Source organism: Gracilibacillus sp. HCP3S3_G5_2 (genome assembly GCF_052063305.1).
GTDB lineage: Bacteria > Bacillota > Bacilli > Bacillales > Amphibacillaceae > Gracilibacillus.
The window spans coordinates 1-57,671 of sequence record NZ_JBQHXU010000003.1 but is presented as its reverse complement, the minus strand read 5'-3'; the positions used below and the strand labels follow the sequence as shown (position 1 = coordinate 57,671).

General features: G+C 34.6%; 69 protein-coding genes (1 of these 69 running past the window's edge). 52 read left to right on the top strand and 17 right to left on the bottom strand.

Annotated features, from left to right (window positions below; genetic code table 11):
* The 8 genes from sodA to phoU form a co-directional block, all read left to right on the top strand.
* On the top strand, nt 1–39 hold the 3' end of the coding sequence (sodA, locus tag ACTNEP_RS05270; RefSeq protein WP_441160677.1) for a superoxide dismutase SodA. Its footprint begins 573 nt before the window's first position; the window shows 39 of its 612 coding nt (coding positions 574–612); its start codon lies beyond the left edge, outside the window; the stop codon is at nt 37–39.
* A 176-nt stretch (nt 40–215) separates the two neighbouring features.
* Nucleotides 216–1,445 carry an MFS transporter gene (locus ACTNEP_RS05265; protein ID WP_441160676.1) on the top strand — a complete coding sequence of 410 codons (1,230 nt, stop codon included), beginning with the start codon at nt 216–218 and terminating at the stop codon, nt 1,443–1,445.
* 62 nt (nt 1,446–1,507) lie between these two features.
* Nucleotides 1,508–3,652: a peptidoglycan D,D-transpeptidase FtsI family protein gene (locus ACTNEP_RS05260; RefSeq protein ID WP_441160675.1), complete on the top strand. Its 2,145-nt coding sequence runs from the start codon at nt 1,508–1,510 to the stop codon at nt 3,650–3,652.
* A 260-nt stretch (nt 3,653–3,912) separates the two neighbouring features.
* Nucleotides 3,913–4,926 (top strand): phosphate ABC transporter substrate-binding protein PstS family protein, encoded by a 1,014-nt coding sequence (locus ACTNEP_RS05255; protein WP_441160674.1) that lies wholly within the window; start codon nt 3,913–3,915, stop codon nt 4,924–4,926.
* A gap of 103 nt (nt 4,927–5,029) precedes the next feature.
* Nucleotides 5,030–5,986 carry a phosphate ABC transporter permease subunit PstC gene (pstC, locus tag ACTNEP_RS05250; protein ID WP_441160673.1) on the top strand — a complete coding sequence of 319 codons (957 nt, stop codon included), beginning with the start codon at nt 5,030–5,032 and terminating at the stop codon, nt 5,984–5,986.
* Nucleotides 5,986–6,870 carry a phosphate ABC transporter permease PstA gene (pstA, locus tag ACTNEP_RS05245; protein ID WP_441160671.1) on the top strand — a complete coding sequence of 295 codons (885 nt, stop codon included), beginning with the start codon at nt 5,986–5,988 and terminating at the stop codon, nt 6,868–6,870. The genes pstC and pstA overlap by 1 nt, the downstream gene beginning before the upstream one ends.
* 50 nt (nt 6,871–6,920) lie before the next feature.
* Nucleotides 6,921–7,754 carry a phosphate ABC transporter ATP-binding protein PstB gene (gene pstB / locus ACTNEP_RS05240; protein ID WP_441160670.1) on the top strand — a complete coding sequence of 278 codons (834 nt, stop codon included), beginning with the start codon at nt 6,921–6,923 and terminating at the stop codon, nt 7,752–7,754.
* Between the two features lie 32 nt (nt 7,755–7,786).
* Nucleotides 7,787–8,446: a phosphate signaling complex protein PhoU gene (gene phoU, locus ACTNEP_RS05235; protein ID WP_441160669.1), complete on the top strand. Its 660-nt coding sequence runs from the start codon at nt 7,787–7,789 to the stop codon at nt 8,444–8,446.
* Between the two features lie 28 nt (nt 8,447–8,474).
* Here the strand turns inward: phoU and ACTNEP_RS05230 are convergent, their stop codons facing one another.
* Nucleotides 8,475–8,963, bottom strand: coding sequence for a hypothetical protein (locus tag ACTNEP_RS05230; protein ID WP_441160668.1), 489 nt, complete (start codon nt 8,961–8,963; stop codon nt 8,475–8,477).
* 32 nt (nt 8,964–8,995) lie between these two features.
* Nucleotides 8,996–9,340, bottom strand: coding sequence for a hypothetical protein (locus ACTNEP_RS05225; RefSeq protein ID WP_441160666.1), 345 nt, complete (start codon nt 9,338–9,340; stop codon nt 8,996–8,998).
* Nucleotides 9,341–9,504: 164 nt separating this feature from the next.
* On the opposite strand from ACTNEP_RS05225, the gene rpmG reads away from it, so the two are divergent.
* The 4 genes from rpmG (at nt 9,505) to ACTNEP_RS05205 (ending at nt 12,260) form a co-directional block, all read left to right on the top strand.
* Nucleotides 9,505–9,654 carry a 50S ribosomal protein L33 gene (gene rpmG / locus ACTNEP_RS05220; protein ID WP_018933855.1) on the top strand — a complete coding sequence of 50 codons (150 nt, stop codon included), beginning with the start codon at nt 9,505–9,507 and terminating at the stop codon, nt 9,652–9,654.
* Between the two features lie 179 nt (nt 9,655–9,833).
* The gene (locus ACTNEP_RS05215) at nt 9,834–10,400 is read left to right on the top strand and encodes a 5-formyltetrahydrofolate cyclo-ligase (protein WP_441160665.1); all 567 of its coding nucleotides are present in this window, start codon (nt 9,834–9,836) and stop codon (nt 10,398–10,400) included.
* A 53-nt stretch (nt 10,401–10,453) separates the two neighbouring features.
* The gene (locus ACTNEP_RS05210; RefSeq protein WP_441160663.1) at nt 10,454–10,630 is read left to right on the top strand and encodes a hypothetical protein; all 177 of its coding nucleotides are present in this window, start codon (nt 10,454–10,456) and stop codon (nt 10,628–10,630) included.
* Nucleotides 10,631–10,706: 76 nt separating this feature from the next.
* Nucleotides 10,707–12,260: a rhomboid family intramembrane serine protease gene (locus ACTNEP_RS05205; RefSeq protein WP_441160662.1), complete on the top strand. Its 1,554-nt coding sequence runs from the start codon at nt 10,707–10,709 to the stop codon at nt 12,258–12,260.
* Nucleotides 12,261–12,270: 10 nt separating this feature from the next.
* On the opposite strand, the gene ACTNEP_RS05200 is transcribed toward ACTNEP_RS05205, so the two are convergent.
* Entirely contained in the window at nt 12,271–13,146 is an 876-nt protein-coding gene (locus ACTNEP_RS05200) for a hypothetical protein (protein ID WP_441160661.1), read from the bottom strand.
* Nucleotides 13,147–13,265: 119 nt separating this feature from the next.
* On the opposite strand from ACTNEP_RS05200, the gene ACTNEP_RS05195 reads away from it, so the two are divergent.
* The 4 genes from ACTNEP_RS05195 (at nt 13,266) to ACTNEP_RS05180 (ending at nt 17,980) form a co-directional block, all read left to right on the top strand.
* Nucleotides 13,266–14,723: a spore germination protein gene (locus ACTNEP_RS05195; protein ID WP_441160660.1), complete on the top strand. Its 1,458-nt coding sequence runs from the start codon at nt 13,266–13,268 to the stop codon at nt 14,721–14,723.
* A gap of 57 nt (nt 14,724–14,780) precedes the next feature.
* A complete protein-coding gene (locus ACTNEP_RS05190; RefSeq protein ID WP_441160658.1) occupies nt 14,781–14,972 on the top strand; it encodes a YqgQ family protein in 192 nt (63 codons plus the stop codon).
* A gap of 12 nt (nt 14,973–14,984) precedes the next feature.
* Entirely contained in the window at nt 14,985–15,944 is a 960-nt protein-coding gene (locus tag ACTNEP_RS05185) for an ROK family glucokinase (protein ID WP_441160657.1), read from the top strand.
* Between the two features lie 143 nt (nt 15,945–16,087).
* Nucleotides 16,088–17,980, top strand: coding sequence for an LTA synthase family protein (locus ACTNEP_RS05180; protein WP_441160656.1), 1,893 nt, complete (start codon nt 16,088–16,090; stop codon nt 17,978–17,980).
* A 72-nt stretch (nt 17,981–18,052) separates the two neighbouring features.
* Here the strand turns inward: ACTNEP_RS05180 and ACTNEP_RS05175 are convergent, their stop codons facing one another.
* A complete protein-coding gene (locus ACTNEP_RS05175) occupies nt 18,053–18,232 on the bottom strand; it encodes a DUF2759 domain-containing protein (RefSeq protein ID WP_441160655.1) in 180 nt (59 codons plus the stop codon).
* Nucleotides 18,233–18,376: 144 nt separating this feature from the next.
* Between ACTNEP_RS05175 and ACTNEP_RS05170 the strand changes: the two genes are divergently transcribed.
* Nucleotides 18,377–19,000, top strand: a complete 624-nt coding sequence (locus ACTNEP_RS05170) for an MBL fold metallo-hydrolase (protein WP_441160654.1) — start codon at nt 18,377–18,379, stop codon at nt 18,998–19,000.
* Between the two features lie 99 nt (nt 19,001–19,099).
* Here the strand turns inward: ACTNEP_RS05170 and ACTNEP_RS05165 are convergent, their stop codons facing one another.
* From ACTNEP_RS05165 to comGA, 8 genes are all read right to left on the bottom strand, one after another.
* Nucleotides 19,100–19,342: a DUF2626 domain-containing protein gene (locus tag ACTNEP_RS05165; RefSeq protein WP_441160653.1), complete on the bottom strand. Its 243-nt coding sequence runs from the start codon at nt 19,340–19,342 to the stop codon at nt 19,100–19,102.
* Between the two features lie 140 nt (nt 19,343–19,482).
* The gene (locus ACTNEP_RS05160; RefSeq protein ID WP_441160652.1) at nt 19,483–19,836 is read right to left on the bottom strand and encodes a hypothetical protein; all 354 of its coding nucleotides are present in this window, start codon (nt 19,834–19,836) and stop codon (nt 19,483–19,485) included.
* Entirely contained in the window at nt 19,802–20,254 is a 453-nt protein-coding gene (locus tag ACTNEP_RS05155) for a competence type IV pilus minor pilin ComGF (protein WP_441160651.1), read from the bottom strand. Before ACTNEP_RS05155 ends, ACTNEP_RS05160 begins: the two co-directional genes overlap by 35 nt.
* Nucleotides 20,205–20,546, bottom strand: a complete 342-nt coding sequence (locus ACTNEP_RS05150; protein ID WP_441160650.1) for a hypothetical protein — start codon at nt 20,544–20,546, stop codon at nt 20,205–20,207. The genes ACTNEP_RS05155 and ACTNEP_RS05150 overlap by 50 nt, the downstream gene beginning before the upstream one ends.
* The gene (gene comGD / locus ACTNEP_RS05145) at nt 20,536–20,973 is read right to left on the bottom strand and encodes a competence type IV pilus minor pilin ComGD (RefSeq protein ID WP_441160648.1); all 438 of its coding nucleotides are present in this window, start codon (nt 20,971–20,973) and stop codon (nt 20,536–20,538) included. The genes ACTNEP_RS05150 and comGD overlap by 11 nt, the downstream gene beginning before the upstream one ends.
* A 1-nt stretch (nt 20,974) precedes the next feature.
* Nucleotides 20,975–21,286 carry a competence type IV pilus major pilin ComGC gene (comGC, locus tag ACTNEP_RS05140; RefSeq protein ID WP_441160647.1) on the bottom strand — a complete coding sequence of 104 codons (312 nt, stop codon included), beginning with the start codon at nt 21,284–21,286 and terminating at the stop codon, nt 20,975–20,977.
* Between the two features lie 14 nt (nt 21,287–21,300).
* Nucleotides 21,301–22,350, bottom strand: coding sequence for a competence type IV pilus assembly protein ComGB (gene comGB / locus ACTNEP_RS05135; protein WP_441160646.1), 1,050 nt, complete (start codon nt 22,348–22,350; stop codon nt 21,301–21,303).
* Nucleotides 22,322–23,308: a competence type IV pilus ATPase ComGA gene (comGA, locus tag ACTNEP_RS05130; RefSeq protein WP_441160645.1), complete on the bottom strand. Its 987-nt coding sequence runs from the start codon at nt 23,306–23,308 to the stop codon at nt 22,322–22,324. The genes comGB and comGA overlap by 29 nt, the downstream gene beginning before the upstream one ends.
* Nucleotides 23,309–23,417: 109 nt before the next feature.
* On the opposite strand from comGA, the gene ACTNEP_RS05125 reads away from it, so the two are divergent.
* Together ACTNEP_RS05125 and ACTNEP_RS05120 are read left to right on the top strand one after the other, a co-directional pair.
* Nucleotides 23,418–23,915 carry a shikimate kinase gene (locus tag ACTNEP_RS05125; protein WP_441160643.1) on the top strand — a complete coding sequence of 166 codons (498 nt, stop codon included), beginning with the start codon at nt 23,418–23,420 and terminating at the stop codon, nt 23,913–23,915.
* A gap of 51 nt (nt 23,916–23,966) precedes the next feature.
* Nucleotides 23,967–24,149, top strand: a complete 183-nt coding sequence (locus tag ACTNEP_RS05120; RefSeq protein WP_441160641.1) for a YqzE family protein — start codon at nt 23,967–23,969, stop codon at nt 24,147–24,149.
* A 43-nt stretch (nt 24,150–24,192) separates the two neighbouring features.
* On the opposite strand, the gene ACTNEP_RS05115 is transcribed toward ACTNEP_RS05120, so the two are convergent.
* The 3 genes from ACTNEP_RS05115 to ACTNEP_RS05105 form a co-directional block, all read right to left on the bottom strand.
* Nucleotides 24,193–24,990, bottom strand: coding sequence for a YqhG family protein (locus ACTNEP_RS05115; RefSeq protein ID WP_441160640.1), 798 nt, complete (start codon nt 24,988–24,990; stop codon nt 24,193–24,195).
* The gene (locus ACTNEP_RS05110; RefSeq protein ID WP_441160639.1) at nt 24,987–26,639 is read right to left on the bottom strand and encodes a DEAD/DEAH box helicase; all 1,653 of its coding nucleotides are present in this window, start codon (nt 26,637–26,639) and stop codon (nt 24,987–24,989) included. The genes ACTNEP_RS05115 and ACTNEP_RS05110 overlap by 4 nt, the downstream gene beginning before the upstream one ends.
* Nucleotides 26,640–26,881: 242 nt before the next feature.
* Nucleotides 26,882–27,277 carry a rhodanese-like domain-containing protein gene (locus tag ACTNEP_RS05105; RefSeq protein ID WP_441160638.1) on the bottom strand — a complete coding sequence of 132 codons (396 nt, stop codon included), beginning with the start codon at nt 27,275–27,277 and terminating at the stop codon, nt 26,882–26,884.
* A gap of 173 nt (nt 27,278–27,450) precedes the next feature.
* Here ACTNEP_RS05105 and mntR point away from each other — a divergent pair, with 173 nt between their 5' ends.
* Both mntR and ACTNEP_RS05095 read left to right on the top strand, forming a co-directional pair.
* A complete protein-coding gene (gene mntR, locus ACTNEP_RS05100) occupies nt 27,451–27,864 on the top strand; it encodes a transcriptional regulator MntR (RefSeq protein WP_441160637.1) in 414 nt (137 codons plus the stop codon).
* Between the two features lie 69 nt (nt 27,865–27,933).
* Entirely contained in the window at nt 27,934–28,824 is an 891-nt protein-coding gene (locus ACTNEP_RS05095; protein ID WP_441160636.1) for a patatin-like phospholipase family protein, read from the top strand.
* A 17-nt stretch (nt 28,825–28,841) separates the two neighbouring features.
* Here the strand turns inward: ACTNEP_RS05095 and ACTNEP_RS05090 are convergent, their stop codons facing one another.
* Nucleotides 28,842–29,234: an SA1362 family protein gene (locus ACTNEP_RS05090; RefSeq protein ID WP_441160635.1), complete on the bottom strand. Its 393-nt coding sequence runs from the start codon at nt 29,232–29,234 to the stop codon at nt 28,842–28,844.
* Nucleotides 29,235–29,469: 235 nt separating this feature from the next.
* On the opposite strand from ACTNEP_RS05090, the gene ACTNEP_RS05085 reads away from it, so the two are divergent.
* The 28 genes from ACTNEP_RS05085 to ACTNEP_RS04950 all read left to right on the top strand — a co-directional run bounded on the left by ACTNEP_RS05085 (nt 29,470) and on the right by ACTNEP_RS04950 (nt 54,365).
* Nucleotides 29,470–29,949, top strand: coding sequence for a YqhR family membrane protein (locus tag ACTNEP_RS05085; RefSeq protein ID WP_441161101.1), 480 nt, complete (start codon nt 29,470–29,472; stop codon nt 29,947–29,949).
* A 53-nt stretch (nt 29,950–30,002) separates the two neighbouring features.
* Entirely contained in the window at nt 30,003–30,437 is a 435-nt protein-coding gene (aroQ, locus tag ACTNEP_RS05080) for a type II 3-dehydroquinate dehydratase (protein ID WP_441160634.1), read from the top strand.
* 14 nt (nt 30,438–30,451) lie between these two features.
* Nucleotides 30,452–31,522 (top strand): M24 family metallopeptidase, encoded by a 1,071-nt coding sequence (locus tag ACTNEP_RS05075; protein ID WP_441160633.1) that lies wholly within the window; start codon nt 30,452–30,454, stop codon nt 31,520–31,522.
* Between the two features lie 22 nt (nt 31,523–31,544).
* Entirely contained in the window at nt 31,545–32,102 is a 558-nt protein-coding gene (gene efp / locus ACTNEP_RS05070; RefSeq protein ID WP_441160632.1) for an elongation factor P, read from the top strand.
* A 424-nt stretch (nt 32,103–32,526) separates the two neighbouring features.
* The gene (gene spoIIIAA / locus ACTNEP_RS05065; RefSeq protein WP_441160631.1) at nt 32,527–33,444 is read left to right on the top strand and encodes a stage III sporulation protein AA; all 918 of its coding nucleotides are present in this window, start codon (nt 32,527–32,529) and stop codon (nt 33,442–33,444) included.
* Nucleotides 33,441–33,956 (top strand): stage III sporulation protein SpoIIIAB, encoded by a 516-nt coding sequence (gene spoIIIAB, locus ACTNEP_RS05060; RefSeq protein ID WP_441160630.1) that lies wholly within the window; start codon nt 33,441–33,443, stop codon nt 33,954–33,956. Before spoIIIAA ends, spoIIIAB begins: the two co-directional genes overlap by 4 nt.
* Before the next feature lie 14 nt (nt 33,957–33,970).
* Nucleotides 33,971–34,177: a stage III sporulation protein AC gene (gene spoIIIAC, locus ACTNEP_RS05055; RefSeq protein WP_018934528.1), complete on the top strand. Its 207-nt coding sequence runs from the start codon at nt 33,971–33,973 to the stop codon at nt 34,175–34,177.
* Between the two features lie 6 nt (nt 34,178–34,183).
* Nucleotides 34,184–34,576, top strand: a complete 393-nt coding sequence (gene spoIIIAD / locus ACTNEP_RS05050) for a stage III sporulation protein AD (RefSeq protein ID WP_441160629.1) — start codon at nt 34,184–34,186, stop codon at nt 34,574–34,576.
* A gap of 15 nt (nt 34,577–34,591) precedes the next feature.
* Nucleotides 34,592–35,755 carry a stage III sporulation protein AE gene (gene spoIIIAE, locus ACTNEP_RS05045; protein ID WP_441160628.1) on the top strand — a complete coding sequence of 388 codons (1,164 nt, stop codon included), beginning with the start codon at nt 34,592–34,594 and terminating at the stop codon, nt 35,753–35,755.
* Nucleotides 35,756–35,767: 12 nt separating this feature from the next.
* Nucleotides 35,768–36,379 (top strand): stage III sporulation protein AF, encoded by a 612-nt coding sequence (gene spoIIIAF / locus ACTNEP_RS05040; RefSeq protein WP_441161100.1) that lies wholly within the window; start codon nt 35,768–35,770, stop codon nt 36,377–36,379.
* 1 nt (nt 36,380) lies between these two features.
* Nucleotides 36,381–37,022 carry a stage III sporulation protein AG gene (gene spoIIIAG, locus ACTNEP_RS05035; RefSeq protein WP_441160627.1) on the top strand — a complete coding sequence of 214 codons (642 nt, stop codon included), beginning with the start codon at nt 36,381–36,383 and terminating at the stop codon, nt 37,020–37,022.
* A gap of 23 nt (nt 37,023–37,045) precedes the next feature.
* Nucleotides 37,046–37,657, top strand: a complete 612-nt coding sequence (locus ACTNEP_RS05030) for a SpoIIIAH-like family protein (protein ID WP_441160626.1) — start codon at nt 37,046–37,048, stop codon at nt 37,655–37,657.
* A 299-nt stretch (nt 37,658–37,956) separates the two neighbouring features.
* Nucleotides 37,957–38,463 carry an acetyl-CoA carboxylase biotin carboxyl carrier protein gene (accB, locus tag ACTNEP_RS05025; protein WP_441160625.1) on the top strand — a complete coding sequence of 169 codons (507 nt, stop codon included), beginning with the start codon at nt 37,957–37,959 and terminating at the stop codon, nt 38,461–38,463.
* A 12-nt stretch (nt 38,464–38,475) separates the two neighbouring features.
* Nucleotides 38,476–39,837 carry an acetyl-CoA carboxylase biotin carboxylase subunit gene (gene accC, locus ACTNEP_RS05020; protein WP_441160624.1) on the top strand — a complete coding sequence of 454 codons (1,362 nt, stop codon included), beginning with the start codon at nt 38,476–38,478 and terminating at the stop codon, nt 39,835–39,837.
* Nucleotides 39,838–39,861: 24 nt separating this feature from the next.
* Nucleotides 39,862–40,254, top strand: coding sequence for an Asp23/Gls24 family envelope stress response protein (locus ACTNEP_RS05015; protein ID WP_441160622.1), 393 nt, complete (start codon nt 39,862–39,864; stop codon nt 40,252–40,254).
* Between the two features lie 217 nt (nt 40,255–40,471).
* Nucleotides 40,472–40,852, top strand: a complete 381-nt coding sequence (nusB, locus tag ACTNEP_RS05010) for a transcription antitermination factor NusB (protein ID WP_441160621.1) — start codon at nt 40,472–40,474, stop codon at nt 40,850–40,852.
* Between the two features lie 12 nt (nt 40,853–40,864).
* Nucleotides 40,865–41,722, top strand: coding sequence for a bifunctional methylenetetrahydrofolate dehydrogenase/methenyltetrahydrofolate cyclohydrolase FolD (gene folD, locus ACTNEP_RS05005; RefSeq protein ID WP_441160620.1), 858 nt, complete (start codon nt 40,865–40,867; stop codon nt 41,720–41,722).
* A 125-nt stretch (nt 41,723–41,847) separates the two neighbouring features.
* On the top strand, nt 41,848–43,200 hold the full coding sequence (gene xseA, locus ACTNEP_RS05000) for an exodeoxyribonuclease VII large subunit (RefSeq protein ID WP_441160619.1): 1,353 nt from the start codon (nt 41,848–41,850) through the stop codon (nt 43,198–43,200).
* Complete coding sequence (xseB, locus tag ACTNEP_RS04995) at nt 43,193–43,429, top strand: exodeoxyribonuclease VII small subunit (RefSeq protein WP_441160617.1); 237 nt, start codon at nt 43,193–43,195, stop codon at nt 43,427–43,429. Before xseA ends, xseB begins: the two co-directional genes overlap by 8 nt.
* Nucleotides 43,430–44,314: a polyprenyl synthetase family protein gene (locus tag ACTNEP_RS04990; protein ID WP_441160616.1), complete on the top strand. Its 885-nt coding sequence runs from the start codon at nt 43,430–43,432 to the stop codon at nt 44,312–44,314.
* Between the two features lie 702 nt (nt 44,315–45,016).
* On the top strand, nt 45,017–45,592 hold the full coding sequence (locus ACTNEP_RS04985; protein ID WP_441160615.1) for a hypothetical protein: 576 nt from the start codon (nt 45,017–45,019) through the stop codon (nt 45,590–45,592).
* 41 nt (nt 45,593–45,633) lie between these two features.
* Nucleotides 45,634–47,532 carry a 1-deoxy-D-xylulose-5-phosphate synthase gene (dxs, locus tag ACTNEP_RS04980; RefSeq protein WP_441160614.1) on the top strand — a complete coding sequence of 633 codons (1,899 nt, stop codon included), beginning with the start codon at nt 45,634–45,636 and terminating at the stop codon, nt 47,530–47,532.
* A 6-nt stretch (nt 47,533–47,538) separates the two neighbouring features.
* Entirely contained in the window at nt 47,539–48,360 is an 822-nt protein-coding gene (locus ACTNEP_RS04975) for a TlyA family RNA methyltransferase (RefSeq protein ID WP_441160613.1), read from the top strand.
* A 69-nt stretch (nt 48,361–48,429) separates the two neighbouring features.
* The gene (gene ahrC / locus ACTNEP_RS04970; RefSeq protein WP_441160611.1) at nt 48,430–48,879 is read left to right on the top strand and encodes a transcriptional regulator AhrC/ArgR; all 450 of its coding nucleotides are present in this window, start codon (nt 48,430–48,432) and stop codon (nt 48,877–48,879) included.
* Nucleotides 48,880–48,892: 13 nt separating this feature from the next.
* Nucleotides 48,893–50,608, top strand: a complete 1,716-nt coding sequence (recN, locus tag ACTNEP_RS04965) for a DNA repair protein RecN (protein ID WP_441160610.1) — start codon at nt 48,893–48,895, stop codon at nt 50,606–50,608.
* Between the two features lie 136 nt (nt 50,609–50,744).
* A complete protein-coding gene (gene spoIVB, locus ACTNEP_RS04960) occupies nt 50,745–52,031 on the top strand; it encodes a SpoIVB peptidase (RefSeq protein ID WP_441160608.1) in 1,287 nt (428 codons plus the stop codon).
* 425 nt (nt 52,032–52,456) lie between these two features.
* The gene (gene spo0A, locus ACTNEP_RS04955; RefSeq protein WP_441160607.1) at nt 52,457–53,239 is read left to right on the top strand and encodes a sporulation transcription factor Spo0A; all 783 of its coding nucleotides are present in this window, start codon (nt 52,457–52,459) and stop codon (nt 53,237–53,239) included.
* 154 nt (nt 53,240–53,393) lie between these two features.
* Complete coding sequence (locus ACTNEP_RS04950; RefSeq protein WP_441160606.1) at nt 53,394–54,365, top strand: tyrosine-type recombinase/integrase; 972 nt, start codon at nt 53,394–53,396, stop codon at nt 54,363–54,365.
* A 210-nt stretch (nt 54,366–54,575) separates the two neighbouring features.
* Here the strand turns inward: ACTNEP_RS04950 and ACTNEP_RS04945 are convergent, their stop codons facing one another.
* Nucleotides 54,576–54,821, bottom strand: a complete 246-nt coding sequence (locus tag ACTNEP_RS04945) for a helix-turn-helix domain-containing protein (RefSeq protein WP_441160605.1) — start codon at nt 54,819–54,821, stop codon at nt 54,576–54,578.
* 249 nt (nt 54,822–55,070) lie between these two features.
* Here ACTNEP_RS04945 and ACTNEP_RS04940 point away from each other — a divergent pair, with 249 nt between their 5' ends.
* From ACTNEP_RS04940 to ACTNEP_RS04930, 3 genes are all read left to right on the top strand, one after another.
* The gene (locus tag ACTNEP_RS04940) at nt 55,071–55,526 is read left to right on the top strand and encodes a hypothetical protein (RefSeq protein WP_441160604.1); all 456 of its coding nucleotides are present in this window, start codon (nt 55,071–55,073) and stop codon (nt 55,524–55,526) included.
* A 272-nt stretch (nt 55,527–55,798) separates the two neighbouring features.
* Complete coding sequence (locus tag ACTNEP_RS04935; protein WP_441160603.1) at nt 55,799–55,963, top strand: DUF5659 domain-containing protein; 165 nt, start codon at nt 55,799–55,801, stop codon at nt 55,961–55,963.
* 17 nt (nt 55,964–55,980) lie between these two features.
* Complete coding sequence (locus tag ACTNEP_RS04930) at nt 55,981–57,570, top strand: hypothetical protein (RefSeq protein WP_441160602.1); 1,590 nt, start codon at nt 55,981–55,983, stop codon at nt 57,568–57,570.
* The last annotated feature ends 101 nt before the right edge of the window (nt 57,571–57,671 follow it).

The window sequence follows — 57,671 nt, the reverse complement described above, 5'->3', positions numbered from 1 at the left end:
TGGGATAAAGTAGCAAGTTTATATAATGATGCTAAATAATAACTATGAAAGTAAGGGCTATAGTTTCTTCTATAGTCCTTTTTTATTTTCCAATAAGCCCCTTTCTCGTCCTAAATTATTTCAATCAATTGATGATAACTTTTCTTTGCTGTTTACATGTATATCTCCTACTTTCTAGATCAAAATAAAGGTTAGATTGTAGTGAGGTGTAAAAAATGAGCGATAAGGTGAAAAATTCCAAAAATATCATGCCAAATAGTAAAGACCTTAAGCTATTATTAACAATTGGTGGTTTATATGCGTTAGCAACTTTTTTATCGAATACATTTGTCAATGTTTTCCTCTGGAAACAATCAGGTAACTACATTGACATTGCGATTTATAATTTATTTGTTTATATTTTGCAGCCAATCTCGTTTGTTGTTGCAGGTAGATGTGCAAAAAGAGTAGACCGAACGATCATTATCCGAATAGGGGTTATTTTTTTATCGGTTTTTTATGTGACGGTACTGTTGGCAGGAGATAATGCCACACGTTTTCCTTATTTATTAGGTGCCATCTTAGGAATAGGGTACGGATTTTACTGGTTAGCCTTTAATGTATTAACCTTCGAGGTCACAGAGCCTGAAACAAGAGATTTTTTTAATGGTATTTTAGGTACATTACAATCCTTAGGCGGGATGATTGGTCCGATTTCAGCCGGTTACATCATTACAAGGCTTGATAATTTCCAAGGGTATAGTTTGATTTTCTTTATCTCCTTTTTTTTATTTTTGATTGCAGTGATATGCTCCTTTTTTTTAAAGAAAAGGAAAGCAACAGGGAAATTCTTATTGAAGGAGGTTGTATCGGAAAGAAAATCCAATCAAAACTGGCGTAATATTTTATATGCGCATATTTTTCAAGGGTTGCGAGAAGGGCTGTTTATTTTTATTGTAGCCATTTGGGTATATATTGCCACTAATAGTGAATTTGCATTGGGTGGGTTTAATTTAACCGTCTCTTTGTGTTCCTTTATTGGTTATTTTATGGTAACGAAATTACTAAAAATTGAATACAGAAAACATGCTATATTACTTGGCGGGATTTTATTGTATGTTGCTGTAAGTCTGTTTGTTTTTCAGACAAGCTATTGGATGTTACTTGCATATGGAATTATTGTAGGGTTCGCATATCCGATTTATAATGTTCCATTCATATCTTTAACTTATGATATTATTGGAAAAGCAAAAGGTGCAGGAGATTTAAGGATAGAATACATTATTATAAGGGAGTTATTTGTTAATTCTGGCAGAGTTGCTGCGATCTTGATTTTTATTGTCAGTGTTTTACTTGTGGACGCGAAAATTATTATTCCGATTCTTTTGCTTACTATTGGTGGAGGTAACCTCTTTGCATATTATTTTGTTCGAAAAACAGATTCCTCTATTTATACTATTAAATAGATAGTAAAGCGATCTGTGACATGTTATAATAAATGGGATGTTTTCATTAGGGGGAATGAAGGGTGAATCAACATCCAAATTTTAAAAATAAGAAAAAAATAAAAAAGAAAAAGGCGCAATTGCCTTTTCGCTTAAATATATTATTTATTACTGTTTTTCTTATCTTCTCATTACTAATTGTACAATTAGGTGTTGTTCAAATACTTAATGGAGAGGAAGCGCAAAGACAGATTAATCAAACAGAAAATACTCCCTCTGAAAAACCAGTACCAAGAGGAAAAATGTATGATAGTAATCATGATTTGATTCTGGATAATAAAGCAGTTAAGTCAATTACTTATACACCACCAAAAAATGGTGATTCTGCTGAAGAACGTCTCGAATTAGCGGAGAAGTTAGCGGAATTTATTACTATTATAAAAGATGAAAAAGAACTCGAAAAAGCAATTCGAGAACGAGATAAGAAAGAATATTGGTACTTAGTAAATAGAGATGAAGTTCCTGACCTGTTAACAGAAGAGGAAAGAGAAAAGCTTGATACCGGAGAAGAGTATCAAGCAGAGCTTGATGCCATAACAGAAGCACATTTGGATCAAATTGAATGGACCCAAGAATTAATGAATGTACTCGCGATAAAGAAAGAGTTGGATGCTGCTTATGAATTATCCCCTCATGTTGTAGTAAATGAAGGTTTAACAGATGAGGAATACGCACTGGTAGCGGAAAATTTAAATGATTTGCCAGGAATAGATGCTGTAATTGATTGGGACAGAGAAAGGCTGTATGATGACACGCTAAGTTCTTTCTTTGGTAATTTAACCTCGTCTGATGAAGGTATCCCGCGCGAGAATAGTGATTTTTATTTATCAAATGGCTATACGTGGAATGATCGTGTCGGAACGAGTGGATTAGAACAACAGTATGAGCATATTCTTAGAGGAAGAAAGGAAAAAATTCAATATACAACAGATTCGAATGGAAACGTCGTTAACGCTGATGTTGTAGTGGAAGGTCAAAGAGGAAAAGACCTTATTCTGACTGTCGACATGGAGTTTCAGTCAGAAGTGGATAAAATAGTGGAAGAAGAGCTTCGGAAAGCGATCAATAACTCTGCTAACAATACTGGTTACCTTCAGGATGCGTTGGCTGTAGTCATGGATCCGCGAACTGGAGATATATTAGCCTTATCTGGTATCCGTTACGATAAGGACGAAGACGAATATCTTAATCAGGCATATAGAACCATTTATGACTCTCATGAGCCTGGATCTGCAATTAAAGGTGCTACAGTTTTAGCGGGATATCAGGAAGGTGTTATTGATATTGGAACACATATGAGTGATCAACCAATCAAGATAAAATCGACACCTCAATTTAGTTCTCACAGATTTTTAGGAAGTAGCATTTCCGATTTAAAAGCTATTCAGGACTCTTCCAACGTTTATATGGCGAAAATTGCGATTGCAATAGCTGGTGCAACTTATCGTTATGAAGAGCCTCTTTATAATTTTGACTACGAAGGATTCGACATTATGAGAAATTATTACAGTCAATTCGGTTTGGGCGTTAAAACAGGGATAGATCTACCATTCGAGGCAACTGGGGTAACTGGTTCTGACCCTGCTCAGGGGAACTTACTTCACTTATCTATTGGGCAATATGATACGTATACGACTTTACAATTGGCCCAATATGTTTCAACTATTGCTAATAATGGTTATAGAATGAAACCACGTCTCGTTAAAGAAATAAGAGAACCAGGCACTGGAGACGGGGCACCTGGTAAAATTATTGAATCTTTTAATCCAGAGGCAATAAATCGGATTGACATGGACGATAAATATATTGAACGAGTACAAGATGGTTTTAGAAGTGTATTTACGAATGGAACCGCCGCTGGTCAATGGGGTAATTTCCCTTATGAAGTGGCTGGAAAAACTGGGACTGCTCAGAGACCTAAGTATGAAGTGATTAATGATGAAATAGTTCAAGTTGCGGAAACGGAAAATTTATCATTGGTAGGTTACAGTCCTGCTGAAAATCCAGAAGTAGCGTTTGCTGTTATTGTTCCTGAAAATGGAACAAGTAATGGTAGACATCAAGTACATCATGCTATTAGTAAAAGAATTATCGAAACCTACTATGAATTGAAAGATAAGAGTGATGACGAAGAACAGTCAAATAGTGATGAGCAAGACGAAGAGTGAAGCGGAACTAGTAATCTAGTTCCGTTTTTTTTATGAGCAAAAAGGAGAAGTAGAGCTGTATCGCTCTCAAGAAAAACTGATATAAAAAGACTTTTACGACGATGAAGCCTAATTAGCTCCTGTCCCATTTGCTATAAACCTGTCGAATTTACAATGTCTTTACAATTCCTTAATAGTAGATTAATAGTTGTGAGTTAAGATGTAAGAGAAGCTTAAATGACAAGCTTCTAAATCTTAGGGTTTATATAGGGGGAAACAAAATGAGCAAGTTCAAAATCATGTTGTTAGCTTTAATAGCTGTACTTACGTTTGGGCTATTAGCGGCATGTGGAAGTGATTCAGAAGAAACGAACGATGAAGCAAACGCAAATGAAACAGAAGAAACAGAAGATACTTCCGGTGATGAAGAAAATACAGAAGCTTCAGATGAATTGGAAGGAACAGTTGCCATCGATGGTTCTGGTACGGTTTATCCGTTAATGGCTAAATTAGCAGAAGAGTATATGGTAAACGAACAACCAAACGTATCTGTTGAAGTAAGTCGTGCAGGTACTAGTGCAGGATTTGAAAAGTTTTTAGCGGAAAATGGTACAGATTTCAATGATGCTTCTCGTCCGATTAAAGATGAGGAACAAGAAAAAGCGGATGAACTTGGAATTGACGTAATGGAAATGAAAGTAGCTCTAGACGGATTAACAATTGTAGTTAACCCTGAAAATGACTGGGCTACAGAACTTACTGCAGAACAAGTTAACGATATTTTCTTAGGAAATGTAACTAAATGGTCTGAAATTGACTCTAGCTGGCCAGACGAAGAAATTCAGACTTATGGACCTAACGAAAATCATGGTACTTATGAATTCTTCTATGAAGTAATTCTAGAAGAACAAGACTTAGTGGATGGTATTGATTTACAACAAGAATATTCTACGCTAGTAACACTTATTTCTGAAGATGTAAATGGAATTGGATTCTTTGGATTTGGTTACTATGACAGCAATCAAGATCAAGTACAAGCAGTTGGAATTGACTTTGGAGATGGTGCTGTTGTTCCTTCTCTTGATACAATTGGAGAAGAAGGTCCATATGCAGATTATACTCGCCCAGTATTCACTTACTTAAATGTTAATAATGCACAAGAAAAACCAGAAGTTTATGACTATGCAGTTTATGTTGCTGAAAGCATTAATGATTACGCTGGGGAAACTGGATTTGCACCAATTCCTGACGAAGAACTTCAGGCACAATTAGAGGAAATTCAAGCTATTCAGTAAGAATGAATTATTTTCAACATTATCATTAATACTATGGCTTCAATAAGATGGGGGCAGTTATGCTCTCATCTTATTGTGAGTTTAAGAAGGGGTGCTCCAAGAAATGGCAATAAACAGCGAATCAAACCTAAATAAAGCTGTTAATGTCAGTGAATTGATCGCACAAAACAAGAAAAAGAAAAGCATAAACAATTTGATGGAAAAGTTAGTTCCTGCCATTCTTTTCTTGCTAGCATCAATTACCGTTCTGACTACTATTGGAATTTTATATACGCTTATAAGCCAAGCAGTACATTTCTTTATGGAAGTTCCTATATTTGACTTCTTTACTGGTACTGAATTAAAGCCGCTTAGCCAGAATCCACAGTTTGGGATTTTACCTTTGTTAAATGGAACCATTATTTCATCTTTTATTGCAATACTTGTAGCGGGTCCGATTGGCTTAATGTCAGCTATTTATTTAAGTGAATATGCTTCAGATAAAGTAAGAAGAGTAATTAAACCTTTATTAGAAATATTAGCAGGTATTCCAACAATTGTTTATGGTTTTTTTGCTTTTACATTTGTAACACCTTTAATTCGGAGTATATGGCCACAGGTAGAAGCAACAAATATTTTAAGTCCCGGACTGGTAATGGGTGTGATGATTATTCCTATGATTGCATCCCTTTCAGAAGATGCAATGAATTCTGTTCCTAATGGTATACGTGAGGGTTCGTTAGCGATGGGGACAACGAAATTAGAAACAACGGTAAAAGTAGTAATTCCTGCAGCATTTTCAGGAATAATGGCATCATTTGTTCTAGCAATCTCGAGAGCAATTGGAGAAACAATGATTGTGACGATAGCAAGTGGTAGTTCCAAAAACTTTACCTTAGACATTACACAATCCATGCAAACAATGACAGCATATATTGTGGAAGTTTCTGGGGGAGAGGCACCAGCAGGATCCACATTACATTACAGTTTATATGCAGTTGCTTTAACATTATTTGTATTCACATTGATCATGAATTTACTTGCGAAATATGTCTCTCGTAAATTTAGGGAGGAATATTAATGGAAAAGCTAGAAGCGCTACATGAGAACAATAAAATGAATGCACGGGTACGTAAAAATAGTATTTGGAGATCAATATTTTTCCTCTCTACGCTATTTGGGTTAATTGTTCTTGCTGTATTAATAATCCGGGTACTATTACAAGGATTATCATGGCTCGATATCGATTTTATTACAAGTAGATTATCAACAAATGCAGAGGATGCCGGAATTATGGGGGCAATTCTCGGAACATTATGGGTAATGATTGTTGTTATTCCTGTAACATTAATTGTTGGGGTTGGTTCGGCTATTTATCTAGAGTTATATTCAAAAAAAGGTAAAATTCAAGCATTTATAGAAACAAATATCTCTAATCTAGCAGGCGTTCCTTCGATTGTTTATGGTTTATTAGGTTTAACGGTATTTGTTAGGTTAATGGATTTTGGAAACGTAGTGCTAGCAGGTGGTTTGACCTTAGCATTACTTGTGTTACCTATATTGATTGTTGCCTCTCAGGAAGCACTAAGGGCTGTTCCTAGTCACTTAGCTGAAGCTTCTTATGGAATGGGAGCAACGAAATGGCAGACAATACGAAGAATTATATTGCCAGCAGCCTTACCAAGTATTCTGACAGGCTCGATTTTATCGTTGTCGCGAGCAATTGGTGAGACCGCACCTTTAACAGTATTGGGTATTCCGGCACTATTAATCCCTTTTCCACAAGGGTTATTTGATACATTTACTGCACTCCCAATGCAAATTTATTACTGGACGATCGATGCTTCATTAGTTGCTGAATATGCAAACCTTGCTGCAGCAACCATCATTGTATTGTTACTGATTTTATTTGTTTTAAATTCTGTTGCGATTATCATCCGAAATAAATTCCAGCAGAGATATTAATCACTTGTTGGTTATTTTCCTAACAAGATCCTTATGAAGGAGTGAAAAAAATGAGTATAGCTACTGAGAAAAAAGTTCAAATCGACGTAAGAAAAAATAATACAACAACTGAAATTAATACAACACAACAACGTGTTGTTTACGATACAAAGAATTTAAACTTATGGTACTCCCAAAACCATGCTTTAAAGGATATAAATTTGGAGTTGTTAGAAAATGAGGTAACTGCCATCATTGGACCTTCAGGTTGCGGTAAATCAACTTATATAAAAACATTAAATCGCATGGTTGAACTGGTTCCGGGTGTAAGTACAACTGGAACGATCGCATATAAAGGTAAGAATATTTTAGATAATTCGATGAAAGTCGAAGATCTAAGAACCCAGGTAGGAATGGTTTTTCAGAAACCAAACCCTTTCCCAAAATCAATATATGAGAATGTAGCATACGGCCCTAAAATTCATGGGATAAAGAAGAAAGCTGTATTGGATGAAATCGTGGAAAAAAGTTTACGAGGTGCTGCGATTTGGGATGAAGTGAAGGATCGTTTAAACGAGAATGCCTATGGACTTTCTGGTGGACAGCAACAAAGGGTTTGTATTGCACGCTGTTTAGCAATTGAGCCAGATGTCATTCTGATGGATGAGCCTACGTCTGCTTTAGATCCTATTTCCACATTAAAAGTGGAAGAACTAATAAAGGAATTAAAGAAGAAGTATACGATTATCATTGTAACCCATAATATGCAACAGGCAGCACGGATTTCCGATAAAACAGTTTTCATGTTGAATGGGGAAGTAGTAGAATTCTCTGAAACAGATCAACTTTTCTCTAATCCTAGTGATAAACGTACTGAAGATTACATTACTGGCCGTTTTGGTTAAAACAAAAAATAAATAGGGAAAGGGTGTACGAGATGGTGGGTAGAGAAGCATTTCAGGGGGAATTACAACATCTTGAGCAATTAATAATTGAGCTAGCGAAGAAAACAAAAGAACAATTGCAATTCGCTGTTGATACTTTATATCAGGCAGATGTATCTCAAGCAGAGCAAATCATTGAAAATGATAAAGAGCTAGATCAGTTAGATATGCAAATTAATGAAGAAGCGATCGTTTTGATTGCAAGACAACAGCCAGTTGCAAGAGATTTACGAAGATTAGTTGTAGCTCTACGTATTTCAAATGATTTAGAAAGGATGGCTGATAATGCGAAAAATGTGGCGAAATCTGCTATTCACTTAGGTGAAAACCACGGTTTGCAAGTACATCCTTCTATTAAGGAAATGAAAAAAATTGCTGTAGAAATGATAGATTTAGCAATCTTATCATATGAAAATGAAGATGTTACGTTAGCTAGGAAATTGTCTCAGTTGGATGATGTAGTGGATAATATGTATTCCACCATGTTACGTGAATTATTGGAGGAGACTGCAACAAATCCACAAAAAATACAACATATTATGCAAATGGCTTTCAGCGGAAGGTATGTGGAACGCATCGGGGATCATGCGACAAATATCGGGGAAGATGTAATGTATTTAGTAAAAGGCGAATCATTAGACTTAAATAATTAAAGTAAAGAGAGAGGAGTAGAAGTAATGTCTACTCCTCTACTGCTTGTCTAGTTAAAATAGTGACTAATTCTTCCACAGCCATGTCACTCTGTAAGGTAAACTCACCAGTTTGAATATATCCGCTCATCTCATTTTCCTCTAAATATGTAATAAATTCATCTTGATCTGAAATTAGGCCATTTTCATTCAATAAATCAATAATTTCTGGCATTGTCATACCTGATTCAATGCTGATTGTTATCTCTTCAGTTGCTTCCTCCTCAGCTTGAGCAGCTGCTTCTAATTGGTCATTAACCATTTGTAAGCTCGCCAATTCTTGCTCTACTGCTTCTATTTTTGCTTCCAAATCCTCATCGAATACATAATATCCATTATTTTCTACCTCTTGTATCGATTCATCAAGAGATGGTAAAGCTGTCGTTTGAACTGGCTCTGGCTTGTCTATAAAATACGTTACACCAATAATAACCGCGGCCGTTAGTAAACCTAAAGAAAATGATCTAATGATTTGCTTCAATGCTATCCCTCATCCTTTTATTTATGCTAGTTTTAAAAATGTTTAATCATAGAAATGACATCATGTTCATTCATATTAACTTGTTTAGCAATATATTGTGTATCATGTCCTTGATTAAATAATTCTTCTACTTTTCTCATAACGGGAGTTTGTTGATGTTTTGTAGGGTTAATCGTTTGTTCGACAGATAGATCGTCAATTAGTAACTCTTCTTCTAGAATATGTATTTTCTTTTTTAATTGATATGTTTCCTGTAAGGAAGATATCGAGAATTGCTCAAATTGATCTTCTAATTGTTTAAATTTGTCTTGCATAAAAAAAGATATGAACCATAATATTACCGCAATAATAATTATAGTGCTTATGGCATATAGCATGACTTTCCTCCTCATAGTATCCAATATTTACATATATAGTTATACCATATATATGAATACAATAAAACATATACTTGAAATTATCCGAGCTTTTTGCTATTATATTCTAGGTAATGAGTCGATTATGACAAGAATGATGTATGATTTAGTTTGGAGGGAAAACCATGCGCGTTAATATTACTTTAGCTTGTACTGAAACAGGTGACCGTAATTATATTACGACTAAAAATAAACGTAAACATCCTGAGCGTTTGGAGCTTAAAAAATATAGCCCACGCTTGAAACGACACACGTTACATCGTGAAACAAAATAAGGAAATGAACGGAAAAAACTCTTGTCAGCTTACTTTGACAAGAGTTTTTCTTATATGGTGGGAAACTGTCCTATTAATCGATATTAAGCAATTAATGCGCACAAACGTGCTTAGCGAGATTGGTAGAGATGGCATTCTCAAAAAAGCAGATCCAATTGGCAAGGGGAGGGGACTGATAAATGGATAATAAAGAAAATCAGCGAAAAAAAGTATTAAAATTATGGCAACAACTCGTTAATAGAGATGGAATCGAACATGAGTTGCAATCAAGGTTAATCCAAACAGATGTGTGGAATCATGCGCAAATGGTAGGAATTACTATTTCAAAAGGATTAGAATGGGATACAAGATATTTAATTAAACAAGCATGGATGCAAGGAAAACAGATAGCAATTCCGAAAAGTAACCGGGATAATCATTCGATGGCATTTTATCTATATCAAGAAGGAGATCAGTTGGAAAATGTTTGGTCTGATTTATGGGAACCTTCCATACCTACATCATTACAAATAGCAAAGCAAGAAATAGACCTGATGATTGTCCCAGGTATTGTATTTGATAAGAAAGGTTTTCGAATTGGTTATGGTGGTGGTTTTTACGACCGCTATTTACAGGGGTATAAAGGTGTTACCGTATCTCTTGCAGCTGATTTTCAGATTGTAGGAACAGTAGCCAGGGAAAAGCATGATAAACCAATAGACATCTTAATATCCAACTTTGGGAAAATTTATTGCCATCATACATAAATTTATAAGTAAAAGAAAATACTTTTGATAACAAACGATAGGAGTGAAGGAAAATGAAAATATCAAAAGTTATTTTCTTTTTGACTGCGATTGGAACAACCGTATATATATTTCGTAATAATATTACTCGCTTGATTACAACTGTCCCACTGCTTAGGAAATCGGCAATACGAATAGCAATGAATATCCCGTTTATTCGTAATAAAATGATAGGGTCTATCTTTAAGTAATCCATAAAATCCTTATTATTATTCTATTTGGAAATAAACATGATATGATTAGAATAGTGATAAGGCAGGTGTAGAAATGTTTATCAGTAATCAATTTGTGCAAAATAAATTGGTCCTTCATTTAATGGAGAAAGAACAGTTTGAACTTTTAAACACTTCTTCTAATCAAGAAGAATATTTGCTATGGAAAAGAAATAACAGAACTACGGATATAGTAAGAGTTTCATTAAAACAACATGATTGGTCACGAGAATTAGATGCAAACATCCAGCAAGTTGAAAGAAAAGTGGTTCAACATGTCCAATTACCACTATTCCAGCATAACATTTCATTTCATCATATTTTTGTCGTCGAATATGAGCCAGTGGATAACTGGGATAATTTAATGAAAAGAGATTCACCCACTAGAAAAATTGATACATCCTATGTCTATCTGTGTAGCACAAATCAAGAAGAAGAGTTTTCCGGTTTTTTTAGTGAGGCTAAACTAAAACATCCGTTAGCCTTTTCTATACCGGACAATTTATTAACATTAGAGTACCAAACAGAATTATTAAAGAAACGAATTCCTCAAATTCAAAGAAATGCTGAAAAAGAAATTTTGGCGTTTTTTAACAGAGGGAAACCATTTCTTTCTTATATTCTAATTGTCGTAAATATCATTATTTTCTTCCTATTAGAGTATATCGGGAATGGTTCGACAAATCCTGAAACGCTTATTCATTTTGGCGCCAAGTACAATGTTGGAATGTTAGATGGGGAATGGTGGCGTCTTGTTACCTCTATGTTTTTACATATTGGTATATTCCATTTAGCAGTAAATATGCTTGCTTTGTATTTTATCGGTACACTTGTTGAAAGAATTTATGGAAATATTCGCTTTATTATCATCTATTTCTTTGCAGGTATTGCTGGTGGAATGGCAAGTTTTGCATTCAATCCTAGTATCGCTGCAGGGGCATCTGGCGCGTTATTTGGTTTGTTCGGTGCACTGCTTTTCTTTGGGCAGAAAAATCCGAGAATTTTCTTCAAAACAATGGGAACGAATGTTATTTTTATTATTATTTTAAATATCATTTTTGGTTTAGCTGTACCTCAAGTGGACAATGGGGCACATATAGGGGGATTAATTGGCGGATTTATAGCTTCAGGTATTGTAATGCTGCCAAAGTCGAAAGTATTTATGCAACAGTTGATTGCGGTTGTTATGTATATTTTTTATATATTTGGGCTATTAGCGTATGGATTAACAAATGATGAAGTACAATTTGATGAAGCTTTGCAAATTCAGCGAGTGCAGCAACTGTTGCAAGAGGAGCAATATAACGAGGTAGCTGAAATTGTTACCAAGACATTACCATACGCGGAAAATTTACAAGCCGAATTATTATTTTACCGATCTTTTGCTAACATCCATTTAGAAGTATTTGAACAAGCTAGAAGTGACTTGGAAAAAGCGGTAGAACAAAAGTCTGATTTTGAGGAAGCTTGGTATAATTTGGCTTTATTATATGAACAAGAGAACGAAAGAGAAAAAGCGATCAGTGCTGTAGAGCATTTGTTAAAGATAGACAATGAAAACAGTAATTATCAAGCTTTATATCAGGAATTGCAAAAAGCAGAAAATTAATATCTGCTTTTTAGCTTTCATTATTTACGGATAATTGTTGGTATAGTGTTTCCAGTTCGTTTGCTTCATTATTAAAAAGGACAATTAAATGATCCTTATTTTTATCCATTAAAATAAGTGGCATTATTTGATGATTGGTTTCGGATTGATTGGCAATTGGTATAATATAATTTTTATATAATCCTTCCCAAAGTTGTCCGATAATCCGGTCAGTTTCTTCTTGTGTTAATCCTTTGATAGGCTGTTCTTGAAACTGAATAATGCTTGTTAGAGGGTATAAATCATAATGATCTGTCTCAATATTAGCGTGACTTATCCATTCTTGCCACGTCATTTGTAATTGTTGTGATGTAGTTTTATCAATTATTTGTTTCCAATCTTGCTGTATTTGGGAAGTAGGTTCCCGAAATGATGCTAATGCTGTCTGAGGAGAATCTATTACATATAAATGATCATTCGACATTTGTTGAATACTTTTAATTTCATCATTTGGATAATGTACTTCACCATGATGATAACTAATTGCTTGAAAATGACTACTATCACTTTCTTCAAAGACCATCTCTAATTCAATCTCTCGCTCCGATTCCTTCCATAACCCTTTCATTCCTTTCAATCGACCGTCTATATATAGCAGGGAAACATCTTGTCTAAGATAAACTTCTTCGTCAACTCTACTTCTTGCTCCCCATTTGACTAAATATTGGTCATTCTCGGTTTCTTCAAGTAATTGTAAGTTAGTTTCCGCATCCAAAAACGAAACCGATTGATCAGGAGGAAAATACGTTATCGTTTCTTCTGTCGTGCGTTTTGAAAATACTAACAATAACAATACAATCATCATTAATAAACAGGTAATGATATGTAATTTACGTGACTTTATCATAATATCCCTCTTTAATAATTCAACTTGTCCAAAAATCATTCCGCATTAAACAGATTAGAAAGAGCAAACTAAAACAGTAGACTAAAGATAAAATGTGCCGTAGAAAAGAGGAATGGAGTATGGAACAAGAGAAAGGTTTGTATCATAACTATGAAAAAAATGTTCAATATATACATGATTATTTAGGAATAGATAAAAGCTTCGACCTTATTCATTTAGATGTAGAATATGCTGGGAAGAAAATGGCCTTATTTTTAATCGATGGTTTAGTGAAAGATGAGATGATGCATCGTTTAATGCGCTTTTTGGCAGAATTAGAAAAGGGAGAATTGGAAGGTCATACACTTGAAAAATTAATCAAACGGTATATTCCTTATGTAGAAATTGATAAGGAAAAGGATTTACATAAAGCTGCTGAATTAGTGCTTGCTGGTCCAACCGCTTTAGTAGTTGAGGGATTGGATCATATTATTATGATCGATGCAAGAACATACCCCGTAAGAGGTCCTGAAGAACCAGATCTAGAAAGGGTGGTGAGAGGATCCCGGGATGGTTTTGTGGAAACGATTATATTTAACACTGCTTTAACAAGAAGAAAAGTAAGAGATAGATCATTAAGAATGGAATATATGTCGATTGGTCGTAGGTCAAAAACAGATATTTGTGTTTGTTATATTGAGGATATTGCCGATCCTAATAGAGTGGAGATGTTGAAGAACCACCTCGATAGGATCGATATTGACGGACTACCAATGGCAGAAAAAACGATTGAAGAATTTTTAAGTGGGAAAACATGGAATCCCTATCCGACTATCAGGTATACGGAAAGGCCAGATACTGCTTCAGAGCATTTATATGAAGGGCATATTTTAGTGATGATTGATGGTTCACCAAGTGTCATGATCACACCTGCAACCTTTTGGCATCATTTACAACACGCAGAAGAATATCGACAAAAGCCATTCGTTGGTGTGTACTTACGAATGGTGCGTTTTGTTGCAGTATTTGCCTCGTTATTTTTGTTGCCATTTTATTATTTACTATCTACAGAGTTGGGGTTACTACCAGAGGAATTAGCATTTATTGGGCCCGAAGAGGTTGGCTTAATACCATTAATAGGTCAATTTCTATTGGCGGAAATTGGGATAGATGTATTGCGGATGGCTGCAATTCATACTCCTTCTGCTTTAGCAACAGCTTTAGGCTTAGTATCTGCCATTATTATAGGACAGATAGCTGTCGAAGTCGGATTGTTTTCAAATGAAGTGGTTTTATATATTGCAGCAGTTGTAATGGGTACTTTTGCGACCCCAAGTTATGAATTAAGCCTTGCAAATCGAATCACACGAATTATTCTGTTAATAATAACGGCGATTTTCGGATTAAAGGGATTTATAATAGGTGCAACATGCTATATATTATATCTAACACACCTTCAAACATTTTATATAGGTTATTTTTGGCCTTTTATTCCGTTTGATGGAAAAGCCTTTTTGCAAGTATTAATACGCCAACCACGCCCTAATACGGACAAACGGCCATCATTTTTAAATCCACAAGATCCAGATCGACAATAAATAGTTTTCTATTCCTTTTTAGATATGACTTTGTTATAATATTTTAGGTGATATTGAATGGAAACCATATATGATTTAAGAAAATTATTGTTGAAATTTGGAACGATCATCTATATAGGTGATCGTTTAGCTGATATAGAACTAATGGAAGAAGAAATTAACGAACTATATCAAGTGAAGGTGATCACACAAGAGCAGTTTCTTCAAGCAAAAATGATACTTACAAGAGAAAAAGAAAAAATTAAATAAAGGGTGGAGAATATGGAGAAAGATTTACTAATTGGAGTGGATATTGGGGGAACAACTGTAAAAATCGCGATTATTTCTAAGCAGGGGGATCTCATGACAAAATGGGAAATACCAACTAATTTAGATAATAAAGGCGAAAATGTTCCTAATGATATATGGTTGTCTATCAAAAGTAAACTTTCTGAATTGGATATTGAGAAGGAACGATGTGCAGGAATGGGAGTAGGAGCTCCAGGTTTTATTGAGCCAGACACGGGTAAAGTAGCGATAGCGGTAAATATCGGTTGGAAAGATTTTCAGTTGAAAGAAATTCTTGAACAATTGTCTGGTTTAAACGTTTATGTTGATAATGATGCGAATATTGCTGCCCTTGGGGAGAACTGGAAAGGATCAGGTAATCAAGTAGAAAATATGTTAGCAGTAACATTAGGAACGGGTGTTGGAGGAGGTATCATCTCGAATGGGCAGATTGTTAGTGGTGCTAATGGTACTGGGGCAGAAATTGGCCATATAACAGTAGAGAAAGACGGAGCACCATGTAACTGTGGAAGAAATGGCTGTTTAGAAACAGTAACTTCTGCAACAGGTATTGTTCGCCAGGCAGAAGAATTAATAGCAGAAAATAAAGCTAGTAATTTGAAGAAGAGAAAAGAAAAGAATGGAGCAATTACCACAAAAGATATATTTGAGTTAGCTAATGAAGGGGATAACGATAGCCAAGCATTATTAAATCATGTTTTTGATGTACTTGGATATACTTTAGCGACAATTGCCATTGTGGTAAATCCAGAGAAGATTGTCATAGGCGGTGGAGTTTCAAAGGCAGGAAGCGCGCTATTAGAACCTTTAAAACAAGCATTTGAAAAGTACACCTTACCACGTACGAATGAAGCTTGTGAATTTGTTATAGCTGAACTAGGTAATGATGCTGGAGTATACGGTGGTGCATACTTAGTGTTACAAAATAGTTAATAATTATAGTATAATATGAATAATGTAAATTAATTGTAACTTTTTTTAAGATTGATGAAACTTCTATGTGATGTTCATCGTCTATAATAGAGAAAGAGAAAAAGAGAATAATAGGGTTGAATCATTTTGAGGAGGATATTTTCATGTTTAAGAAAAAGCTGCACATGCCTTTATATGTAATCGCAGCATTATTATTTGGATTGAAAACTTATATCGTGTATCGATTTTTATTTAATATATCATTAGACAATACTATGCAAGAGCTGATTTTATTTATCAATCCATTTGTAACTGCATTTTTTATCTTTGTATTAAGTATATTCTTTAATGAAAGAAGACAACTGAAATATATTAAATATGGTATACTGTTAGGTTCATTAATACTATATTTTAATATTGTTTTTTACCGAAACTTTTCCGATTTTATTACAATTCCTTTGCTATTCCAAGGAAGCAATGCAGCGGACCTTGGTAGTAGTATACTTGGTTTACTAAAATTTTGGGATGTTGCGTTATTCTTAGATGTTGTTATCGTTTGGATTCTTGCGAAAAAATACGGTTCTGAATTAACAGCATCCTTTACCAAGAGATATAAACGAATCGCTTTTGCTTTATCCATTTTGTTCTTAATTGGTAACTACGCATTGGCTGAGGCCGAGCGCCCTCAACTGTTGCAAAGAACTTTTGACCGTGAATATTTAGTGAAAAATATTGGTATCTTTTATTACCATGTTTATGACGCTGTATTACATTCCAAATCAAAAGCACAAAGAGTGTTTGCTGATGGTAATGAATTAACGGAGATTTCCGATTATATTAAAGAAGAAGCAACGACAGAGGGGAATGAAGAATTACATGGTATCGCGGAAGGAAAGAATGTAATCTTTATTTCACTTGAATCACTGCAAAGCTTTGTTATTAACAATACACTTCATGGGGAGGAAGTCACTCCATTCTTGAATAGTTTGATTGATGAAAGTTATTATTTTGAAAACTTCTATCATCAAACAGAACAAGGTAAAACATCGGATTCCGAATTTATTGTAGAAAACTCTTTATATCCTTCACCAAGGGGTGCTGTGTACTTTACGCATGCACAGAATGACTATCATTCTTTACCAGAAATAATTGGAGAGAATGGGTATAATTCTGCAGTATTCCATCCGAATAATAAAAGTTTTTGGAATCGTGATGTGATGTATGACAATTTAGGTTATGATCATTATTACGATGAAAATGCTTATGAAATAACAGATGAAAACTCTGTTGGCTGGGGATTAAAAGATAAGGATTTCTTTAAGCAATCGATTAAATATATGCAAGAGATGGAAGAACCATACTATGCTAAATTTATTACTTTAACGAATCATTATCCTTTCGATCTAGATGAAGAGGATGCTACAATTGATCCATATGATTCTAATTCAAATACACTTAATAAGTATTTCCAAACAGTTAGATATATGGATGAAGCAGTGGAAGAATATTTTGATTATCTGAAGGAAACAGGGATATATGAAGATTCCATTATCATTTTAATGGGTGATCATTATGGTATTAGTGACTTCCACAAACGAGCAATGACTCAATATTTAGATGAAGAGGAATATACGGATTATCTCCATGTTCAGTTACAACGTGTTCCGTTCTATGTTCATATTCCTGGGCAAGAAGGGGAAGTAATTTCAAAAGTTTCTGGTCAAATTGATGTGAAACCTACTATTTTAAATTTACTAGGAATTGACAGTAATTCTGACCTATCATTCGGAACAGATTTATTTGATGAAGAACGAAAAGATTTTATTGCACTTCGTGATGGAAGCTTTATAACGGAGGATTACCTTTATACGAAAGATCAGTGTTATGATCGAGAAACTGGTGAGTTAATTGACACTGTCAATCCTTCTGCTGAAGAAGATGAGCAGTCTGCATGTCAACCGTATATTGAACAGGTCGATAAAGAATTGAATTATTCCGATCAAATTATATTCGGAGATTTGTTCCGATTCTATGATTTTGAAAATACAAAAGAGTAAGATTAAAAAAGGGATGGACAATGAATGTCCATCCCTTTTTACCTACAAAAAAAACGCCTTATGTAAGGCGTTTTAGCTTTGGAACATTGGGCGAATCAGTTCCCAATATATTGTAGCAATTGAGAAGAATCCAAATACAAGAGCTGAAATAGCAGCGAAAGCAGCTCCAAAGATATTTTGAGATTTTAATTCACGAACGACTGCAATAACACATAAAATCGTTACCAAAAGAATAATAAATGCTAATTCCATTTTCATCCTCCTTACATACGGTCCATCCATTTTCAATAACAGTAATTACGTTTATAATATGTATACAAAGCTAATCCATACTTATTTTAAAACAAAATATAGGATTTGTCTATTAAAACATAAAGAAAAGGAGACAGGACGAACATGCGAGTAGAACAAATGCCGTTAGGTTCTTTATCAACTAATTGTTATATAGTATCAGATGGAGAACAAGCAATTATCATTGATCCATCTGGAGAAGGAGACAAGATCATTAAAAAAGCTAGCGAAATGAAGGCTAAGCCTTCCGCCATTTTATTAACACATGCTCATTTTGATCATATTGGTGCTTTAGATTTTGTGAGAGACTATTTTCAAGTCCCTGTGTATATTCATGAACAGGAAAGTAATTGGTTAGAAGATGCAAACCTAAATGGCTCAGCTTTATTTGGTATCGGTCAAGTTAAAGCAAGAAAAGCAGATTATCTTCTTCCTACTAATAGTATACAATTTGGTAATATATCCATTGAAATTCGCCACACTCCTGGTCATTCCCCAGGTGGAGTCGCTTTTGTATTCCATGATGCTCAATTTGTAATCGGTGGTGACAGCTTATTTGCTGGTGCAATTGGTCGGACAGATTTACCTGGTGGAAGCTTTGAGCAGTTGGTACAGAGTATCAAAGAACAATTTTATACATTACCAGATGAGTATATAGTATATCCTGGTCATGGTCCTGAAACAAACATAAAAAAGGAGAAAGAAAGCAATCCATTTGTCAACATATAAAATCCCTAATTGCTTGGTTTAAGCTAGCGTCGGTTTTAAAGGTTTATTTACATTAATGACAAAACGCTCTGACCATAATAGATCAGAGCGTTTTCCATTTTAATGTCCAAATCCAGGAACAAGAATGAAGTTGGTATAGAAAGTGAATCCTATAAAGAAAACGGTACAATAAGCTGCAAATAAGTACATATACATTCTTTCAGACAATTTTAAATATCCGACACCAAGGAAAAAGATCGTTTGTGCAAGAAATAGAAATGCCATCGTTTCCATATGTCCAACATAAAACATTACTGTAAATATACCTGTCCAAAAAGCAAGCATACGGAAAACTCGATCCATTGTTCCCCCTCCTTTTTAAATCACTATGTATCAAACATATTATAAACGAGTATGGAGAAAATGTAAATTATTCTAAGACGTTTTAAAAAATAAAATCCCATTTATTTATAATATGATGGAAATGCGAATAGTTTATACATCTAATCTGGAATTTCAACGTGAACTTCCCTGTAACCACCAGTATCTGTATTCATTATAATCTGATATATTGTCCTTTCTTGGATCGTTTCGGAGATGGTTATACTCACAGTACCATCAGGGAATGTATACGAAAATGGAGGTCCTTCCTTCCCTTCAATAATTAATGCATATGCTTTTTGATAGAGGGATTCTAATTTGTATTGTTCATCATTTAATTGGTGAATGCTTTTCTCAATATGAATCTGCTGGATTTGATGTAAGGTCAGCAATAATAATAATAAAACGACAAAAGTTGTTAAAGGGAAAATATATCCTTTCTCATTCATGATTTTTTTTGAGTAACCATTTTTCAATTTGTTCACCACTATCCGTTGTAAGTAGTATAGCAATATCATTATTTCTATTCGCCAATTTGAATTCTTTTATATTTCGTAATATTTCTTCATGTCCCCTGCCGTTAACCTGTCTGCGAATTTTATTATTGTGAAAAGAGATAGTGACAAGATCACCGTTTGTTTGAAAAAAATATAATTGATTATTCTTCACGTCAATCGAAACAGCCGTTTGAGCTTCTAATTCAATAACATGATGGAAATGATAAACCATTGGAAGGTTTTCCTGTTCATCTTTTGTCCACATAAGTAGGACTTGTGTAAACCATGATAATAAAATAAACAGGAAAAGTACCATTAATAATGCTTCCAGCAGTATATAACCTTTGTCATTGTGGTATTGCATATTGACATTTGGTGGTTTGTTTTTGTTTAACATTATTCCAACTGACACATCCTTCTATTAAGGAATCTGAACGTGTAATGGTTACTATTAATGGTGTACTGATGATATCTTCATATATTTCAGTACTTTGATCTTCTTCTCCTAACCAAGCTTTGTGTATTTGCTTAGAAAGAAAATAAGTTGCTTTTTCGTCCTCTCTGATCATTTTTTTTTCGATTAACAGTTGGTATTGAATTGGTAAAAGTGTAAGGCAAGCAGTAAAAAAAATCATAACGGAAAGCAGGGTTTCCAACATGTAGAAACCCGCTTGATGATTAGATTGCATCGTAACATCTTCCTTTGCCAAATGGGCATGTTATATAAAATGTTTGAAACCTTGTTTTTATTTGCATAGTGCCTGGTTTTTTCATATTCCCTTTATGTGAAAATTCGATTGGGAGTACAAGTGTATTAGGTTGAATCTGCCAATGCTCAGGATAATGACGAGTCAAAACGCTCGTACCGTAACCACCTTGACGAATATGGTAACGATTTTGTTGCCTTTCAAATTGAAGGTAGAAATTGTCATTTTGAGACATAGCAAGCTGTTGTAAATAGAGAATATCATGATGAAACTGCTTGGAAAATTGTTTGTACTGCAGTGTATCGTATGTTCTTACTGCATAACTACCACTTATAACAAGAATAATGGAGCTTACGGATAATACTATTAAGAATTCTATTAAGGTGAAGCCTCTTTGATGATAAAACACCTTAATAGAGGTCCCGCTTGATTAGGCCAGTTTTAGAGCTATTATAATCAATAACTGTTTTTCCGTTGTTACATGATAATGTTTCTAAATATTCTCCTTCTAATTCACTTAGATTTTCGGGTTTTCTTCCATTATCAAGTTCAAATGCAATTAACTGATTTTCAGTCATTTGTAATAATGCATCACAACCCTGAACATTAATATTTTCACTTTTACTTGCTAAATTGGGAATAAATAAAATTAATAAGATACTGATCACAGCTAGAACAATTAACATTTCTATCAACGTAAAACCTTTATTGTTTTTCATCATACTTTTTTTCTCCTTTACATGGAATTCATATAATCAAACATTGGCAGCATTAGGGCTAAATATACAAAAACAATAAATAAGGCTAAAATACTTAACAAAAATGGCTGGATAAAACTGATCCACTTTTTGAGATAATTTTCAATCGATAACAGTAAATGTTCTGCATAAATGGTTAGTTCATGTTGGAGTTGGTTTTGGTTCCGATCTTTTGACATTATTTGGGTTAACTCGTCTTGTAATAATTGGCATTGGGGTAATATCGTGGAATAGTTATAACCATGCGCTAGATGATCGCTAATTAAAGTGGCATAATAATGGATTAATCCAGTTTTTTGTTCGGATTTAACTACGTCCAAGCTGTCTTTTATAGTCAGTCCACTCTTTAACAAACTGGAAAGGTGAGTAACTAATAAATAGGTGGTCTGCATTTGTTTATATTTTCTATATACAGGAATTCCTTTAATAAGTCGAATTTTAGATTCAGTAGGTAATTGCTTTTTAACAGTAATACTGCTTACAGTAAGAAAAAGCAGTAGTAATAATGAGGTGATGATACTATAGTAGATCACATTGATTGAAATTTCTGCAGTTTGGAAGACACTCATCATTTCCGTATTGGAGCCGAGTAGTTGTGAAAAGGATGGAAAAATTGTAGTTTTCATAAAGTATAGTATTACTAAAAAGAAAATGAAGAGAAAAAGCGGATAACGTGAAAGTTTGTTCAGTTTCGTTAAAAATTCCTTTCGCTGTTGTAACAGTTGACAACAATGTTGTAACCCTTCAGCAAGATTACCGTTTTGAATAGCAATGTTTAAAAAACTAATAACCTCGGGGTTGAAATTTACTCTATCTAATGTGTCCACAAAAGTTTCTCCACGTTGCAATGCTTGTTTAATGGCTGTCACAATGGATGTATACTGTTTTTCCCACATTAAAACATCCAAAGCATCATTAAGGCTGTAACCATATTGGAAAAGCTGTTCAAAACGGTATAGTATTTGATGCTGGTCATGTATGGAAAGGGTTTGTCTCCACTTATAGAGTTTTAATAAATCCATATGCATATGCTTTTCTCCTTAAATGATCGAAACGGAATGGTTCAACGAATGGTTTGTTACGGACTATATGATGAATTTGCTTTGCTTCCAAGATTTCTAATATAGCCGCCCTTTGATGAGTCGACTTACTTAATTCTAGAGATAATAATTGAATGGAAGCCACTGCGAGAAGGTTATGTTCGATATCAATCGGTTTAATTCCCATTTCGAGTAGTCGATGAATAGTTCCTTGGGCATTATTGGCATGTAATGTTGATAAAACTAAGTGTCCAGTATTCGAGGCGCGAAAGGCAAATTTTGCAATTGTAGGATCTCTTATTTCCCCAACCATAATGATATCTGGATCATGCCTTAATGCTGCTTTTAACCCGACATCATATGTCATACCTGCTTTTTCATTAATTTGTACTTGGAGCACATTATCTAATGGTTTCTCTATTGGATCCTCCAACGTTATCGTCTGATACTGATTGGAAACCATTAAAGCTTTTATGAGAGCGTATAGAGTAGTAGTCTTTCCAGAACCGGTGGCACCAGTTAACAAGACAAGACCAGATGGAAAATGCAACCATTTTTGTAGAATACGGAGTTGATGAGGAAACAAAAATAATTGTTGTAAGGAATGTATGCTTTGTTGGGGTAAAATACGAATAGCTAGGCTTTCTAGGCTGTTAACAGGTATGGTAGAAAGTCGTAAGGAATAGGGCTGATCACGATAATGGTAATGAATTGCTCCTTGTTGTGGCGTTTTATTTTCGCCAATATCCATTTTTCCAGTGAATTTGTAATAAGCTAACATCATCATATAATGTTTCTGTGACAGGGAAGCGTGGAAAGTGCGTTTACCATTACAGCGGAAAAAAATATCAATTTCACTGAGTTGAGGAATAAAGTGGATATCGGTGGCATGACGCTCAATTGCAGCTTGGAGAATACGATTGGAAATGGCTGAGGCTTTGTTCAAATAATGATTCACCTCCTATTTTTATCATGGTACAATAATTATATTCGACATCAATTACTTAAATCCTGCAATACATAGTAAAATTTTTAAAGAAATTTGGAGGACGGTTATGAATAGTATTTATTTAGTTGGTTTTATGGGAAGTGGAAAGACAAGTATTGCACGTTATCTTGAATCAGTATTAAAATGGCCTGTGCAAGATACTGATCAAATGGTTGAGGAATATTATCAAATGACTATACCAACGATATTTAATCAACATGGAGAAAAGACATTTAGAGAGTACGAAACAAATATGTTACATAAGACAAATAAAGAAAATACAATTGTTGCGACAGGTGGAGGGATAATTGAAAAAGAAGTGAATAGGAAGTGGTTACAGAAAAATGGTACCGTTTTTTTTCTGCAGACGTCCTGGAAAGAGATAGAACATAGGTTAATGAATGATCAGATACGACCGATTTGGAACAATCAAGCTCGAGATAAAAAAAAGTTACTGGAAGAACGATTACCAAAGTATCTTGAAGTGTCAGATTATGTTATATATACAGATGGGAAAAGTGTGGAAGAAATTGGCGATGAAATAATTGTAACGGTGCATGCATAAAAGAAAGATTGTTGGTCAAAATGATAGTAAAACGATAAAGGTGTGAGTCTGTTGTCTAACAATGATTATGTCAAATACATGACGCAAAGAATTGTGAAATATATGGATACACCGAAAGATCAACGGAAAAAGCAAAAAGAAGAAAGGAAGCAGCAGGATATTGCTTACTCTAATAAATGGTTTGGTGTACTGCCGTTTGCCTTTCGACTATTAATACAGAAAAGAAAAGATTAAAACATCAGCTACCTTGGCTGATGTTTTAATCTTTTTTTGTATGTTACTTTTCATATACCAATTGACTCGATTCCTCCGTTAAATAGAAGAGTCCTGCATTAATTATTTCTATTTCAATGTGGGGCTGCAAACGTTCAGTTAGTCTTTCTTTTTCTTTCTCGAAAATGTCATGATTTTCATCTTGTTGGTTAAAGAAATATTCTAAAAGTTGGATTTCTTCATTCAAAGCATTAGTGGATTCTTTTGCCCAATCCAAATCTTCCTCTAATAATTGGTTTTCTAAATAGTGAAAAACCCTTCTAAATCCACTCAATGGCATAATGATGGGAGAAATGGTAAAGCTGTAGTCGCTCATTCTCCGTACCATTGATAAACTTTCGATGGATTTCATCATATTGGATTTCATCATACCGTTTATTAACTGTAGTCCAATTGAATGGATCGACTCTTTCTTTTGTTTACCGCAATAATGAACCATAATATTCGTTACTAACCAAGGATGTAATGCTGTCTTGGCATTACCACCGGTTTCTTCATATAGGACGGTATAACGAGCATTTTGTTTAATGTGATGAAAAATTTGTTGTAATCGAGGACTTCCAAAATGGATCCATTCTTTGTTATTATCTTTTTTTTCTGTACTTGTATCTAAATATAAGGACATTGGTTCTCCTTCACGACCAATTTTGTCCATATAATGCCAATAAAAAGGGCGGTTCATTAATACTTGATCTAATTCACGGGTAAGTTTTACTGTCATTTCTGTTTGATTTTCTGTGATTACTTCACAGTTATAAATGGTAAAGTATTCATGTAAGAAATCGTATAAATTAGTAATCATAGTAAATGCTCCCTGGCTTCATTATCCTTTTGATACGATTGAATAACAGAGGTTAAGTTATTCAACTTTATTCTTGATTCTCCAATAGACTGTGATTCTTCAAAAATTTGTTCTACTTCCTTTTCTAAATTAGAAACATTTAAATCGCTTAGAATTTGCTCTAAGTGACCGATAACATGTTCAAACAATTGAATTTTCTTATATAACAAATTCATAACATGCTCTTCGACTGTATTTTTTAATGCAAAATTATAAATTTTTACATCATTTTCTTGACCAAAGCGGTGAATTCGTCCAATTCTTTGTTCGAGGCGCATCGGATTCCATGGCAAATCATAGTTAACTAAATGGTGGCAGAACTGAAGGTTGATTCCTTCTCCTGCGGCTTCCGTTGCGATCATTACCTGTGCATGATTTTGGAATAACTGTCGCATCCAGTCTTTTTTTCCCTTCTTAAATCCACCACGATAGATGACTGTTGGAATTTTTTCCTGTTGTAAGAGCCATTGTAAATATATTTGGGTAGCGCGATATTCTGTGAAGACGATAAATTTTTCATCAGAAGATTTAATTAACTCTATCAATTTTAATGCTTTTGCATGATGTGGCAGTTGCTCAATAGAAGACAATAACTCCTTTACTTTTGGAATATCGACTTTTTCTTGTTGTTGTAACCATTTCTTTATGGAAAGATAGCAAGCTTCGCGGGAACTGCAGAATTCTCTTACATAAGTAATGGATGATATTGCCGTATGATGTTTAAAGAACTTTTCCACTTGATGATACGTATCTAATTCTTGTTCTGTAAATGGTACCCAAATGGTTTCTATTTCCCGTTTTGTCCACGCAATTCCGGTATCTGTTCTACGGTTACGTACCATTACTTTACTTATTAATTGCTTTAAGTAAGGGTCTTCGTCGACATTTCGCTTTTGTTCCCGATATTGTTGAATAAAATCTTCATATGTTCCAAGATAACCTGGTTTTAATAGACTAATTAAATTAAAGATGTCTGTTAATTTATTTTGAACAGGTGTAGCTGTTAATAATAAACAATATTTTTTCGATAATTGTTGAACAAATTGGAAGTTTTTTGTTTTATGATTTTTTAATTTATGTGCCTCGTCAACAATGACAAAATCATAATCTTGTTCAAGGATGGTTTGCCGATGTCTGACTGATTTCGCTGTATCAAGTGTGCTAATAAGAATATTAGTATTTTGCCAATCAACTCGTTTACCTGAAGTGACTGCTGGAATCAAAAATTTCTTATTTAATTCCAATGCCCATTGATTGACAAGTGAAGCAGGAACTAGAATTAATACTTTTTGTACTAAACCTCTCAGCATATATTCTTTTAAAATCAAACCTGCTTCAATCGTTTTTCCTAATCCCACCTCATCTGCCAACAATGCACGGCCATTCATATCTTGAATTACTTTTTCTGCACATTCTAATTGATGTGGTAAAAAGTCTAGGTGTGGTAAAAATTTTGGTGCGACAAGATCTTTGAAACTAGGTATTTTCATTGTTTCAGCAATTTGGTAAGATTTTTTAAATAATGGCCAATCCGCTAATTGCGCAGGGTTTTTGATTGCTTTTTCATACTCTTGTATTAATGTTTCATCTTTCGAAATTGGTATCCTCATGACACGCCACCCTAACATTGATTGATACATTTTGTACTGTTATTGTGGTCAAAATAACAAGAGTTATACATTTCAAACGCAAAGAATCACTAAGAATAATGAAGTTTTTAAATCTAATACATATTAAAGCCAATAGGAGCTGTGAAATAATATCTATTTGCCTTTTGGCAATAAGACGTTTACAGCAAAATATAATGGCTAAGGAAAAAATAAAAAAAGCCGAGTTTTGCAACTCGACTTTTTTAGTAATCTAATTTTTTCGTTTTCTTAATTTTACCCGTCCACTTCTTGAAACCGCCTTGTAATTGATAGAGGTCTTTATATCCTTGTTTATCAAGGATTAATGCTGCACGCATGGAACGTGAACCGTTTTGACAATATAAGTAAACAGGTTGATCTTTTCTCAGTTCTGTTAAGCGTTGCTTTAGCTGTGTTAAAGGAATATTTCGGGCACCAAGAATGTGTCCACCATCGTATTCCTTAGGCTCTCTCACATCAATTAGTTGTGCTTTACGATAACCTTCTCGAAATTCTTTTTCCGTAAGTGGCTTTAATATCTTTTTTTGTTTAAAATAGCGATATACGGTAAATAAAATAAAGGCAATTAATATACCTATTAGAATGTATAATTCTGTCATTTTGAATCCCCCAATGTTTTCTATTAAATCCTCTAAAAAGGATTATACCATTTAATAGCGTGAAATAAAGAAAAAAATGTTGAATACTGATTTTTAAGGGAGAAGTCTTGTCTCACCTGCCATTCTATTGTATGCTTTTATTTACATATATTATATAGTAATGGAGGATATATATGCCTACACCGACAATGGAAGATTACATAGAGCAAATTTATATACTGATGGAGACGAAGGGTTATGCAAGGGTTTCAGCAATTGCTGAGGCACTAAAAGTACAACCGTCATCTGTCACAAAGATGGTGCAAAAGTTAGATCGAGATGACTATTTGAATTATGAAAAGTATCAAGGGCTTATTTTAACACCAAAAGGCAAAAAAGTCGGCGAAAGATTAGTTTATCGCCATGAATTACTGGAGAAATTTCTGCGGATTATCGGTGTTGATGAGGAGAATATATACACCGATGTCGAAGGAATAGAGCATCATCTGAGCTGGAATTCTATCGATCGCATAGGGGATGTTGTACAATTTTTAGAAGATCCTAAGCGCGCCAAAGAACTGAAGGATTTACAGGATAAAAAGGACTAGCTAAACATGTTCTATCTGCTGGTGCAAGTGTATATATATAAGTTGATACCAGTCAGATAGGGTGATACCATGAAAATCGATGGTGTTTTTTCAGGTGGTGGTGTGAAAGCTTTTGCATTTTTAGGTGCAATTCAAGCCTTCGAAGAAAAGGATATTCAATTTGAGCGAGTAGCTGGTACGTCTGCCGGAGCCCTGCTTGCAACGTTTATTGCAGCTGGTTATTCAGCAAAGGAAATGAAGGAGATTTTTTTAGAGTTACCATTGGATAAATTCCTCGATCAATCGAGATGGAGTAGTATGATTCCGTTTTTAAAATGGTTAACGCTATATCATACTATGGGATTGTACAGAGGGAATTATTTTGAAAATTGGTTGTATGAAAAGCTTTTTGAGAAAGGAATTGTTTCGTTCTCAGATTTACCAACAGAAAAACTAAAAATTGTTGCAGCAGATGTAACATTAAATCGTGTTGTCGTTTTTCCAGACGATTTAAAGAAAAACTACCACATTGATGCAGGATATTTTCCGATTGCCAAAGCAGTTCGGAGCAGTATCTCTATCCCATATTTTTTTCGCCCATCTAAAATTATTAATCCCCTTTCCAGACAAAAAAGTATTGTTGTGGATGGTATGATTCTTAGTAATTTTCCACTATGGTTATTCGATAATGGTAATAATACACGTGAGCGCCCGTTATTGGGAATGCAATTGACCGATCCTAAACAATATTATTATAATCAAAAAATTAAAAATTCCATTGATATGTTAAAGGCTGTAATAGGTACAATGAGAAAAGCGTATGATACGAGGTATATTGCAGAAAATGTAGCGAAAGACATTTTATTTTTTCCAATTGATGATGTCAGCCCTACTGATTTCAATATACCGTTAGAGAAAAAACAAGAATTAATAGAACTAGGTTATCAACGTACAACCAAATTTTTATCGAAGTGGCCGTGAAAAAGAACAGAGCGTCTCTATAAAGACGCTCTGTTCTTTTTTTTATGTTTATTACCTTCAATAACTCGAAGATGCGTGGGATTCTTTTTAGTGGTTTTTAATGGTCGTGTTGATCTCTTAGTAGCTACAGTATGTCTGATTGGACCAGGTTCCATACCGCTTTTATTTTGCTGATATTTATATTTTTGTTTTGATTGTTTCACAGCTTTACGATATTTTCTCAGTTCATTTGGTGTCCGCTTTCTAAGAAAAAAGAAGTATACTAAACCAAAAATTGCTGCCCCCATCAACAAGGATATAAATAGGAATTTAAGTAACCCGAGAGTGTCAGTAATTAAGAAAGAGATAAAACCGAACACAGCTAGACCGATTAATGAATAAACAACGATAGAACCTATGTTTCGATTCATATGACCTTCCTCCTTTATATTAAAGTATACACGATTTAAAGTTCTTTCTATAGTTATACCCGTTATTTGTTGGATTTTATACAAAATTTTTTATTTAACTTTTTCGTGAGAAAAATTAAAGCGCTTTATTTTTATTGTATAAAAATTGAAGGAAAATAACTAGATTAAAAACGACATTTAGCATGAAAAAATCGATTTTGGATAGTCTATTTTTGAGGTGATAATATTGAGACATGTGAACCATAAAGAAAAACAACAGAAAAAACCTTCCTTATTGCCTAAAACTATCAGTATTGGGTTTTTTGGTGGAATTATCTGGGGGACAATAGCTGCGTTTGCGGGTTATTTTCATTTTACCCAGGTAACACCTAAAAGTTTTATATTGCGTTCTTGGTTGCAAACACCGTGGTCTGATCGCTGGTTAGGGGAAGTTATCTCTATCCTAATTTTAAGTTTACTATCGATTGGATTAGCATTATTATATTATCTCATATTAAAAAAGTTTCCGGGAATATTGCCAGGCATTTTGACCGGAATTGTTTTGTGGTTTATTGTCTTCTGGTTATCAGAACCACTCTTTACAAACATTCCTCCTTTTTGGGAATTAGATAGTGACTCAGTGGTAACGACTATTTGTTTATTTATCTTATATGGAGTATTTGTCGGCTACTCTATTTCTTTTGCATATGAGCAACATAATGATGAAAAGAAATAACTAATTATGTTACTATGGTGAAGAGAGAATGTTTTGGGGATGGAGTGAAACGTATGGGGAAGCTATTATTATTAAATGGACCGAATTTAAATCGACTAGGCAAGAGAGAACCAGATATATATGGCAGTGAAACATTACAGGATATTGAAACTAATGTACTAAAAGTACTGGAACCATACCAATATCAATTAGATGCGAAGCAGTCAAACTACGAGGGAGAATTAATTGACTGGATCCATGAGGCTGAAGCAGAATACGAAGGTATTATATTTAATCCGGGCGCATACACACATACAAGCATTGCTTTAAGAGATGCTATCAGTTCTGTTACAGTTCCGGTCATTGAGGTACACATATCGAATGTCCATCAGCGCCAAGCATTTCGTCATACTTCGGTATTAGCTCCTGTTTGTATCGGACAAATCGTTGGGTTAGGCACAAAAGGGTACCAATTAGCTGCATTGTATTTATTAGAGAGTAATTTATAGAAAGGGAGTTTGGGATGAAACGTCTTGAAAAACTAAGAAACTTATTACAAAAAGAAAAAATCGAAGGATTACTAATAACGAGCCCAATTAATAGACGCTATCTTACTGGGTTTACAGGTACTGCAGGTGTTGCGCTCGTTACTAATAATGATGCATTCTTTATTACTGATTTTCGCTATACCGAGCAAGCAAGTGAACAGGTAAAAGGTTTTGACATTAAAGAACATCAAGGACCGATTGAGAATACGGTAGCAGAATTAGTAGAAGCTCTTCATATTAAATCGGTTGGATTTGAAAAACACGACCTTACTTACGGCCTTTATGAAAAATACAATAACTCCATTCAAGCGAATTTGATCCCTTCGGATGCATTAATTGAGAAGTTACGCTTGATTAAAGATCAAGATGAGATTAATATAATAAAGGATGCTTGTAAGATTGCCGATGATGCTTTTAACCATATTTTAGACTACATAAAACCGGGAGTAAAAGAGATCGATATTTCTAATGAATTAGAATTCTTTATGAGAAAACAAGGTGCGACTTCTTCAAGCTTTGATATCATCGTAGCGTCCGGTTACCGTTCTGCATTACCACATGGTGTTGCATCATCAAAAGAAATTCAATCAGGCGAATTGGTAACAATGGATTTTGGTGCATCGTACAATGGATATGCTTCTGACATTACGAGGACAGTAGCAGTCGGAGAAATCTCAGAAGAGCTGGAAACAATCTACAATACAGTTCTAGAGGCACAATTAAAAGGTGTAGAAGGAATAAAAGCGGGTATCACTGGAAAACAAGCTGATGCTTTAACAAGAGACTATATTGATCAGCAGGGTTATGGTAAATACTTCGGTCACTCAACAGGTCATGGATTAGGTTTAGATGTACATGAAATGCCAAGACTATCTTTACACTCAGATGAAATGTTGGAGCCGGGTATGGTCGTTACAGTGGAGCCAGGTATCTATATTCCTAATGTAGGCGGATGCCGTATTGAAGATGACATTTTAGTTACTAAAGATGGAAATGAGCGATTAACGCATTCACCAAAGGACTTAATTCGCTTACCAGTATCGTAAACACTTTTGGAGGAGGAATTAGATGATTTCGGTAAACGATTTTAAAACAGGATTAACAATTGAAGTAGATGGCGGCATTTGGCAAGTATTGGAATTCCAACATGTGAAGCCTGGTAAAGGCGCTGCATTTGTTCGTTCTAAATTACGTAACCTTCGCAATGGGAATATCCAAGAAAAAACATTCCGAGGTGGAGAAAAAGTAAATAGAGCGCATATTGAAAATCGAAAAATGCAGTATTTATATGCTTCTGGTGATACTCATACCTTTATGGATACTAACTCCTATGAACAAACTGAATTGCAAACAAATCAGATTGAACGAGAATTGCAGTTTATAAAGGAAAATATGGAAGTAAACATTCTGACGTATGAAGGAGAAACAATCGGGGTAGATTTACCAAATAACGTAGAACTTACTGTAACGGAAACAGAGCCAGGTATAAAAGGTGATACAGCAAGTGGAGGAACTAAACCAGCAACACTTGAAACTGGTCTTACAGTTCAAGTACCTTTCTTTGTTAATGAAGGTGATGTATTAGTAATCTCTACAACAGACGGCAAATACGTATCACGTGCTTAATATATGCTAGAACAAAAACTACTAAGTGACGAACACTTAGTAGTTTTTGTTTTTTTAGGAGAATGTTTTCGTACTACTATCCAATAATATATTCAAGTACAAAATACATTGCAATGTATCAACTCTCTAAAAAGAATGAAAGGAATCATTTTTAAAGCGAAATTTCATCACGGGTGGGTGCTAAATGCCAGTATCCTCCTGATCAACGTTTCGCTTTATTAGTTCACAGTAGTAATCTACATTCCATACGAGCAAACGGAGCCGGAAGGATTGTATCCGGTTTTTTGCTGCTTCATTGTATGCTGTTAGCTGATCTTGGAACATTGTTCAAGTTTTTCTATGCTCTTATCTATCTTTGGTTATATCTACTAGTGACTCGCATAGAATGTTTATAGAAATAGCTTATGGAAAAGAGGCAATGTTTATGGATAGTGTTTTGAAAATACTTCCGAACCACATCTCTGAACAGATCGACTTTTTTCTTGCGAAGGAAGATATAGATATACAGGAGATCAGGCTAAGGGTAAATCAACCAGTTGAGTTGAATGATGGAAAGTGTGTAACGTGGCTCAAACAGACAAACTTCACCAAATCAGATGCCAACATGTTTCTCAACAAGATAAGTGACTTTTCTTTGTATCGACTTGAAGAAGAATTAAGGCATGGATTTATTACCATTCAAGGTGGTCACAGAATTGGTATATCTGGTTCTGTTATTTTGGAAAACAAACAAGTTAAAGCAATACATCATGTGAGTTCTTTTAATATTAGAATTGCAAAACCTCAATTCGGTATTATTCAGCCTTATATTTCCTATTTAATGACAGATACCATCAAAAATACGTTAATCATAGGCCCTCCACAATCAGGAAAAACAACTTTTTTAAGAGATATTGCCAATTTCTGCGCAAGTGCTAGTTCGAAACTTGAATTAAAAACGGCCATCGTTGATGAACGATCTGAAATTTGTGCCTCCATTAACGGGATTCCTCAACACTTATTAGCACCAAGAATTGACGTATTAGATCGATGTCCAAAAGCCGAAGGGATGATGATGTTTGTTCGTTCGATGTCACCTGATGTAATTATCGTCGATGAGATCGGAAGCGAACGGGATGCTGAAGCTATAGATGAAGTTCTCCATGCAGGTGTTCAACTTGTTTGTACAGTTCATGGCAGGTCATTATCTGATATAAGTAACCGTCCAACCATTCAAAAAATACTGCAAAAAAACATTTTTCAACGATTTGTAGTCCTTTCTAGTCAGTATCGGGTGGGAGAAGTAGCTGAAATACTGGATGGTAATGGACAATCTCTCTATAAGAGAAGTGTGGTGCTATGATAAAGCTTCTGGCGTGTTTATGTATCATTGCATCTTTAACGTGGATTGGCCATGAATATGCCAACAATTTAGCTAATCGCCCGAGATTTATACGCTTATTCAAAAATGCGTTGCAAATATTGGAGGCAGAAATTGTCTATAGCCAGGCAACCATTAAAGAATCATTACAATCTGTAGCTAACCAAATACCAAATCCGATCTCCACTCTCTTTCAAACGATTGCAAATGATATACAGGAAGACAAAGAACAGCTTTATCCGATTTGGGAAAAACACATAGATTCCTTTTATAGTAGAAATCCCATTCAATTAGAAGATAAAGAAATCCTTCAACAATTCGGAAGAACATTGGGACAGCATGATATTGTCCAACAACAAAAATATATTCGTTTAACGATTACTCATCTTGAAAGAAAACTAACAGAAGCAGAGGAAAAGAATTATCGCTATGGAAAAATGTCAAGAAGTGTTGGATTTCTAGTTGGTACTTTTATTGTTTTACTCTTGCTATAGAGAGGAGATATCACGTGATTGGAGATACAAGCGTTTTATTTCAAATTGCAGGCATCGGAATTATCGTTGCGATGATTCACACGATATTAAAGCAAATGGGGAAAGAAGAATATGCTCAATTTGTAAGTTTAGTTGGTTTTATTATTGTCTTGTTATTTGTCCTAAACAGCATTTCAGACTTGTTTCAGCAGATTAGAGCTGTATTTTTTCTAAAAGGATAATGATTTATGGAAATCTTTGAAGTAATCAGTGTAGGAATTATAGCATCAGTCCTATTTTTATTATTAAAGGACAAGCAGCCTAGTATTGCGTTTCTTATTGTGGTATTAACGGTTCTCTATTTTTTTATTTTTGTTATTCAGTACGTAAAGGAAATTTTAAATCTAATTACTTATTTAGGTGAACAGGCAAATATAAATGAAGTATACATTAAGACAATCCTTCAAATCATTGGCATATCATATATTACGGAAATAGGAGCAAACATTGTGAAAGATGCTGGTTTAGAGTCGGTTGCAGTCAAAATTGAAATGATAGGGAAAGTGTTTATCCTCATTTTAGCAATTCCAATATTTAAATCATTAATTGAAACAATCATAAATATTTTTCCGATCACATAGTAAGGAAGGATATACATGCGTTTTACTAGAAAACTTGTTTTCATTATTGCACTTTTCTTTTTTATTATTCCAATACAGCTCGCAGCAGATGTATCCAATCAAACAGATGCTTACCAACAGATGATTGAAGGGAGCGAACTTCAAGACTATTGGGATTATTTAGGGAATGAATATAACGATGCACTACCAGAACTTAATAAAGAAAATGTATGGTCTATTGTAAAAGGTGAGCAAAGTCTCTCTCTAAATGAATGGTTTAAAGGAATTCTCCGTTTCTTATTTTATGAGATTGTGGAGAATGGTAAGTTGTTGGGTACCTTAATGCTATTAACATTATTTTGCTTAGTATTACAAACGATTCAAAATGCTTTTGAAAAACAAGTCGTGAGTAAAGTAGCATATGCGATCGTTTATACGATGTTAATCATTATTGCACTTTCAAGTTTTCAGTTGGCAACAAGTTACGTAATAGATACGGTACAATTGGCTCAAAACTTTTTAATTGGATTAATACCTTTGCTATTAGGAATATTGGCCTCTCTCGGACACCTAGTAACGATTTCGTTTTTTCATCCGATTATTATTTTTCTTATACATTCAAGTGTTTTAGTAATTTCCAAAATTGTCATACCGCTTATCTTAATCTCGGCAATTCTTCAAATAGTGAGCACAATTAGTACAGAATATAAAGCAACAAAATTAGCTAACTTAATAAAAAACATCGCTATTAGCATAATGGGAATTCTGCTTACCGTTTTTTTAGGGGTTATATCTGTACAAGGAGCTGCAAGTGCGATTCAGGATGGTATTGCCATGAAAACAGCAAAATTTGTAACGGGTAACTTTATCCCGGTAATTGGTAGGATTTTTACAGATGCAACAGATACGGTATTAAGTGCCACTATTTTAATTAAGAATGGTATAGGGATGATAGGTGTCGTGATTTTAATTGGGATTGTATTATTTCCGGCAATTAAGATTTTTACCATCTCATTAATGTATAAAGTGACAACTGCCATTTTACAACCTGTTGGTGATGGTCCAGTAATAGAGTGTTTGGATATAATTGGGAAACATATCCTTTATTTGTTTGCTGCACTATTATTGGTTACATTTATGTTTTTCTTTACTATTGTCATTCTAATTATTTCGAGTAATCTAACGATGATGGTGAGATAGGAGGGGAGAGTCATTGAGTACTTATCAGGTTGGATATTGCAAATTATTATCTTTATGATTGTAGCGATGGTAGTAGATCTAATTCTTCCCAGTTCGAAACTAAGACAGTATGTCAAATTAGTAATAGGGCTATTGCTTATTCTTATTATCCTACAACCGATACTGTCTATTTTTAATGTCGATGTCCATAAAATGGTGGATCAATTAATCACCACCAATCCAGATCCATCAATGGAGTCGAGAATAGAAAATGGAATGAATCAGCAGAAAAGTGAAATAGAACAGATACAAGCTGCATATGTATTAGAAGAGATGGTTGTCCAAATGGAAAATATGGTAGAGAAGGAGTTGGAGGAAACATACAATTATCAAATTGTGGACATGGAAGTTAATTGGGCTAGTCATCCGACTTCAGCAGATAATGAGATTGAAAGTATTTATGTCCAACTTGCTATAACGGATGACACATCTATAGTAGTCGAAGAGGTGAATATACAAATTGGCGACTCTTTACCTCAGACTTCCGAAGCTGAGCCCCAGGATGATGAAGAAGTGAAACATTTCTTAGCAGATCAGTGGGGAGTGGAGGAAAGTATAATTCATGTTGGATGGAAGGAGGAATAAGGTGCCTAAATGGTTAGAAAAATTTCTATCAAGCTTAAAAACAAAAGATAAAAAAACAACAAAAATGCAGTATATTGCATTGCTTGTATTAATTGCAGTTTTTATATTGTTAATCAGTAATGTGTTCAGCTCCAATCAATCAGAAAATCAATTAGCAGAACCACCAAGTATGATCGAATCATCAACAGGAGATGAAGATAATGAAACATGGAAACAATCGGATGTATCTGATGCAACCTCCAAGATAGGAGATTTAGAAGCTGCCTATGAAAGAGACTTAGTCCAATTACTTGATAAAATCACCGGAGTTTCAGATGTTGAAGTAATGGTCAATCTTGATGCTACAAATGAACAAGTTTACGAGAAAAATTTAGTAATTGGTTCACAAATAACCAGTGAATCAGATCAAAACGGTGGTTCTAGAAAAATTGATGATGAAACAAGAGAGCAAACAGTTGTTATTATTCGTCAAGGGGAGCAAGAGGTACCTTTATTAATCCAGACCAAAAAACCTCAAGTTAGAGGGGTCTTGGTAGTTGCGAATGGTGTGGACAACCTGGAAGTCAAAAAATGGGTGTTAGAGGCCGTATCCAAAGTGTTGGATGTACCGGCTCATCGAGTTTCAGTTATGCCAAAAAAATAATAAATAAATTAGGAGGGGAAACTATGTTAAAAAAGCAAACAGTATGGTTACTAACGATGTTGAGTTTAATGATTGTGTTAAGTGTCTATTATCTAAATGCACCAACTGAAGGAGATTTGGCATATTTTGATGCAGATCAAGAGCAGGATCAAGCTACATCTTTATCAAATGTAGATCCATCAACAGAGGATGCTATTGAAGAAGATCCAGAAGAAGCAGGGATAGAGGAGGAAGCAGGTGCGGAAGATATTAGTGGAGAAGTAGATAATTCATCTGTTGATTCGGAACAATACTTTACGGCAGTTCGTATGGAAATTACTAATCAAAGAAGTATGGAAAAAGAAAGATTGGAATCGATTGTTGCTTCTAGTGAAAGTAGTTCAGATGAGAAGAATGAAGCATATGAAGCCATGAAAGAAATTGAAATGTTAGATAAAAAAGAAAGTATTCTGGAAGACACGTTGAGATCATTAAATGGATATGAAGAAGTACTTGTTCGAAATGTATCAGACAATAATGTGGTGATAACTGTCCAAGCCGACAGCCTTTCGGTAGAAGAAGCAAATGAAATTATTCAGCATGCGAAGGATGAATTTGGTGAAATAAAAATTGATGTCAGCTACCAGCCAAGCTAATCCTATGGTAACTCTTCTAGAGACACATTGACTTGTCCTTGAGATTTCTCGAGGGCATTTTTATTTTTCCCTTTGCAATATTCGATATAGTTTTTTTAAAAGCTGGCGGTATATACGTCTTGAGAGGCTATAACAACAATGAAATCTAAGTAATGCAATACCAACAACAGATAATATGTTCTCATTATTTGATGATAATAAAAACAATGGTTGCAGTTTTTATATCTATTGCGTAAAATGTTAGAAGGAGTTATTAGTACCTGTTATTAATTGTAATAAAAGTTTGAAGGGGTGCAGAAATGTTAACAATTCAAGAAATCAACCAATTAATTGACAAATTAGATCAATCAACTATTGAAGAATTCTCTTATGAAGCACAAGGAGCGAAAATTAAGCTGAAGAAAAATACAGGTGTACCTACAGCAATGACTACCGTTTCTGAATCTGTAGTACCATCACAAGAAGCTGTATCACAAGTTACTGCCGAAGTAACTACTAAATCCGAAGCTTCAACTGCAGAGCCGGAAGCAAAGGAAGAAACACAAACACAATCAAAAGCAGATTATGATCATGAAATTGTATCACCAATGGTAGGGACTTTCTATAGCTCTCCATCACCAGATAAACAAGCTTATGTGCAAGTTGGTGATCATGTAAATGAGGACACCATTGTATGTATTGTTGAAGCAATGAAATTATTTAATGAGATTGAAGCAGATGTAAAAGGAACCATTACAGAAATATTGGCAGAAAATGGTGAATTAGTGGAATATGGACAACCATTATTCCGAATCAAGAAGGCATAAGGGGATGACATTGTGATTAAGAAGCTGTTAATTGCTAACCGTGGAGAAATAGCAGTCAGAATAATTCGATCTGCAAAAGAGATGGGAATCGAAACAGTGGCGGTATATTCTGAAGCTGATAGCGATGCATTACATGTACAGTTAGCGGATGAAGCATATTGTATCGGACCAAAACTAAGCAGGGACAGTTATTTAAACTTTACAAATATTATGAGTGTCGCTACATTAACTGACACGGATGCGATTCATCCTGGTTACGGTTTTTTATCAGAAAACGCAGATTTTGCAGAGATCTGTGATGCGTGTAATATAACATTTGTTGGTCCAAGTGCATACGCAATTCAAAAAATGGGTACAAAAGACGTAGCAAGAGAAACATTAAGAGAAGCCGGTGTTCCGGTGGTACCGGGTTCAAATGGAATCATCAGGGATGAAGAAGAAGGACTGAAGGTGGCCAAAGAAATAGGGTTTCCTGTAATTATTAAAGCCACTGCTGGTGGTGGTGGTAAGGGTATTCGCGTAGCTCGTACTGAAGAAGAATTATTAAAAGGTATCCGAGTAACACAGAATGAGGCAGAGAAAGCATTCGGTAACCCAGGTGTATATTTAGAAAAATTTATTGAAGACTTTCGACATGTAGAAATACAAGTTTTAGCGGATAATCACGGTAATGTGATACATCTTGGGGAAAGAGATTGTAGTATCCAAAGAAGACTACAAAAATTAATAGAAGAAACACCTTCCCCAGCTATTGATGAGGATATGAGACGTAAAATGGGAGACGCTGCCGTTAAAGCAGCAAAAGCGGTACAATATTCTGGTGCAGGAACGATTGAATTTATTTTCGACCAAAAAGAAAATAAGTTCTATTTTATGGAAATGAATACCCGTATTCAGGTAGAGCATCCTGTTACTGAAATGGTTACAGGGGTAGATTTGATTAAAGAACAAATAAAAATTGCCAATAATGAGAAGTTAAGTTATAAACAGGAAGATATTACATTCGATGGGTGGGCGATGGAATGTCGTATTAATGCAGAAAACCCTGAAAAGAATTTCATGCCTTCTGCTGGTATGATAGATATGTATTTACCACCCGGCGGTTTAGGAATCAGAGTTGATTCTGCCGCATACCCAGGCTATCGAATTCCACCATATTATGATTCGATGATTGCCAAGTTAATAACGTACGGTAAGACTCGAAAAGAAGCGATTGATCGAATGAAACGGGCACTAGATGAATTTGTTGTAGAAGGTGTTCATACGACGATTCCTTTCCACCGCAAAATGATGGTTCACCCAGTATTTGTTGACGGTGATTTTAACACAAGATTTTTAGAAAAATATAGTATAATGGAAGAAGGGCAAGACTAATCTTAGTCAAAAGGGGCGTTCGTTATGGCAGAAAATCAATTACTTAATGTAAGCGAGTCTACTCCATTGGGAAGAGTTGAAATTGCGCCAGATGTATTAGAGGTAATTGCAGGGATAGCTACTACAGAAGTGCCTGGTGTTTCCAGCATGAGAGGAAATTTTGCAACAGGCGTTGCAGAGCGATTAGGGAAAAAAGCACATGGTAAAGGTATAAAAGTAGAATTGACTGATGAAGCAGTATCGATCGATGTTTATATTGTGGTCGATTATGGACACGCTGTTCCTGTAGTCGCTGAAAAGATACAATTAAATGTAAGGCAAGCAATTGAAAATATGACCGCTATTATAATTAAAGAAATTAACGTACATGTTGTGGGCGTTCATATGGAACAGCATAATGAGGAAAAAGAAGAGTAGTAATTCAAGAATGAAAGACCCGCGGACTTATCTGCTGGGACTTTCATTCTTTTTTACTATAATATGATCCATTAAATCGACCGCTATATGAGGTATACCTTTTTTATAGAATCAATATTTTTTGTTGTGGAATGATAAGATTTAATGGCAATCCTAAAGATAACGTGTTATCATTTGGAAGTGAGAATATGATCGCAATAAGGAGCAAAAAAAGTAAATGAAACGTAGAACTGCACGAGAGAAAGCATTACAAATTTTATTTTCTTTGGATACAGAGGAATACGATCTAGCAACTACCATTGAGCATACGTTAGAAGAAAGTGAACATGATTCTTTCTTGTTCAACCTTATCAATGGTGTTGCCGAGAATAAAGAGGAGATCGATGAAAAAATTAAAAACCATTTAGAAAAATGGTCGTTAGAAAGAGTTGCTTTGGTAGAAAGAACGCTACTACGTATGGCTACTTATGAATTATTTTATTTACAGGATGCACCCGAGAGTGTAGTGCTCAATGAAGCAATCGAGATTGCTCATATTTTCGGTGATGATAAATCAGGGAAATTTATCAATGGTGTATTATCAAAAATGATAAAATAAGGGGGAGCAATAGTGACTGCAGAAATTATATATGGTAGTGAGTTAGCACAATCTTTAAGGGATGAAATGAAAGAAGAAGTAAGCAATCTTCGGGAGAAAGGAATTATTCCTGGCTTGACCGTAGTGTTAATAGGTGATGATCCGGCATCTAAATCATACGTAAAAGGTAAGCAAAAAGCATCTGATTATGTAGGTGTCGACTCAGAGCTAATCGAGCTACCTGAATCCACTTCACAAGAAGAATTACTAACGCTAATCGATACATTAAATAAAAAAGATTCGGTCCATGGAATTTTAGTACAGTTACCTTTACCAGCACATATTGATGAACAACTTATAATAGAAGCAATTTCTCCAGAGAAAGATGTGGATGGATTTCATCCGATAAGCATTGGTCGAATGATGACTGGAAAAGATACATTCTATCCATGTACACCCTACGGTATTATACAAATGATGAAATCGAAAAACATTTCCTTGGAAGGAAAGCATGCTGTGGTAATAGGAAGAAGTAATATTGTAGGAAAGCCAGTTGGACAGTTACTTTTAAGTGAAAATGCAACTGTTACATACTGCCATTCACGGACCAAAAATATGGAAGAATACATAGCATCTGCGGACATTTTAATTGTAGCAGTAGGGAAAGCGCATTTTATTAGTGGTGAGCATATAAAAGAAGGCGCTATTGTAATCGATGTGGGAGTTAATAGAATCGAAGATGGTACGTTAACAGGCGATGTCGATTTTGATTCCGCAAAGGAAAAAGCAAGCTATATTACCCCAGTTCCAAAAGGTGTCGGCCCGATGACAATTACGATGCTCATGCATAACACAATCAAATCGGCCAAAAAAGCGAACGGACTATCATAAGACTTGTGCAACTGCTTCATATATTTTAATATGAAAGGAAAAGGTCATTCTTAAGAGAATGACCTTTTCTTACAGATTAAACACAAGTCCGTATAGATATAATAAGATTGTAGAGGGATGATGTTGTGGAAGATAAGTATTTATCTGTGACCGCTTTAACCAAGTATATTAAAAAGAAATTTGATGTCGATAATCATCTTAATCATATCTGGTTAAGAGGAGAAATATCTAACTTTAAACACCATTCTAGAGGTCACATGTATATGACCATTAAAGATGATTACACCAGTATACGTGCGGTAATGTTTCATAGGCAAAATCAAGATCTTGCCTTTCAGCCAGAGAATGGAATGAAGGTACTGATCACTGGTTATGTCAGTGTCTTCGAATCGCAGGGACAATATCAGCTATATATACAAGAATTGCAGCCAGATGGAATTGGTGCGCTTCACTTAGCTTTTGAGCAACTTAAAGAAAAACTTTCAAAGGAAGGTCTTTTTGACCCAATACATAAAAAAGCATTACCAAATTACCCACAGCATATAGCAGTTATAACCTCTCCAACTGGTGCAGCTATCCGTGATATCTTAACAACGATGGAAAGACGTTATCCAATAGCAAATATTTTAATCATTCCTGTATTAGTACAAGGAAAACAAGCTGCATCCTCTATTGCAAACGGAATAAAAAAAGCAAATCAGATCGATAATCTGGATCTTATTATTGTTGGAAGAGGTGGCGGGTCATTAGAAGAATTATGGTCCTTTAATGAAGAGGAAGTTGCTAGGGCAATTTCTCAGTCTGAGCTTCCTGTCATTTCTGCAGTTGGTCATGAAACAGATATAACGATTAGCGATATGGTGGCTGATTTACGTGCGCCAACACCGACGGCTGCAGCCGAATTAGCTGTACCCTCACAATTCGATTTATTAGAAAAGCTGAAAAAAATTAATCAATTTATTGAGAACAATATTCGACATAAATTAGTACGCTCTCGAGAGAGATTAGCATCGATTGAAAGTTCTTATGTCTTTAAATATCCTACCCGATTAGTGGAGGAAAAGGAGCAAAGACTTGACCGTGCAGTGGATCAGTTGAAAAAACAATTACTTTACATCGTTCAAGGTAAAAGGGAGTATTACCAATATTTGAATCAGCGTTATCATCGTCTAAATCTTGACAGGCAAATAGATAAACAAAATCAACACGTTCAAGATTTAAAGAAAAGATTAACTCGTGCAAGTAATCAACAATTAAATCAGAAGAAAAATATGTTTAGTAAAAGCTTAGCAGAGCTCGATTTATTAAATCCTACGCGAATTATGAAGAGAGGATATTCCATTACTTATATCCAAGAAACTGAAATAGTTCGAAGTGTGGAGCAGATGAAGAAAGACAAGCCATTTATCGTCCAATTTGCAGACGGATATGTAGAAGCTAGAGCAGAAGAAATTATAAAGGGAGAGAATAATGAGTAATACAAAAAAGGAATTATCATTTGAAGAAGCACTTGAGCAGTTAGAAACGATTGTTAATAAAATGGAGGATGGGGAAATTCCTCTAGAACAAGCAATGAAGTATTATGCAGAAGGATCTGAATTATCTAAAATATGTCACGAAAAATTAGTAAATGCGGAAAAACAAATGAAAGAAATATTGCGTGAGGATAATGAACGTGAAAGCTTTGAGATTCAGGAGGAAAAATAAGTGGACAACACATTACAAGCTCTGTTAGATAAAGAACAGCATCAACTTAATAACGCGCTAACATCATATATTAAGCAATTAGATATCCCCGATCGATTACGTGAATCGGTTCTATACTCTATCGAAGCAGGCGGAAAACGATTGCGTCCACTTTTAATGAAATTAACCTGTGAAGGGCTTGGTGGAGATACCACGAAAGTGTATCCTGCAGCAATAGCATTAGAAATGATTCATACGTATTCCTTAATACATGATGACTTACCTGCAATGGATAATGATACGTATAGAAGGGGACAACTTACGAATCACAAAAAATTTGATGAAGCTACCGCCATATTAGCTGGTGATGGTTTGTTAACCAATAGTTTCCATGTTATCACTTCATCGGATCTATACACTGATAGTGAAAAAGTCATCATCGTTAAAAAGCTTGCAAAAGGAAGTGGATTAGAAGGAATGGTTGCCGGACAATTTTTAGATATGGAAGCAGAAAATCAACTTATTACGATTCACGACTTAGAACGTATCCACCACTTAAAAACAGGAAGACTTATTTCTTTTGCAGTAGAAATCGGTGGTTTTTTAGCAGGCGTTTCCCAAGAAGAAATGAGAATATTAAAGAAGTTTGGTGATTATCTAGGAATTATATTTCAAATCCAAGATGATATTTTGGACATTGAAGGGGATCAAGCCATCATTGGTAAACAGGTTGGTAGTGATATTACAAATGAAAAGAGCACCTATCCCAGCATACTAGGATTAAAAGAAGCAAAAGAATATAAAGAAAAATATGTAAAAGATGCTCTTCAATGTTTGCATGATGTAGGTATAGAAAACACTGATTTAGCGTTATTGACTAGTTATTTAAGTACCCGTAATCAGTAATAACATTGTGAAAAAACGTGAAATATGTTATATTTAAAGTAAGTAAGTGGGATGGTGCAGTATTCTAGTCAATCCTCCGTTTCTGAAGGCGGGCCTAAAAATCTGCCAAAGGGCACATCGATGAAGTTCCTTGTGTTGGCTTGAGGCGCCCAGCCTTGGGTCGATGCTGGGAGTTAAGGTTGAAGGGCGATCCACAAAGGCATGTGGGCGACGACCCTTCTTCCGCGGAGGCCCATATCTGTATGTTATTCTTAGCCAAGAATAAGGTATGGAATGGGGTATGAACCTACGCAATAAGGATCGGGTATTCTTATTCGTAGCGTAGCCTGCCTTGAGTGGTGCGAAGGGGATTATAGGTAACAAGTGTTCGTAACTGGATGGCCACCAGTACAGGACATATTTTTCTATATGAAATTCGTACTGCAAAAGAGGCTAGGAAACGGTTAAAGATTGTCGAGGAAATCTCCTAGACTGTTCCTGAATAAATATGGACATTTAAAGGGGATTATAGTGTGGACTAAGTGGTAATCCAGTCTAGCGCATGGTGACATCGCTAAGGTGGGTTTAAAGGGGAACCGCCAGAGTGGCAACACTCGGTACCTGCCTGGGAAAACCTACTGGACCTAAGCCGCAGTTTTTACCTTTTAAATGACCATTCCATTCCTAATTTATACATAATGGAATCAGATAACGAGGTATGATATGAATAAAAAACAATTACAAAAATCCATGAAATTCAGTTTAAGTATTGCCGTTATCACGTTTGTGTTAGCGGCTATTTTTTCCATAATATCTTCGTCCATATTAAGTGGAGTAATGTCGATCATTGGACTAGTGATCGTGTTAATTATTGTATTGATTGGGGTCTTTTTTGATATGCTAGGGATAGCTGCAACGGCTGCAGATGAAGTTCCGTTTCATGCAATGGCAGCAGAGAAGGTAAGCGGTTCCAGGCAAGCGATTCAAATAGTTAGAAATGCTGACCGCTTCGCCAGCTTTTGTAATGATGTGATTGGAGATATTTCTGGTATAATAAGTGGAACAGCATCTGCTATTGTAGTATTGCAAATTGCCAATGGATTTGGTTATGGGGAAGGAACAACATTTCATTTAGTTATTAATGTTGTACTTACGAGCCTTGTAGCCGCTCTGACAGTTGGTGGAAAGGCTATTGGGAAGTTTTTGGCCATTCATTCATCTACAAAAATAATTTTTCTCGTTGGTAAAATAATTGCATTTTTAGAAGAAAAAATTAAAATAAAAGTATTGTCGAAATAAATGTAAGTCGAATCTTGAATAATAGTAGGGAGGATTCCTTTATGGATCTAACCAAGATAAAAAATCCAATATTTTTAAAAAAATTAAACAATGAAGAACTTGAATTTTTAGCTGGCGAAATACGTCAGTTTTTAATTGAAAAACTATCTATAACAGGTGGGCATTTGGGTGCTAACTTAGGAGTAGTGGAATTAACTATTGCTCTCCATAAGCATTTTAACAGTCCGGAGGACAAGTTAATTTTTGATGTCGGTCACCAATCCTACATTCATAAAATCTTAACAGGACGTACGGAGCAATTTGATACACTGAGACAGTATAAAGGATTGTGCGGATTTCCTAAGATGACGGAAAGTGCTCATGATGTCTGGGAAACTGGACATAGCTCAACATCCCTTTCTGCAGCAATGGGAATGGCTATTGCTAGGGACATGAAGCAAGAGGATAATTATGTTGTTCCAATAATAGGTGACGGAGCATTAACTGGTGGTATGGCGTTAGAAGCACTCAATCATATCGGTCATGAGAAGAAGAATATAACCGTTATTCTTAATGATAATGAGATGTCTATAGCTGGCAATGTGGGAGCATTGCATAATGCATTGGGTAGAATGAGAAGCGCAGGAAAATATAATCGTGTGAAAGATGAGTTGGAAATTCTGCTGAAAAGGATTCCGGCAGTTGGTGGTAGGATTGCTCAAACAGCAGAACGAATGAAGGATAGTATGAAGTATTTCATGGTTCCTGGAATGTTGTTTGAAGAGTTTGGCTTCACCTACTTTGGACCTGTTGATGGTCATGATTTTAAAGATTTACAAGAACATATTGAATATGCTAAAAAAACACAGGGACCTGTGCTTGTTCATGTAATCACACAAAAAGGTAAAGGATATTATCCCGCAGAATCTGATAAAAAAGATAAATGGCACGGAGTAGGACCATATAAAATTGACTCTGGCGAAAAGATAAAGCCTGCTAATGATGCTCCAGCTTGGAGTCAAGTAGTAAGTGACACATTAGAAAATATCGCTGACAAAGAAGAACGGCTGGCAGTTATTACACCCGCCATGATACTTGGCTCAAAACTGGATAAATTCCAAGAAAAATATCCAGAACGATTGTTTGATGTTGGTATCGCTGAACAGCATGCAACTACACTAGCAGCTGGTTTGGCAACCCAGGGTATGAAACCTTTCCTTGCAATATATTCGACGTTTCTACAAAGAGCTTACGATCAATTAGTACATGATGTATGCCGTCAAAATTTGAACGTTGCTTTTGGAATTGATCGTGCAGGGTTAGTAGGAGCTGATGGGGAAACACATCAAGGAGTATTTGATATTGCATTTTTACGTCATCTCCCTAATATGGTGATCATGATGCCCAAAAATGAAAATGAGTGTCAGCACATGGTGCATACTGCAATTTCCTATAATGATGGTCCGATAGCTGTTCGCTTTCCAAGAGGGAATGGATTAGGGGTTGAAATGGATCAAGAGTTAAAAACATTGCCTATTGGTAAATGGGAAGTGTTAAAACAAGGTACCGACGCAGTTATTTTAACATTTGGTACAACCATTGATATGTCACTTGCTGCAAGTGAATATTTACAAAAACAAGGAATGAATGTTGAAGTGATTAATGCTCGATTTATCAAGCCGTTAGATGAAGAAATGCTTCATGAGATAATGAGCAAAGAAATTCCCATTTTAACTGTAGAGGAAGCAGTATTAAAAGGTGGATTTGGGTCAGCTGTGCTGGAATTTGCAGAGGAAAATGACTATCATCCACAAATGAAACGAATGGGCATTCCTGACCGCTTTATTGAACACGGTAGTGTAAAAGAATTACTAGAAGAAATAAATCTGACACAAGAACAAATTGTTCTTGAAATTAAAAAACTATTATCCATAAGTAATGGTGAACAAAAAAGGGCATGATAACTAATGAGTAAAAAAATGCGCTTAGACCAATTAATCGTTGATCGAGGATTGAGTGACTCTAGAGAGAAAGCTAAAAGAACGATAATGGCAGGACTTGTATTTTCTGAGGGACAAAGATTGGATAAGCCTGGTACGAAAGTAAACGATGATATACCTATAGAAATAAAAGGTAAAGCAATACCATATGTAGGTCGCGGAGGACTTAAATTAGAAAAGGCGATTGAATATTTTGCATTAGATTTAAAGGGCAAAATTATGGTGGATGTCGGTTCTTCCACTGGTGGATTTACCGACTGCGCTTTACAAAATGGTGTAAGCTTAAGCTACGCAATCGATGTCGGTTATAATCAATTAGATTGGAAACTACGAAATGACCCTCGTGTAGTTGTAATGGAAAGAACTAACTTCCGTTACGTTACGCCAGATATGTTAACAAACGATATACCTGATTTTGCTACAGTTGATGTCTCTTTTATTTCTTTACGATTAATTTTACCACCACTGTTCCGTTTGTTAAGCTCAGGCAGTAAAGCGGTAATTTTGATTAAACCACAGTTTGAAGCAGGCAGAGAACAAGTAGGTAAAAAAGGAATAGTAAGAGATCCTTCCGTTCATTTACACGTATTAAGGGATATATTGTCGTTTGCTGAAGAAACAGGGTTTCAAATTTTGAATTTGACCTTTTCGCCGATAACTGGTGGAGATGGTAATATTGAATACTTAGCCTTATTGGAAAAATCAGCATCCGATCGAAAAGAGAAAATGGACGTATTGTCTTTAACAGAACAAGTAGTAGCGGAATCCCATCAGGTATTAGATCAATAATTAGCTGGACAACTGTTAAAGATAGCCATTTTTAAGGGTATAGGCTAGTAAAGTGCGGGAGGAAGGAATATGAATAAAGCTCAGCGACATATCAAAATTCGAGAAATTATCACAGAAAATGAAATTGAGACGCAGGACGATTTGGTTGAAGAATTAAGAAGTCAAGGGTATGGAATTACTCAGGCAACTATTTCTCGAGATATAAAGGAATTACATTTGGTAAAGGTTCCAACTGCAGATGGTAGATATAAGTATAGTTTACCAGCAGACCAGAAGTTTAATCCTTTAAACAAATTAAAACGATTTATTATGGATGCATTTATTAGTATAGATACTGCCACTCATTTTATTGTAATGAAAACTTTGCCTGGAAATGCTCAGGCAATGGGTGCATTAATTGATAATTTGGGATGGGAAGAAATTGTCGGATCTATTTGTGGTGATGATACGATTCTCATCATATGTAAGACGACAGAAGAAGCAGAAGCACTTAAAAATAAATTTTTAGATATGTTATAGAGGTGATCAGCATATGTTGACCGAATTAACCATAAAAAATTTTGCTATCATTGATGAACTTCATATTCCATTTCAAAAGGGTTTGACCGTATTAACAGGTGAAACGGGTGCTGGAAAATCAATCATCATTGATGCAATAGGTTTATTGATTGGTGGAAGGGGATCGGTTGAATATGTTCGTCATGGTGAGAAGAAGGCAGAATTAGAAGGTTTATTTATTATTGATGACACTTCTCATCCTGTTTATCGAAAGGCAAAAGAATTAGGTGTGGAGATAATGGAAGATCATATGCTTGTTCTGCACCGTACTATTTCACATTCAGGAAAAAGTATCTGCCGGATCAACGGGAAGTTAACGACTCTAGCGATTTTAAAAGAGATTGGACAAACTGTCTTAGATATACATAGTCAACATGAAACACAAGCATTATTAAATCAGGATAAGCATATTGAGTTATTGGACTTTTTTTATCAGTCCAATCATTCTAACTTTAAGAAGGACTATCAAAAGTTATATCAGCAATGGAAAGATCTGCAAGAAAAATATGAAGCCAATAATAAAAACGAACAGGAAATGGCACAGCGAATCGATTTGTTGGAGTTTCAATTAAACGAAATTCAAAATGCAGACTTACAACCTCACGAAGATGAAAATCTAAGTAAGGAACGTAATGAATTACATCATTTTGAAACCATTCATCAAAATTTGAAAGATGCTTATAATGCACTCCATGGTGAACAGAAAGGGTTGGATTGGTTATCACTTGCAGCTAGTAGTCTGGAGGAAGCAGGAGAGCATAATAAAGATATTCAACAAATACATCAACAATTTGTCGATCATTACTATTTAATTGAAGAGCTATCTTATCAAATAAGACAACAGCTTGAAAATATGGATTACGAACCAGGTCGGCTTGAATTAATTGAATCAAGACTACATGAAATTGATCAATTAAAAAGAAAGTATGGCCAAAGTGTGGAAGAAATTATGACGTACAGTGCTAAGATTGAAGAAGAATTGGATGCGCTCAAAAACCGTGATCAACATCTTGCCAATTTATCTGCAATGCTTCAAGAAGCAGCAAATGATTTACTATTAGAAGCAAAAGAGTTACATACTATCAGAAAGAAAGCAGCGAAACAATTAGAAAAAGCTGTAATGACAGAATTAAAAGATCTTTATTTGGAAAAAACGGATTTCCAAGTGAATGTCTCGATCCCTAATAAAGAAAAGGGTATATCCTTCGAAGGAAAAAAAGTATATCCAAACGAAAATGGCATAGATCAAGTAAGGTTTTTAATTTCGACCAACCCCGGTGAACCAGTAAAAGAGCTTGATCGTATTGCTTCTGGCGGTGAAATGTCACGGGTAATGTTGGCATTAAAACACATTTTCTCACAACATCAGGGAATAACCAGTGTTATATTTGATGAAGTAGATACTGGAGTAAGTGGACGCGTAGCTCAGTCAATGGCAGATAAAATTTATAACATTTCAGTCGGGTCACAGGTTCTTTGTATTACACACCTTCCTCAAGTTGCATCTATTGCAGATACACATTTGAAAATCGAAAAAGTTATTAAGGGCAATCGAACGCATACGATGATACAGGAACTTACATTTGAACAACGTATTGACGAGATAGGTAAAATGATTACAGGTAATGAACTAACTGAAACATCCAGAATACATGCAAAAGAATTAATTGAAATGAATCACAAAAAATAATATCCCGGCAAAACATTTCTACAAGTGGAAAAGTTCACCCGATTTTGTTATGTTTAACGGGTTTAAAAAGCCCTCCTTAAGGTCAAATTAATGATACAGATCAAAAACAGTTCTGTATTACAAGGAGGGCGATGTTGTGAAATATGATTATGTAAGAAAAAGTATAGGATTAATACTCCTTGTCATATTATTTGTGCTCCCATGGTATTCACCATTTCAAATATACCTTTCCATCCCAAACGAAATTAAAACATTTTCTCAATCAGAATCCGTTTCATTACCTTTGTTAGGAAATGATGTGACGGTATCCGCAACGAATGAAGATGCAGTCCAATATGCTACAGATTTAATGAACTATTCACTTGAAGAAAGTGGCAATGATGAGGTCACATACACCCTCGGACAAGTACCACTAAAAAAAGTCGATGTGGAAGTATTTGATGACTTCCGGATTATACCTGGTGGCCAATCAATAGGAATTAACTTGCAAACACAAGGAGTACTAGTTGTAGGGCATCATTTAGTTACGACTGATAATGGCACCATATCTCCAGGTGAACAAGCAAATGTTGAAGTTGGCGACAGTATAATTTCAATAAACGATAAGACGATTAAGAGTATGGAAGAAGTTGCACCTATGGTAAAAGAAGCTGGTGAGAACAACGAATCATTAAGCTTGGAGATTAAACGAGGCGATCAAACGATTGAGACGGATCTAAATCCTCAATTTGATGTTAAAGAAGATGGTTACCGAATTGGATTATACATTCGTGACTCAGCCGCTGGAATTGGTACCATGACTTTTTACGATCCTAAATCAGAAAAATATGGTGCACTAGGTCATATTATTTCCGATATGGATACTAGAAAGCCTGTGGAAATTAATGATGGTTCGATCGTTCGTTCACAAATTACAGATATAAAAAAGGGCGAACATGGTATTCCTGGTGAGAAGAAAGCAGATTTTAAATTTAACGATGTACAATTAGGTAACATAACTAAAAATTCTCCTTTTGGGATTTTTGGTACCTTAAAAGAGCCACCTAAAGAAGGCAAATGGTCTAAACCGATGCCGATAGCACTTCCAAATGAAGTGAAAGAAGGTCCAGCCCAAATATTAACAGTAATTGATGGGGAAAAAGTGGAGGCATTTGATGTAGAAATCGTCAATAGCATTGAGCAAACAGCACCTGCTACAAAAGGGATCATTTTAGAAATTACAGATGAACGATTATTAGAGGCAACAGGTGGAATTGTACAAGGGATGAGTGGTAGTCCTATAATCCAAGATGATAAAGTTATTGGCGCGGTTACGCACGTTTTTGTCAATGATCCGACCAGTGGTTATGGTGTTCATATTGAATGGATGCTGAATGAAGCAGGAATAAACATTTACCAACAAAAAAATAAGAAAGCAAGCTAGCTAGCTAATTGATAGAGGCTAGGACAAAAGAAATGCAAAAAAATCCAAACGATTATTCAAATAGACCTTGAAATCGTTTGGATTTTCCAATTTATTAGGAATATATTACGCACTAACTTATGTTCGTCGTAATGGGCTATAGTTGCGTAACAATCGCTCCAACTGTCCAGCGGGTTTTGCCCTTGGAAAGCGAAACGATTAGCCAGAGCGGCTGCTTTGCACTCTATTAATACGTATAGCAGCTTATGTCCCAATCTCCTTGCTTTAGGATAAAAATGTTGTTATGCTATATGAAAGATTTTTCGACATTTCCATATTTTTAAAAAAAGATATTTTTTTAATAAAGTTAAGCAGGATTTTTCTTCCTTTTGTCGAAATTATTAGGTGGAAGCAAAATTGTAGCATAATTGAAGGAGGAACTTTTTGTGGAAAAGACTAAAGTTATGTTAGTAGATGACAATCAAGAGCTTGTGGATTTAATGGATGATTACCTATTTGATCAGAGTGATATTGAAGTAGTAGGTAAGGCATATAATGGGAAAGAATGTCTTGATAAGCTTGAAGAGTTAAACCCAGATGTAGTAGTATTAGACATTATTATGCCTCATATAGATGGCTTAGCTGTACTTTCTAAACTTAAACAAAATGACAACACAAGACACATTAATGTAATTATGCTTACTGCATTTGGTCAAGAAGAAGTGACTAAAAAAGCAGTTGGTTTAGGTGCGTCGTATTTCATTTTGAAGCCATTCGATTTAGAACATCTTGCAGAACAAATAAGACAAGTTCATGGAATTCAAACTGCTGTACATAATGACCATAAATCGAACAATAGCAGTAATAACAGAAAATTCGATTTAGAAGCAAGCATTACACACATTATTCATGAAATCGGTGTACCAGCGCACATTAAAGGTTATATGTACCTCCGTGAAGCGATCACAATGGTATATAATGACATTGAATTACTTGGGTCAATTACTAAAGTCTTATATCCAGATATTGCTTCAAAATTTAATACAACTGCTTCACGTGTAGAAAGAGCTATACGTCATGCTATTGAAGTGGCTTGGAGCAGAGGCAATATGGACTCCATTTCTTCATTATTCGGTTATACAGTAAGTGTCTCTAAAGCAAAACCGACCAACTCCGAATTTATTGCGATGGTTGCTGACAGATTAAGATTAGAGCATCGCGCTAGCTAGCGTTGATATGACAAGGTTTATTAACCTGAAATATTTTCCACGACTCAAATATGCTAATAAACTATGTTGAATGTGATAACAAGTAAATTTATATAGGACAATTAATCTTTCAGTCCTCTTTTATCGTCTTAATGATGATAAAGGAGGATTTTTTGTGTTTAATTTTTTGATTGAAATTGATAATTACATGACAGATTGTAACAGTAGAGGTTTGTCTCAAAAGACAATGAGATCATATGATCAATCACTAAGGTTATTTATGCGCTATCTGGAGGACATTCATTACATAAAGGATGTCAAAAAGGTTAAAACTGAACATATTAAAGCTTATTTTACCTACATACGTGAGCGAGGTAAGTATAGTGCAATAGCGAACGAACAAACTAAGCATATCAATAACTTACAAAACAGATCTGACACAGGTAAAAAGGTCAGTGAAACCACATTAGCCAATTATCAAAGAAATATTAATGCGTTTTTTAGCTATCTGTATAAAGAAAAAATAATAAGAAAAAATCCATGTGAAGGTATTGAAAAAATAAAGCCACAACGTAAAGTTAAATCATTGTTATCAGAGCAGGAATTGCAAATGTTCTTCCGTTCGTTTGATATGTCAAAATTTCATGAGTTCCGTACGTGGATTTTCGCAAGGTTAATATTGGATACTGGATCACGTATCAGTGAATTAAATGAGATTGTGCCAGCAGATATTGACTTTCGAAACAATGCTTTACTGCTTAGGATAACCAAAAATAAAAAAGAACGATTTGTTTATTTTTCAGCTCAAACAGGAAGATATCTCAAGTCTTGGCTCGAATACAGTGATCGTTACACGAATAGTCCATATGTTTTCCCATCCATAAGAGGAAATAAAATGGATATTAGGACAATTGAATCAGCATTTAGAAAGCATTCCAAGTTGTCAGGTATAGATGTAAGACCTCATCAGCTCAGAAATAATTTTGCTAAGTACTATTTACTGAATGGTGGAGATTTTGCTACGCTAAGCCGACTGTTAGATCACTCAAGCGTAGAAGTTACCCAACAAATTTATCTTGATTTTGTGGACTCAGAGATAAGTAAAAAATACCAACAACATTCACCACTTAATAATTTGGATATCTAAGGGGATAATAACAATGAGAAAATTAAAAAAAAGACAAAAACAGATAGTTTTTAGTTAGTAAATCACAAAAAATTTTTTAAAAATAAAAAAGTAAAAGAACAGGTATTAACAAACAACCAGCCATAATTAGACATTTTAGCTTAGCTATAGTGAATGTCTTTTGTGGCTGGATTTTTTTAATAAGAAGGTTGTCCAATACGTTATAACTGATTAATCTTGATCTTGAACCTTAAACACATCTGAAACACTATGTGATTTATTAATATTATTTTCTATTGCTAAACGATCTAAGGTGTTGATTATGTTCTCTAATGTTTCAAAATTAATTGCTTGTGATTTACCATTTGCTAAATCACTGATGGTATTTGGTCTAATTTTAGATTCTACAGCCAATTTGTTCTTACTAATCCCCAACATTTTCAATGTTTCATTTAGTGTACTTTTTACTTTTTTCACGAAAATCCACTCCTTTTTTAATTGATTATATTATAACAAAACGAGTTTAACTAATATAGTTAAAAATTCTTGACATTTAACGTGTATCGTTGTATTATTAGTTTAACTAATTTAGTTAAACTATAAAAGTTATAAAGGAGATGCAAAGCCGAAACATTTAAGAGATTTGTTCTAATTATTATGTTTTTAGCTCAATCGTATTTTTGAATCTCATATCAATGATTAACTAAAAATGGGGAGGAATTTTAAATGACGAACTTTACAACACGTAAGCAGGAATTACTTGAACTACTAGAGGGCTATAATCAGTCTCACCAGAATATGGCATTATACTTAATGAGTACAGAAGAAGATGTTGACTATTTTCAAAAAGAATTTTTTGCGAACATTGGAAAAAATCCTATAGCAGCGATTTATCAATTGAGGCTCAAGAAAAGAGAGGACAATAAAATGGAATTAAGTGATTTTTTGATCACATGTAAAAAAGATAAAAAAATGGCTCTTGAGGGATTGTCTCAAGAACCTTTAAAAGATCAAGATGTAAAAACAATAGAAGATAGTGGTAAGACAGAAAAAGAAATATACCACTATTCCATGATGAATAAAAACTACACTATATTAAGTTTATTGAAAAACTGGAATGTTGTCAAGGAAAGCCATCTCATAAAAAAACCCACAACATTAGAAGAAAAATTAATGATTTAATATAAAAAATAGCACCTCGAATCCTTGGTATAATAGGGTTTTGGGGTGCTTATCTATATTTATTTTAATAAGAATACAAAAAAATTCAAAAAAATTAAAATCTTACCTGCATTTTTCATCATTTAACATTATAATACAATAAGAAAGATCAAATATAGTCAAAGTCAATAGTTCAATACAAGATAACCAAATTAAATGAAGGTTTTATCGGATAGTTATGTTCGTTATTAAGATTGAAATATACGTTATTAAAAAGGGGAGGGAAGTAGTAAATGAAGGTAGTCAAAAGTATGAAATTGGCAGGGTGGTTAATGCAAAGAGGATTTGTATTACTTAAAACAGATAAAGCAAATGACGGATCAGGAAGAAATGTGTTTTTATTCAAAGAATCTAATGAAATAACGGAGGCAATCCAATTGTACAAAATAACTAAGTAAGGAGGGTAGACCAACAAATGTTATCAACCAATATTAACAATGATGAATTGTATAAAGAATACGGTGAATCATTCTTAAAACAAATAAATCAATTGGAGAAAGAAATATTTAATTATCCAAGTGGTAAAGAAAAATTTAAAGTATTAGGATTAGAAGCTGGAATTGGTAAGAGTAGATATACAGATTTAATTATAAAACAATACATAGAAGAAAGTGCTTTAGATCCAAACTCAAAGAAGTTTCTTGTCGTCAAGAAATTTAATTCTGAAGCAAGTAAATCTGCCGAATTTATAAATGATATTGAATGGATGAGTGGGAATATAGCAGTAGCTATTGATAGAGATAATTGGAAAGATTATTGGCAAAAACACGTAGATGAATTAAAACAAGTCAGAGTCTTATTTATCTCACATGCAAGATACATGAATTTATGTAGTAACAAAAAAATGAGAAATAATTTCACAGAAGGTAGAAATATTTTAATCATAGATGAAAAAGTACAGTTTCAACCTTTAATTTACCGAGACAACTTATATTCTAAAGTTAGGGAATTAATTGACTTTGATCATAGAGATTTATTAGATAGTGTTTGTAAACCACTAGGAAAATATATAAACGATATGTATAAAGATAAGAAATATAGGCAAGTACACAAAGTTAGGTTTAATAATAATAGTCAAGTTGAAGAGTTGATTGAATATCTGAATGATTTCATGAAGGTAAATAGGCTGGGTGTAAAGGATAGAAACTTAGTTGAAGCATTAATTGATGGACTACCACATTGGTACAATAACATGAATATCTATAACAATCATAACATTGCTACTAATCACTTAGATCAAGGTTATTGGGGAGTAGATGGTAATAATATTATTTTAGATGCTTCAGCGAAGTTGGATGGTGTGTATAAGACAAATCGAGACAAATTTAAAATAATAAATATGCCAAAAATTATCGATCATAGTAATTCACAATTTCACATGTATAAATACAATACATCTAAAACAAACGTGAAAAGGGATAAAGACGTTTATCTGAAAGAGATTATTGAGAAGGTTATAGGATCGACTATGAGTAGTGAGAGGACATTACTTATTGGTTATCGTGACTTATCTAATGACATAGCGTACGAATTAAGTAAACATGTGGACAGTGGCTCTATATGGAAAGATAAGAAAGATAAAGACAAAGATCCTGACTACAACAATCAACAATTTGCTATTAGTTGGTACGGTAATCTTGTTGGACGAAACGAGTTTAGAGATTTTGATAGTGTTTGGCTTTTAACTTCACCTAATTTACCAATGAATCATTATCCGATTCATTTTATGCAATACACTGGTCAATCAATTGGTCAACGTAAATTAAATATTAAGAATGGAAGATTTAACAACAGTACATTAAATGACTTGCACAGAGGTTATGTTAGGGCTGAGATATATCAGTCGATAAAACGTATACAACGTAATGCAAAACCTTCTGGAGCATTCCACATAGTTATTAATGATGAAGAATTAATTAATACAATTCTACAGGAAATGAAAGGTGCTAATTTGCTTGATACTAATATTCATGAATTGATTTTTGTAGAGAATAATGTAAATTAGCACATTATCCCAGACATCTAATTTCACTTTAATCCAGTTAGAAATCTGAAATAATGTGCCGACTTTTTCACTTTAATTCAGTTTTGAAAATTAATATGCAA

Coding starts and splice junctions, on each gene's coding strand:
- ACTNEP_RS05190 (WP_441160658.1), top strand. CDS start 14,781: ATGGAAACCATATATGATTTAAGAAAATTATTGTTGAAATTTGGAACG.
- dxs (WP_441160614.1), top strand. CDS start 45,634: ATGGATCTAACCAAGATAAAAAATCCAATATTTTTAAAAAAATTAAAC.
- ACTNEP_RS04975 (WP_441160613.1), top strand. CDS start 47,539: ATGAGTAAAAAAATGCGCTTAGACCAATTAATCGTTGATCGAGGATTG.
- spoIIIAA (WP_441160631.1), top strand. CDS start 32,527: ATGGATAGTGTTTTGAAAATACTTCCGAACCACATCTCTGAACAGATC.
- ACTNEP_RS05215 (WP_441160665.1), top strand. CDS start 9,834: ATGGATAATAAAGAAAATCAGCGAAAAAAAGTATTAAAATTATGGCAA.
- comGC (WP_441160647.1), bottom strand. CDS start 21,286: ATGATGAAAAACAATAAAGGTTTTACGTTGATAGAAATGTTAATTGTT.
- ACTNEP_RS05175 (WP_441160655.1), bottom strand. CDS start 18,232: ATGGAATTAGCATTTATTATTCTTTTGGTAACGATTTTATGTGTTATT.
- spoIIIAD (WP_441160629.1), top strand. CDS start 34,184: ATGGAAATCTTTGAAGTAATCAGTGTAGGAATTATAGCATCAGTCCTA.
- spoIIIAE (WP_441160628.1), top strand. CDS start 34,592: ATGCGTTTTACTAGAAAACTTGTTTTCATTATTGCACTTTTCTTTTTT.
- ACTNEP_RS05165 (WP_441160653.1), bottom strand. CDS start 19,342: ATGGATCGAGTTTTCCGTATGCTTGCTTTTTGGACAGGTATATTTACA.
- ACTNEP_RS05265 (WP_441160676.1), top strand. CDS start 216: ATGAGCGATAAGGTGAAAAATTCCAAAAATATCATGCCAAATAGTAAA.
- ACTNEP_RS05155 (WP_441160651.1), bottom strand. CDS start 20,254: ATGTTAAACAAAAACAAACCACCAAATGTCAATATGCAATACCACAAT.
- ACTNEP_RS05205 (WP_441160662.1), top strand. CDS start 10,707: ATGTTTATCAGTAATCAATTTGTGCAAAATAAATTGGTCCTTCATTTA.
- pstA (WP_441160671.1), top strand. CDS start 5,986: ATGGAAAAGCTAGAAGCGCTACATGAGAACAATAAAATGAATGCACGG.
- accB (WP_441160625.1), top strand. CDS start 37,957: ATGTTAACAATTCAAGAAATCAACCAATTAATTGACAAATTAGATCAA.
- ACTNEP_RS05105 (WP_441160638.1), bottom strand. CDS start 27,277: ATGACAGAATTATACATTCTAATAGGTATATTAATTGCCTTTATTTTA.
- pstB (WP_441160670.1), top strand. CDS start 6,921: ATGAGTATAGCTACTGAGAAAAAAGTTCAAATCGACGTAAGAAAAAAT.
- ACTNEP_RS05090 (WP_441160635.1), bottom strand. CDS start 29,234: ATGAATCGAAACATAGGTTCTATCGTTGTTTATTCATTAATCGGTCTA.
- ACTNEP_RS05150 (WP_441160650.1), bottom strand. CDS start 20,546: ATGCAATCTAATCATCAAGCGGGTTTCTACATGTTGGAAACCCTGCTT.
- aroQ (WP_441160634.1), top strand. CDS start 30,003: ATGGGGAAGCTATTATTATTAAATGGACCGAATTTAAATCGACTAGGC.
- rpmG (WP_018933855.1), top strand. CDS start 9,505: ATGCGCGTTAATATTACTTTAGCTTGTACTGAAACAGGTGACCGTAAT.
- ACTNEP_RS05225 (WP_441160666.1), bottom strand. CDS start 9,340: ATGCTATATGCCATAAGCACTATAATTATTATTGCGGTAATATTATGG.
- pstC (WP_441160673.1), top strand. CDS start 5,030: ATGGCAATAAACAGCGAATCAAACCTAAATAAAGCTGTTAATGTCAGT.
- mntR (WP_441160637.1), top strand. CDS start 27,451: ATGCCTACACCGACAATGGAAGATTACATAGAGCAAATTTATATACTG.
- ACTNEP_RS05170 (WP_441160654.1), top strand. CDS start 18,377: ATGCGAGTAGAACAAATGCCGTTAGGTTCTTTATCAACTAATTGTTAT.
- nusB (WP_441160621.1), top strand. CDS start 40,472: ATGAAACGTAGAACTGCACGAGAGAAAGCATTACAAATTTTATTTTCT.
- ACTNEP_RS04935 (WP_441160603.1), top strand. CDS start 55,799: ATGAAGGTAGTCAAAAGTATGAAATTGGCAGGGTGGTTAATGCAAAGA.
- spoIIIAB (WP_441160630.1), top strand. CDS start 33,441: ATGATAAAGCTTCTGGCGTGTTTATGTATCATTGCATCTTTAACGTGG.
- efp (WP_441160632.1), top strand. CDS start 31,545: ATGATTTCGGTAAACGATTTTAAAACAGGATTAACAATTGAAGTAGAT.
- ACTNEP_RS04930 (WP_441160602.1), top strand. CDS start 55,981: ATGTTATCAACCAATATTAACAATGATGAATTGTATAAAGAATACGGT.
- ACTNEP_RS05030 (WP_441160626.1), top strand. CDS start 37,046: ATGTTAAAAAAGCAAACAGTATGGTTACTAACGATGTTGAGTTTAATG.
- ACTNEP_RS05110 (WP_441160639.1), bottom strand. CDS start 26,639: ATGAGGATACCAATTTCGAAAGATGAAACATTAATACAAGAGTATGAA.
- ACTNEP_RS04940 (WP_441160604.1), top strand. CDS start 55,071: ATGACGAACTTTACAACACGTAAGCAGGAATTACTTGAACTACTAGAG.
- ACTNEP_RS05200 (WP_441160661.1), bottom strand. CDS start 13,146: ATGATAAAGTCACGTAAATTACATATCATTACCTGTTTATTAATGATG.
- ACTNEP_RS05075 (WP_441160633.1), top strand. CDS start 30,452: ATGAAACGTCTTGAAAAACTAAGAAACTTATTACAAAAAGAAAAAATC.
- comGB (WP_441160646.1), bottom strand. CDS start 22,350: ATGCATATGGATTTATTAAAACTCTATAAGTGGAGACAAACCCTTTCC.
- ACTNEP_RS05095 (WP_441160636.1), top strand. CDS start 27,934: ATGAAAATCGATGGTGTTTTTTCAGGTGGTGGTGTGAAAGCTTTTGCA.
- ACTNEP_RS05255 (WP_441160674.1), top strand. CDS start 3,913: ATGAGCAAGTTCAAAATCATGTTGTTAGCTTTAATAGCTGTACTTACG.
- ACTNEP_RS04985 (WP_441160615.1), top strand. CDS start 45,017: ATGAATAAAAAACAATTACAAAAATCCATGAAATTCAGTTTAAGTATT.
- ACTNEP_RS05195 (WP_441160660.1), top strand. CDS start 13,266: ATGGAACAAGAGAAAGGTTTGTATCATAACTATGAAAAAAATGTTCAA.
- ACTNEP_RS05115 (WP_441160640.1), bottom strand. CDS start 24,990: ATGATTACTAATTTATACGATTTCTTACATGAATACTTTACCATTTAT.
- ACTNEP_RS05210 (WP_441160663.1), top strand. CDS start 10,454: ATGAAAATATCAAAAGTTATTTTCTTTTTGACTGCGATTGGAACAACC.
- phoU (WP_441160669.1), top strand. CDS start 7,787: ATGGTGGGTAGAGAAGCATTTCAGGGGGAATTACAACATCTTGAGCAA.
- ahrC (WP_441160611.1), top strand. CDS start 48,430: ATGAATAAAGCTCAGCGACATATCAAAATTCGAGAAATTATCACAGAA.
- ACTNEP_RS05125 (WP_441160643.1), top strand. CDS start 23,418: ATGAATAGTATTTATTTAGTTGGTTTTATGGGAAGTGGAAAGACAAGT.
- recN (WP_441160610.1), top strand. CDS start 48,893: ATGTTGACCGAATTAACCATAAAAAATTTTGCTATCATTGATGAACTT.
- ACTNEP_RS05015 (WP_441160622.1), top strand. CDS start 39,862: ATGGCAGAAAATCAATTACTTAATGTAAGCGAGTCTACTCCATTGGGA.
- xseB (WP_441160617.1), top strand. CDS start 43,193: ATGAGTAATACAAAAAAGGAATTATCATTTGAAGAAGCACTTGAGCAG.
- ACTNEP_RS05180 (WP_441160656.1), top strand. CDS start 16,088: ATGTTTAAGAAAAAGCTGCACATGCCTTTATATGTAATCGCAGCATTA.
- ACTNEP_RS05185 (WP_441160657.1), top strand. CDS start 14,985: ATGGAGAAAGATTTACTAATTGGAGTGGATATTGGGGGAACAACTGTA.